We start from the raw sequence: 57,671 nt of genomic DNA, 5'->3' as shown, positions 1-57,671 counted from the left end.
GGATGACTTAAAAACGATGGCGATCAGTCGTCTTATGCTCGACAATGTCCACAACATAAAGGCATACTGGGTAATGTTGACTCTTCCTATAGCTATGCTGGCACTTGGGTTCGGCGCAAATGATATTGATGGAACTATCGGTAATGAAAAAATCATGCATGCTGCCGGAGTCAGCTCACAAAAAGCACTTTCAAAAGATATATTAATAAGGACAATAAAAGAAACTGGACGCATTCCTGCTGAATGTGATTGTAACTTCAATATTATTCGTACATTTTAATGATAAGTGAGGTACACCATGAACAATTTGACTATTGCTGAAAAAAAAGCTGAAAACGGCTCTCGCCTAAACTTTGATGAGGCAATGCTGCTTTATAACAATTCTTCTATCTTGGATCTAGCCCAGTGGGCAAGGGCCGCAAAAGAAAGACACAGCAAAAAGGACGTATATTTCAATATTAATCACCACATAAATCTAAGCAATACCTGTACTGCATTATGCCCATTGTGTGCTTTTTCTGTAAAACCAGGCAGTAAAAAAGGCTATCTATTATCTTTAAAGGATATTGCTGCATCGGTCAAAGCTGCCTGGCATAATGACCCCCATTTAACAGAAATACATGTTGTCAGTTCCTTATATCCCGATATTAATTTTGAATATTATATTCAAGTACTGCAAACAATAAAAAACATTCTTCCTCAAATCCATATACAAGCTTTTACACCCGTTGAAATTGCTTATTTCGCTAAAATCAGCAGCTTTTCTATAAGACAAGTCCTGCAAAAATTAAAAGCCGCCGGACTGTCTTCCCTTCCCGGTGGGGGTGCCGAAATCCTAGATGATAATATCAGAAAAATCATCTGCCCTGAAAAAGCTTCCTCCGCAGAATGGATAAATGTTGTAGAAACAGCACATAGTATGGGAATACCTACTAATGCTTCTATATTATATGGACATATCGAATCCAAAGAACATCGCCTGCACCATCTATTCAAGCTGCGCGATATTCAGGACAAAACTAACGGATTTAATGCCTTTATCTCTTTTCCTTTTTATCCACTGCATACAAAATTAGCTTTAAACTATATCATAAAGCCAGTCACCGCATGGGAAAACCTTAAATTTATTGCTATTTCCCGCCTTATCCTTGACAATATTGATCACATTAAGGCTTTTTGGATAATGCTTACTAAAGAAATAGCACAATTATCCCTGGTTTTTGGTGCCGATGATTTAGATGGTACTGTAGGCAAAGAAAAAATCATTCATGCCGCCGGAGCTAAAGAAAGCAATATGATGACAAAAGATGATCTCACCCACATAATTCAACAGGCGGGCTATGTTCCAGTGGAACGTGATTCCTTATATAATCCAGTAAATAAAAACTAAATAAGGAGTATTTTTTATGGAAAGATTATCTGACAAGAAAGCCATCTCGCTATTAAAGAATGGTGATATACTGGCCTTAGGACAGCAGGCTGATAAAATTCGCCGGCAAATGCACCCTGATAATATCGTAACTTTTATAATTGACAGGAATATTAATTATACTAATATTTGCATAAACGAATGTAACTTTTGCGCTTTTTACCGCCCGCAAAACGACCCAGGTGCATATTTATTATCTATAGATGATATATTAAAAAAGGTACAAGCCACAGTTGACGCTGGTGGAACACAAATAATGCTGCAGGGTGGACTGCATCCTGATGTAGATTTTCAATATTATATTGATGTTCTCCGGGCCATAAAAAGGAAATTTGACGTTGTCATACATTCCTTTACCGCTACGGAAATATTACATTTCAGTAATATCACGGGCTATTCTTTCACTGAAGTATTAAAACGGCTCCAAGATGCCGGACTTTCCTCTCTTCCCGGCGGCGGAGCTGAAATTCTTGTTGACAGAGTACGACAAATAGTCAGTCCTAAAAAAATAATGACTAATGACTGGCTTGATATTATGCGCTGTGCCCACAAGATCGGAATGAAAACAACAGCCACAATGGTACTTGGTCTAGGCGAAACAATTGAGGAACGCATTGAGCATATGCAAAAAATACGCCAGCTGCAAGATGAAACCAATGGGTTCCGTGCTTTTATTATGTGGACTTTTCAACCAGGGAACACCAAACTAGGCGGTAAAAAGACATCTTCCTGGGATTATTTAAAAACACTGGCCGTGTCACGTCTTTATTTTGACAATATCAGCCATATTCAAGGTTCTTGGGTTACGCAAGGCAAAAGCATAGGGCAAATGACACTGGCATTCGGTGCTGATGATCTTGGCAGTATTATGCTGGAGGAAAATGTTGTCAAGGCTGCTGGAACATCGCATCAAATGTCAGTAAATACTATGTCTGACCTCATACGCAAAGCTGACAAAATCCCCGCCCAGAGAGATACAGCTTACAATATCATAAAGATGTATGATTGACTACTATACAAATCTATTATATATAAACGGAGGTAAATTATTTGATTAAAAAAATCATTCCTTCAGCAGAATTTGCCATAATCGGCGGTTCCGGTACCTTATCCAGTAATTTCCCGGCAAATACAACTGACGAAGATGTGCATATTCTTGCTGACAATCTGATTTTTGATACACCTTACGGCCAATCATCTGAACTGCGTTTATTTTCAGTTGCCGCTAAAAAAATACTTACCTGTAAAATGCATGGCTGGCGCAGCGGTGTAAGTCGTGCTGATGCTTCAAGACAATTATTCTGGATATTTCGTGAAGCAGGCGTAAAAAGGATTATCTCTGAAGGCGGCGTGGGAACAATAAACAAACTATTGGACACGCGCGACTTTCTCATTCCTGATGATTATCTTGATTTATCTGTTCGTAAAGATGTCGGACTCGAAGGCAAGTATCTACTGGTAATGCGTGATGCACTTTGCCCACAAATACGAAAAGCACTTATTGAAACAACAAAAAAATTTTTTAAGGGACGTATTTTCACTCGTGGCACATATGCCAATACAGACGGTCGCCATTTTGAAAGTCCTGCCGAAATTGCTATGCTAAACGGTCGTGCAGATATAGTGGGACAAAGCATCTGTCCGGAAGTTTATCTGGCACGCGAAATAGGTGCCTGCTATGCAGGATTGTATTATGTAGTTAATTATGGTGAAGGTATACGAAAATCTTGGTCACATGATGAATTGGAAGACATATTTTATGATGACGCACCTATGATTGGTAATATAATCCTCAATACTATACGCAGTCTGCCAGATAAACGGTCCTGTGAATGTCTTTCCCTGCGAAAGGAAACCTTACTGAAAGGTATCTACGATGAAACATAATTCACTGTTTATTTTCGTGTTTTCTTTGTTTTTTGTCTTACTATTTCCCGCAATATCATATGCCTCCGGCAGAACAACTTTACTACTGCCTTTTACTGGTAATTTTGGGAAAATCGCAGCGATATTACTACTGATTTAATGACTGCTTAATTATCTGATCAATCAATTTTTGCATTAGTTAACTATAAAAATTTATCTATAACCATATTATAAAGACTCATATAAATATAGGTTTGCGTATTTTTATATCGTAAACTTCTGATACATGGAGGATTTTCCTAATGTCTAGCAACACCCAAAAGTTCCATGACTATACAATAAAAATTATTTCTGGTGATGGCAGTACCACTCGTAGTATCCATCTTACCGCAAAACTTTTGCAATATGGATTAGTTTCCCTTATCATCCTTGTATTGTTATTGCTTGCAGGATTTTGTTTTGCCGGCTATACTTTTTTTTCTAATAAAGTAAACCAGCAAACAATTTTGCAACTACAGAAGGCTAATACAATCCAGCAAGAACAGCTCACTGATCTGGCACAAAAAGCCAGTAAAATGCAAGATACTTTGAATAAGCTGACTTCTACAGAAAATGAGTTAAAATCCATTGCTAACATAAATATTCAACCAACCGATAATGTTGATAAATTAGGAAAAGGTGGGCAAGGCGGTCCATGGATAGCCCCCAACACACAAAACTTATCTGAAGTTCTTTCCAACATTCAAAAACAAATGACTGTACACCAAAAAAATTTAGAAGATCTTCGTCAAGCTCTTATGGTAAAACACAACGAGCAGGAAACTGCCGTTAAAAAAGCTTATACTATTCCTCTAGGATGGCCTGCAAAAGGAACAATAACCTCTCCTTATGGTTTTCGCTGGAATGGCACTGACTTTCATCCAGGCATTGACATCGCCAATAATTATGGTACACCAATCCGAGCTACTGCAGATGGAATAATAACTGCAGCTGGCTGGAATTCCGGTGGCTATGGAAACATGGTCGATATAAACCACGGACACGGAGTAATGACCCGTTACGGACATGCCTCGAGTGTTGTCGTATCAGTAGGACAACATGTACAGCGTGGTCAAATCATCGCTTATATGGGCAGTACCGGATTCAGTACTGGACCTCATGTTCACTATGAAGTGCGTATTAACGGTCGACCTGTAAATCCAGCTGGTTATTTATAATATGGAAAAATAGGAAATTAACTTATTATCTAAAGCAAATACACTATAGCATATTTATACGCTATAGTGTATTTTGTTTACAAGATTACTATTTTTTATAATATATTTTCCTATTTATTATGAAGAAATCTTTCCAATGTAAAAATATACAAAATAACTAAAAATATATAAATTAAATAATATTTTTTATTATTTATAGGTATTTTGTATACTGTAATACAATTCAATACATATTTTTTATAAATATATATTCTTTTACTTATAATCCACCATTATAATTACAATTATACATTATATTATTTTTATTACGTTTCGTTTTTCTTATGTATATTTATGCCATATATGTATATTATACATATATTTTTATATTAACAAATACTTATTCTAAGCAAAATGCTTAAAGAATACAATATTTTACGGATAAATAGGAATTTTTTTATTGACAGTATAAGAATACATTAATATAATTATATATGCGTCTATATTCATATTTTAATCATTTTATATAATTATATAGCAACATATGTTTTTTGGTAATGGAATTTATGCCTTTTATTGCGACAAGCAAATCAGCATCGATGCTGATGCATCATATATTGGTTTATTGCCAATATATGATTTTTTAGTCTGTAAATTTAATATCTTACCTGATGCTATTGATATTGTGTATTATTTGGGGGCGAACTATATGTGTAGAATAGGTTCAATAAAAAGTAAAGTAGCTTTTAGTCCATCAAAAGCTTTATATCTTATGCTGCCGCAGCAAGAAGGCCATGATAATTCCGGTTTTGCCATGGTTATGCAGGATTTATATGGTATTTTTACACCATATAAAGATAAACCACTGCTTTCATTAGCTTGCACGCAGCGCGGCGCACAAATGGTCGAAGACTTTATGGACAGTCATAATTTTGAACAGGTTTCAGAATGGATTCCAGTACCAAATGACCAGCCGGGGCTTGATATAAAAGCAATGCCATATTACATTTTCCGAAATTATGACTATCCTGAATATTATCGGGATAAACCAATGTCAGAAAAAGAAGAATTACTTTTAGATATCCGATTAAAATTACGTCAGATTCTGGAAAATGCCGATGAAGGCTATGTATATTCCTTCTGGCCTGATGTCCTGACGCTCAAGGAAATTGGTGATCCACGTGATATAGCAACGTATTTCAGACTTTGGGATGATAATGGCTGCCTAATGGCAAAAAGTATTGTTGTTCAATGCCGTCAAAATACCAATTACGATATTGTGCGTTATGCTGCTCACCCTTTCTTTCTGCAAGGCTATACACTTTGTGCTAATGGTGAAAATACATTTTATACCAAAAATAAAGAATTTCAAAAATCTCTGCATCGAGGATATGTTGGTTTTGAATCTGATTCGCAAAATTTTCTTTATACACTTCATTATGTACTGCATGAACTAAAATGGCCGATAAAATATTATAAGGATGTTATTACGCCCCTGCCTTTCGCCGAAATCGAACAACGTGAAGACAAAGATGTATTAAAAGCCATTAGACAATCTCTGGCGCATTTGGAAATAAATGGCCCTAATACTATCATTGCCAACCTACCTGACGGCCGCATGCTTACCTGCTGTGATTCCAAAAAACTTCGTCCTGTCGTTGTTGGAAGAACTGATACAACGGTTGCTATATCTTCAGAAGTCTGCGGTCTAAACGAAATTATGCCTGATCGTGATATGACAAAAGATATTTATCCTAATGAAAGAGAAGTAGTTGTTATTGACAATGATCTGGAGGTGCAAAGATGGAAGCAATAAAAATACAGGATATTGGTAAAGCCGATTTAAAATGGAATATTGAATATATTGCTGAACGCTGTACAATGTGCGGCAGCTGTATCTCCACCTGTACAATAGGAGCCATACAAGCCGGGGTCATGCGTGTCGATAAAATTTATTCTGAAGATATAAAACCAAATCCTTTACATTCGCATAAAACTATACCAGTAATAAAACAGGTTAAAAATATTGCCAATGCTTGTATCGGCTGTGGTATGTGCGAAAAAGTATGCCCCAATAATGCTATCAAGCCTGTACGGAATTATGACAATCGCCAGACATTATTATCACGCGACGATGGCCCTATAAAACGCGGCGGCAGAACTAATCTTAATGCACAACGCACACTTGATCATATAATCGTCGGACGTATCAGTCAAATGACTGACCCCGCACTTGATTCGCAGCGGCATACTTTTGATATCAGAGCTCCTTTTGGCCGTGTACTGCCTGCTAAATCCCTTCCTTTTACGCTAAAGGACGGTAAACTAACAATGGCCCACAAGGCACCTCCCGTACGCTGGATATACCCGCTCATCTTTTCTGATATGTCAATTGGAGCTTTATCCACACGCGCCTGGGAAGCTGTTGCCATGGCTACAGCTTATCTTAATGAAAAATGTGGTCTTCCAGTCCGCATGAGTTCTGGTGAAGGCGGCATGCCCAGCAAATTACTGGAATCGGAACAGCTTAAATACATGATACTGCAAATTGCTTCTGGACATTTTGGTTGGAACAGAATAATAAAAGCCCTGCCTAAAATGAAAGTAGACCCTGCCGGTGTCCTCATAAAAATTGGGCAAGGAGCAAAACCAGGCGATGGAGGGTTACTACAGGCAGCCAAAGTAGCTGAACACGTACAAGCCATCCGCGGCGTTCCTAAAGCCACCCTGTCCTCTCCGCCAAATCACCAGGGACTATACTCCATAGAAGAATCTGTCCAAAAAATGCACTTATCATTAAATGCTGCTTTTGGCTTTAGAGTCCCTGTTGCTATAAAATGTGCTGCCTCTGCAACATCCGTATCCGTTTACAATAATTTGCTACGTGATCCCTATCAGATATGCGGTGGCTTCTTTATTGACGGAATACAAGGAGGTACTGGGGCCGCTAATGAAATCTCTCTTGATCATACAGGCCATCCGATTGTATCTAAAATTCGTGATTGTTATCTTGCTGCTGTAAGACAAGGCCTGCAGGGACAAATTCCTCTCTATGGAGGCGGAGGTATTGGCATGACCGGTAATGCCGCTGCCGATGCTTTCAAAATGATCTGCCTCGGTGCTAACGGTGTATTTATCGGCAGACTGCTTACTCAACTATTAGGCTGTGTAGGCAATGAACACGGACGCTGCAATGCTTGCAATACCGGCAAATGCCCAACAGGCATCTGCACTCAGGACCCTCGTCTCGTGAAACGCCTTGATGTAGACCGCGGTGCACAGAAAATTGTTGATTATGTCCTTACTTTTGATAAAGAACTACGTAAACTTATGGCACCTATTGGTAACAGCTCTTTACCTGTAGGACGCAGCGATGCATTGGTATCAACCGACAAGGCCATTGCCGAACAATTAGGTATTCAATACGTATGCTGAGGAGGAACAGTAAGATATGTTTAAATTAGATACGATAAAAGGACATGACCGCATGTCCACTCAGGATCTGCTACTTGCTATAGGCAGTGCTGTAGCTGATGGCGAAACAGACTTTGAAATAGCTGCCTCAGGTCAGCATGATATCGGCGGTCCATTATGGCATCCTGAAGGTAAAAAACTTCATTTTCATGTAACAAATGCGGGACAGCGGCTCGGGTCAATGTGTCTTAATAATACAGAAATCATCGCTGATGGTTCAGTATCGGCAGATGTCGGCTGGCTTAATGCCGGCGGAAAAATAATAGTAAACGGTGATGCCGGAGATACTGCTGGTCATTGTTCTGCCGGTGGGAAAATATATATCGGCGGCAGAGGCGGCACTCGTACAGGTTCTTTAATGAAGCATGACCCACTTTATGAAGAACCAGAATTATGGATATTAAAAAATGTAGGCAGTTTTTCTTTCGAATTTATGGGTGGCGGCCGCGCCGTAGTATGCGGATTCGACAGTGAAAATTTCACTTCCGTACTCGGTGAACGTCCCTGTGTTGGTATGGTAGGCGGTACTGTTTATTTTAGAGGCCTTTCACACGATCATCCTGCTGATATCATGCTGGAAGAATTAAATGATAATGACATTACTTTCCTTAACAACGGCATGGATGAATTTCTGGCATCTATCAATAAGCTGGATTTGCGAACGGAATTATCCGATTGGAAACAATGGCACAAATTAAGTCCTTTATCTTTTGAAACCAAACAAAGACAATCGGTAAAACATACTGACATGAAAACTTTTCGCTCAAATGAATGGATAAAGGGTGGGATGTTCAGTGATGTTGCCGTAGATGATTTTGCTGTAAAAAACTTGGTCGAAAAGGGACTCTATCGTCAGCGCGTTCCCATGTGGAACAATGCCAAATACGCTGCTCCATGCGAATTTGCCTGTCCTGCCCATATTCCTACACAACTGCGCTATAAAATGCTGCGTAAAGATAACCAGGAAGAAGCCGTAAAGCTCATTCTTGAATATACTCCATTTCCCGGCTCTGTATGTGCATCAGTATGTCCTAATCCCTGTATGGAGGCATGTACCCGCGGAAAAATTGATGAAGCAGTACAAATTGGCTCCTTAGGTTTTCAATCAGTATATACAAAAATAACTATTCCTGACAAAAAAACCGGTAAAAAAATTGCCGTTATCGGTGGTGGCGTTGCCGGTCTGGGAGCTGCCTGGCAGCTTATCCAGCGGGGACATTCCGTAACAGTATATGATGACGCTGATGCAATCGGCGGTAAATTAGAACAGGTAATTCCCCGTGCCCGTTTATCCCATGAATTATTACAGGCAGAATTAAAACGCATAGAAACTGCCGGCGTAAAATTTGTTCCCAAATGTAAAATAGACAAGGACAAATTTACTGCCTTGCAAAAAGAAAATGATGCTGTTATCCTGGCAACAGGCGGACATAAGTCAAGATACTTCCCTTGGGAAGGTGCCGAAAAATTAATCATGGGCTTATCTTTCTTAAAGGCAGTAAATCGTGGTGAACATCCTAAAGTTGGCAAAAATGTCATTGTTATCGGCTGCGGAAATTCGGGAATGGATACAGCCCGTGGTGCCTATGATATGGGAGCAGAAACTGTCACCTGTATTGATGTGCAAAAACCCGCTGCTTTTGCCAATGAAATTGACCATATAGAAAAACTAGGCGGCAAACTTATCTGGCCTTTTATGACCACCAAAATAACTGATGAAGGTATTTACGATAATACTGGCAGATTTGTAAAGGGTGATATGGTCATCGTGTCTATCGGTGAAGCACCTATTTTAGATTATCTCCCGCAAAATGAGCAAATAAAGAAATTCCGCGACTGGCTCGTCCCAGCAAAAGACAATACCATCATGGATGGCGTTTTTGCCGCGGGTGATATCATAAAACCAGGCCGCTTAGTAGATGCTATCGGTTCAGGAAATAAAGCAGCTTATTACGCAGATGCTTACGTCATGCAAAAATCAGTGCCTGATTTCCCTGAAAAAAAAGAAGTTCCTGCACAGACATTAGGCAAAGAATTCTTTGAGAAATATCACCATGATGATATCCCTGAACCAACTGGAGATGTAGACCGCTGTGTAAGCTGCGGGACCTGCCGTGACTGCAAAACCTGTCAAAAAGCATGTCCGGAAAAAGCCATTGATAGAATAGATCACGGTATGGGAATTATCGAATATAAATCCAATCCGGCAAAGTGTATCGGCTGTGGCATCTGCGCCGGTATATGCCCTTGTGGTATATGGGAGTTAAAAGCAAATGATGAACCTATAAAAATGTACCGCACCGGTGAAACAAAATAGGAATACACGATCTGATATTATAATTTAATAATTGACCGAAAATCGATAGCGGGGTTGTCGCATCAAGTAATTTTACTTCAGCGGCAACCTCATTCCTTTATAGCAGAAATGGACAGTATAGCAACCAGATTGGCATCAAATAAAAGCACAGCATATCTATTTGAAGAACACCTTTTAGTCAGGGATGTTTAAATGGCATCACTTTTATAAGCAATGCCATTTAACTATATATTTTAAAATTATTTTCCGGTGTTAAGAACACTGTATGTTCAAAAGATAATTTACCTACCCAAGGATGATTTATCACTTTTTTTATCTCTTTTTCCGCTGCCACATCATATAACGTGAGCAATCATATTCGTATTCGCCAATTAAATGAAAATGCCCGCAGCCGCAATACTGCTGTATATATGATAACGTTTTTTTAGGCGGGGCAACCGGTTCATTTACCGGTGCCTGAGTTTAGCACTATACATGGATTGGCAGCTGCCTGCTGGCTTTATCAAGCCAAATAATTGCCTTAATAATATATTTCTATAGTCTTAAATAAAAAAAGTCAGTCATTAATAATTTTTATTAATGACTGACTTTTTTATATGCTTTTATTTTATTCATTACTAATAATAATATTTGTATTTTTAATATTTTGTTTACATTTTAATAACAATCATATGTACACTCTATGTTACTGTTAATGTATGTGAGTCTATCCAATAGTATTGGATACGGTAGAGGGGAACATAATGAAAATAGAACTGAAACATATTTACAAAAATTTTGGGGGACAAGCTATAATCTCTGATTTATCTATGATAATAGAAGAACATTCTTTTACTGTAATTCTTGGCCCATCCGGATGTGGTAAAACAACGCTGCTGCGTATGATTGCAGGGCTTGAGCAGCCTGACAGCGGGGATATTCTATTTGATGATAAACTCGTTTTTTCAAAAGAAAATAATATTTTTATACCTCCGGAGAAACGAGACCTTGGTTTTGTATTTCAAGACATGGCTCTATGGCCGCATATGACTGTATATAATAATGTGGCTTTTGGCCTTCGCATGAAAAAGAAAAAGAATACTATACCTCAAATAGTACCAGACATATTACATGCTGTCCATATGGAACATTTTTCAGAACGGTATCCCGATCAGTTATCCGGCGGGCAGCAGCAACGCGTCGCTTTAGCTCGTGCTATTGCCTGCACAACCAGCTGTATTTTATTTGACGAACCAATGTCAGCACTTGATGCCATACTGAGAATTGAAATGAGGAAGGAACTGCAGCGTTTAGCTGCTAAATTTCATGTGACTTCTATATTAGTTACGCATGATCAGGAAGAAGCAATGAGTATGGCAGATCATATAGCTGTATTATCCAGCGGTATTCTTCAGCAATACAACACGCCACGTTCTATCTATGAAAATCCTGCTACTTTATTTACAGCTTCTTTTATTGGAAAATCCAACTGGCTAGGAGAAAATCAAATGTTTCGACCTGAATCTATCCATATGTCCAGGCAGCAGGGAGACCTTTCCTTCCGTACTGAAGTAGAAAATGTACATTATATGGGTGGATATTATGAATTAAACCTCCTTTACAGAGATAAAATCTGGACTATTTATACTGATAGCCAGCGGGAAAAAGGAAGTATTATTAATATATATATATCACCAAATAGTATTATTAATATAAATGGGGGAAAAAAGAATTGAAAATTTTTGGGAGAAGAATAATCGCAATACTCGTATTTATCTCGATATGTGCACTTTTAGCTGCCTGTGGAAATTCTGTAAATAGCCAGGCGGCACCCACTAAATCATCAAATAAAGTCGTTATCTATATGCCAAGCCCTGCCAGTCTTGACGATAAGCTTGCTGCTGATTTTACTAAAAAGACCGGTATTAAAGTAGAACAATTCCAAGGTACAACTGGACAAATCCTGGCCAGATTAGAAGCAGAAAAAGGAAATCCACAAGCTGATGTGATAATGCTGGCATCATGGTCTGACGGCCTGTCATTAAAAAAGCAAAATATTTTGCTGGCCTATCAACCAAAGAATGCCGATAAACTAACTGCCAAATGGCAAGATAATAACCATATGATATATGGTATAAGTGCATCTGCTGTAGGAGTTATTTACAATACTTCTATTTTTCCAAAACTTGATGCAGACTGGAATGAATTAGCTACAAATCCAATATATAAAAATCAAATGATAATTCCAGACCCTAAAAAATCAGGATCTTGCAAGGATTTTATTGATGGATGGATTACAGCAAAAGGTGACAACGGTTGGAAAATATTGCACGAAATGGCTGCTCAGGGTATGCATATCAGAGGTGCTAATAAAGCTGCTCTATCATCAGTACTTACTGGCGAAAAAGGAATATTAATTGCTGGTGTTGATTATAATGCATTTTCTTATATAAAAAAAGGCGAACCTATTGCTATTTATTATCCCAAAGGTGGTACAGTTGTAAATCCACGGCCAGCCATGATCCTGAAAGCTGCTCCTGATCAGGAAAATGCCAAAAAATTCATGGATTATCTGCTCTCGAAAGATGCCCAAAAACTAATAGCTGCAGCATATTTACTGCCCGGTCGCAACGATATTATCCAAAACAATCGAATACCGCTTTCCTCCATTACTCAAATAAAAACCAATTGGGAACAGATGACACAGCAATCAACAAAAATTATGAAAAAATTTACAGCATTGATGCACCCTGGACAATAAAATGGAAAAATACTATTATATAATAAGAAAGAATGCAACAACATGTTTTTTGTTGGGCATTCTTTTTATCCTTATTTTACTGCCTCTACTCAGTATTTTTCGAACAGCTGTATTCCCTATTGGTACATTGGATATACGCGAAGCCATAAAGGCTTGGAGTATTCCCGGGAATGATATTACTATTTTTCATTCCCTTTTGTTGGGAATACTTGTTACACTAGTTTCCTCCATTATAGCGTGGCCTGCTGCTTATTTCATATCACGGGCAACACCTGCCGTTCAGCGCTGGCTAGATATCATATTCCTGATTCCCTTCATGACACCACCTTATATTGCAGCAATGGGCTGGATACTATTTATGCAAAAAAGAGGTTTATTAGAACAAATAATGCCATCGGCTGCTACAGCAGCTGTACATTTTTTCTCACTAGAAGGACTTGTACTTGTTATGAGTCTCCATGGATTTCCCTTTCTTGTCACCATATTGAAAAATGCTATGCTTGAAATCCCAGTATCCATGGAAGAAAGTGCTGCTGTTTTCGGTGCGTCCCTTAAAGAAAGAATTATTAAAATTCTTTTCCCCTTGCTAACTCCGAGTTTTGCAGCTGGTGCATTTCTCATTTTTGTCCGTACATTATCTGAATATGGCACACCAGCAACACTCGGTCAGCGTATAGGATTTTCCGTATTCACAACAAGTATCCATGATATGGCAACATTGGCTCCAATACAGTTTGGCAGTGCCTCGGCACTGTCGATCATTCTAACAATAATCTGCCTGGGAGCATGGTACTTGCAACGGGTATCTAGTGGGAAAGGATATGATTTTAGTGGCAGAACGAAAAGGACAATCGTTCAATATGATAAACAACGTGTAATACCAATAGTCGGTAAATTATTTCTATTGTTTTTATTTTTCTGTTCGGCAATAATTCCTTGGTTTACCGTATTCTCAGTATCATTTATGAAACTACTGGGAAAAGGACTGGCACTGAGTAATATGTCATTTATTCATTATAAAGATTTCTTTTTTTCCCACAGTAATAAAGCAATGGATGCCATGGTCAATAGCTTATGTCTGTCCTTTATTGCAGCATGCATTGCTGTATTATTTGGTACAATGATTGCAATATATATATGGCATAAAAATAGTAAAACTGCCCAGTTGATAGAAGGCATCAGTTTACTTCCTGCTATGATTCCTGGTATTGTTTTATCACTTGGTATAATGATTTTCTGGGACAAAATTTCACTAATCATTCCATTATATAATACTAAAGGCATATTATTGTTAGCATATATATGTCTTTTCCTTCCTTTTGCTATCCAATATACTAAAGCTGCCCTTTTCCAGATATCTCCATCACTTATTTCTGCTGCCCGTGTTTGCGGTGCTGACTCTATATCCATATTACTGCGTATTATTATTCCTTTAATTTCACGTGAAATGTTTGCCTCCTGGATGATGATATTTATCGTATCTTTACGCGAACTAGTAGCGCCAAGCCTCATGGCACCAACTAACACACAAGTCATATCTACATTTATAATGAACGAGTTTGAGCAGGGCGATGTTTCTCTAGGAATGTGCATGGCAGTATTCTGTATGATTTTGACTCTTATTATTTTTTTATGTATGAACATATTTACTGATAAAAAACATAGACAGCAAAAATATCATATTTAATAAAAGATTAGTTGCAAAATAAAATCTATAATAATGAATCTTTAAACTGTATTCATTTATTATTCAATGTAGGATTATGATTGCGACAAATCAATAAGCCATACGTATACCGGCAGCAGTCAGCTGAACTTTTACTTCTGCCATTACTTCTGCTCTTGGAGGTTCGACATAATCCAGTGAATATGGCATTTTCAATGCTTTCCACTTAGGTATACCCATTTTATGGTACGGCAATAAATCCACAGATAAATCTATCGCCGGCAAAGAACGAATAATATGTATAAATGCCGCTATTTCAATTTCAGAATCGGTAATTCCCGGCATTACAACATACCTAAGCGTTACAGGTTTTCTTTTGGCAACAATACACAGATTTTCAATAATCGCTGTATTTGTCTTTACCGTCGTTAATTTTCTATGCAGCGCTGGTAAAGCTGCTTTTAAGGAAAACAACACATGGTCCGTATAAGGCAGCACCTTCATAAATGCTTCTTTAGCACATAATCCTGATGTATCAAGAGTCGTGGAAATATTATTTTTTTTACACAGATGAAAAACCTCTGCCACAAACTCTGGCTGCATCATCGGCTCTCCACCACTCATCGTAAAACCACCGCCTGATGCTTCATAAAAGGATCGGTATTCATTGACTTCATTAATTACTTCCTGGCTGCCAATCATCTTACTACCACGTTTCCATGTGTCAGGATTATGGCAAAAAGCACATTGCAGATTACATCCTGCTAAAAAAAGAACGTATCGAATCCCCGCGCCGTCAACTGTTCCAAATGTCTCCTTTGAGTGATAATATCCCTTCACTGTTTTTCTCCTTTATACCTGCCCCAAATGACTACAAATTATTAATCCTGCCTTTAAATAGCTTCATAAAATGTCCGGGCAATAACTTCTTCCTGATGTTCCCGATCAAGTTTAATAAAGTTAACTGCATAACCGGATACTCTTATTGTAAGCTGCGGATATTTTTCCGGGTGTTTCATAGCATCCTGAAGTACAGCGCGGTCAAGTACATTTACATTTATATGGTGTGCATCACATTTACTATATCCATCGAGTAATGCTGTAAGATTTTTTATACGTATTTCACTGGTCTTTCCCAAAGCACCGGGAACTATGGAAAATGTATAGGAAATACCATCACGGCAATCATCATAAGATATATTTGCTATCGATTTCATGGCTGCCAAAGCACCATTTTTATCACGTCCATGCATCGGATTAGCCCCTGGAGCCAATGGTTCTCCAAGTTTTCTGCCATCAGGCGTTGTACCAGTTTTCTTCCCATACATTACATTTGAAGTTATTGTCAATACTGAAAGAGTATGCTTTGCTCCGCGATATGCCGGATATTTTCTAAGATCAGTAATAAATTCATGGGTAATTTCTTTGGCAAAAACATCTACTCGTGGATCGTTATTGCCATATTTAGGGAAATCTCCTTCTATGGTGAAATCAACTGCCACACCAGCATCATTGCGGATAGGTTTTACTTTTGCATACTTTATCGCACTAAGTGAATCGACAGCAACAGATAATCCCGCTACACCAAAAGCCATAAGACGTTCGATTTTACTATCATGCAGAGCCATTTGTTCGGCTTCATAAGCATGCCTGTCATGCGAGTAATGAATGATATTCATTGTATTTACATAAAGACCTGCCAGCCATTCCAATACCTGGGAATATTTTTTTCTGACATCTTCATAATCAAGATATTCACCCTGTGGTAATGACATTTCCGGTGCAAGCTGTTTATTGGTTTTTTCATCCTTTCCTCCATTTATAGCTAATAATAAGGATTTAGCTAAATTTGCTCTTGCCCCAAAAAATTGCATCATTTTTCCCAGCTTCATTGCCGATACACAACAGGTAATGCCATAATCATCACCGTAAACCGGACGCATGACTTCATCATTTTCATATTGAACCGCACTTGTCTTTATTGAAACATCTGCTGCAAAACGCTTAAATTCTTCCGGCAGACGTGGTGACCAAAGTACCGTCATATTAGGTTCCGGAGCTGGCCCCAGATTAATAAGTGTATGCAGCATACGCATAGATGTCTTTGTGACCAGAGTACGCCCATCTTCTCCCATTCCGCCTATGGCTTCTGTAACCCATATAGGGTCACCTGCAAAAAGTTCATTATATTGCGGCGTACGCAGCATACGTACTAAACGAAGCTTTATAACAAACTGGTCTATAATTTCCTGCGCCTGGGATTCTGTCAATATTCCCCGCTTAAAATCACGTTCTATATAAATATCAATAAATGTTGATACCCGTCCAAGCGACATTGCCGCTCCATTCTGCTCTTTGACTGCTGCCAAATAGCCAAAATATATCCATTGTACTGCTTCCACTGCATTTTGAGCAGGACAACTTATATCAAAACCATAAGTTCTGGCCATTGCTTTCAATTCTTTCAATGCTGCTATCTGCTGCGCAATTTCATCTCTTGACCGAACTGTTTCTTCTAACATTTCACCCGCAAAAGAAATTATCCTATCATCTTCTTTTTGCTTGATCAAAGCATCTATCCCATAAAGGGCAATGCGCCTGTAATCCCCTATTATACGCCCACGACCATAAGCATCAGGCAGCCCTGTTAAAAGTCCTAATGAACGGGCTTTACGCATTTCAGGTGTATATAAGGAAAACACTACATCATTGTGTGTTTTTACATATTTAGAATAAATTTCTCTTATTTTGGGACTGAGTTCATAGCCATATTCTTCGCAGGCTTGTACCGCCATACGCAGTCCACCGTTAACTATAACACCGCGTTTTAACGGTTCATCCAACTGTAATCCAACAATAACCTCATTTTCTTTATCTATATAACCGGGAGCATGTGATGTAATTGATGATACTTTCTCTGTATCAACATCAAGCACTCCGTTTTTTGCCCGTTCTTGTTCTAAAAGTACTTTGCATTTATTCCATACTGTTTCAGTTCTTTTTGTTGTCCCTGCAAGAAATTCTGTACCATTTTCATATGGTGTATAATTTTTTTGAATAAAATTTCTTACATTAATTTCGCTCTGCCATCTGCCTTTTTTAAAATCAATCCAATAATCACTCATGATGTGTCCTCCCTAAAACAAATGTTTTTTCATCTTCGTCAAAAAATTTAGATCAATTATAGAAATACATTTTCAGGACAAACAAAAAGCCGCCTGAGCAAATGTACCTCTGCCCAGGCGGCCGACTTTAAGTGATACAGTCCCCTGTGGTAACCCACAATTCCGCCAGTTCCGTATCTACTGTTAGTTAAACTTTTCTACATCGATATTATAAATAAATATTTTTATAATGTCAACTGTTAATATTTATTCCCATAGTTAATTTACTCTTAACGGTTAATTGATTTTACCCTGTCACGGTAAGTATGCCTGACACCCCTTATTGCAACAGAATATGCCATAATATTTTCTTCCAAATCTTGTTACAGTTTATTTCTGCAAAAATTCTGCTGTTTTCTTAAAAGCATTTCGGCAGGCTGCTATTGTTCTTTCAATATCTTCCTCCGTATGCGCACCACTCACAAACAAAGTTTCAAATTGTGATGGAGCAAGATAAATATTCTGTTCAAGCATCGCTTTGAAATAAACCTTAAATGCTTCCTGATCTGATGCTGCCGAAGTATCATAATCATAAACTTCATTTTCATTAAAAAATATACCAAACATAGACCCCGCCTGATGTATCTGGATCTTTATACCTGCATTATGTGCAGCTTCCTGCATGCCCAGCAGTAATTTCTTTGTTTTCAATGTCAGCATACGACTGTAGTCAGGCTGACCAGCCTCTGGTTCCGCCGTAAGTATAGATAATGTAGCAATACCTGCTGTCATTGCCAGAGGATTGCCACTTAAGGTGCCTGCCTGATAAACCGGTCCAATCGGGGCAATCATGTCCATAATTTCTTTTTTTCCACCGTAAGCTGCTACTGGTAGTCCGCCACCAATTATCTTTCCCAGACATGTCATATCTGGTTTTATGCCATAAGCCGCCTGTGCTCCCCCCAGTGAAGCACGAAAACCACACATTACTTCGTCAAAGATCAAAACTGTTCCATGTTTTTCTGTAAGTTCCCGCAGTGTCCGCAAATATCCCTGTTTAGGTAAAACCAATCCCATATTTCCTGCCACAGGTTCAACAATAATGGCCGCAATTTCATCTCCCTGTTCTTCCATAACCTTCGTTATCGCCGCCGTATCATTGTAAGGGACTGTAACAGTATCTTTTGTTGTTCCCTTAGTGACACCAGGGCTGTCAGGCACACCAAAGGTAGCTGCACCCGAACCTGCTTTAACCAAAAGGCTGTCTGCATGTCCATGATAACAGCCGATAAATTTAACAAATTTTTCCCGACCTGTATAGCCGCGCGCCGCGCGAATAGCACTCATTGTGGCTTCTGTACCGGAATTAACCATACGAATCTTCTCTATTGACGGATAAACAGACATAACCATCTTGGCCAGTTCCGATTCCAGCAGCGTTGGAGCTCCATAACTAGTTCCTTTCTGCACTGCCTTTTCCAAAGCTTCAACAACTTTAGGATGGGCATGGCCTACTACCATAGGCCCCCATGAACCGACATAATCAATATATTCGTTGCCGTCTATATCATAGATTTTACTGCCTTTGGCATGATCAATAAACGGCGGATCACAATCGACACTTTTATATGAACGCACCGGACTATTCACTCCGCCCGGCATCAATTTTTTCGCTTCAATAAAGGCCGCGTGTGACTTTTCCAAATGAAGCATAACTTTCCCAGCTTTCCTTAAAATCCTTCTTACTTAAAAACATTCATATCATTCTTTTTCCCGCAGCCATTTAGCAGCATCAATAGCATGATATGTTATTATACTGTCGGCCCCAGCCCTTTTCATGCTTGTCAAAGTTTCAAGGACAATACGTTTTTCATCAATCCAGCCATTTTTAGCCGCCGCCTTGACCATAGCATATTCACCACTTACATTGTATGTAATAAGCGGCAGATTTATATGTTCCCGTACTCGTCTTACTATATCCAGATATGCCAGTGCCGGCTTTACGATGATCATATCGGCCCCTTCCTGCAGATCAAGATCGACTTCTTTTATCGCTTCCCGTGCATTTGCCGGGTCCATCTGGTATGAACGTCTATCACCAAAAGATGGTGCAGAATCTGCTGCATCTCTGAATGGTCCATAGTATCCCGAGGCATATTTTACCGCATATGACATAATAGATGTGTTTATAAAACCTTCATCATCGAGTGCCTGGCGAATAGCCGCCACTCTTCCATCCATCATATCCGACGGAGCAACTATATCAGCACCAGCCTTTGCCTGGCTCACCGCAACTTTCTGCAGTAATTCTAAAGTGGCATCATTATCTACATAATGCCCGCACAGTTTACCACAATGACCATGTGTTGTATACTGGCAAAGACACACATCACCCACAATAGTCATTTCAGGAACAGCCTGCTTTATGGCATCGATAGCACGCTGCACCGGACTTTTCATATCCCATGCGGAAGAACCGATTTCATCCTTATATTCCGGCAGGCCAAACACTTCTACAGCCAGTATTCCCAAGTGCCATATCTCTTTGGCTAATTTCACCGCATTATCAACTGATATGCGGTAACAATCAGGCATACTTGGTATTTCCTGCATAACATTTTTACCGGCAACAACAAAAATAGGATATATAAAATCCTTTACAGAAATTTCTGTTTCTCTGATCATAGAACGAATTGCCGGTGTGATACGCATACGACGGGGACGTAATTTTTGGGGAAAATTTTTTTCATTCATAAACTTAAGAGGATATAGCTCCTCTTCGTCACCTCTTTTAGAAAAATATTGAACCTGATTCATATTATATCACAAATTATTCTGTATCCCAATCCAACAGTATTATCTATTATCGGTAAAACGTGCCAAAAATTCTTTTGTCCGGTCATTCTTAGGATTGCCAAAAATCTCCTGCGGCGTATCATCCTCAACTATTACCCCGTCAGCCATATATATAACACGCGTAGAAACATCACGGGCAAAAGCCATTTCATGCGTAACAATTATCATGGTAAGTCCTTCATCAGCCAAACTTCTCATTACACTTAAAACTTCTCCTACCATTTGCGGGTCCAAAGCTGAAGTTGGCTCATCAAAAAGCAATATCTGTGGTTCAATTGCCAATGCCCGGGCAATCGCCACACGCTGCTGCTGCCCGCCCGAAAGCTGGTCCGGCCGTGCATTTATATACTGCGCCATGCCCACCTTCTGCAGATATTCCATTGCTTTCTCCCTAGCTTCTTTTTTATTGCGTTTCAGTACAGTCACAGGACTAGCCATGCAATTTTGCAAGACTGTCATATTATTAAATAAATTAAATGATTGAAACACCATTCCTACTTTTGTACGATATAATGCGATATCTGTATGCGAATCCAAAATATTTTTTCCTTCAAAGGAAATTTCTCCTGAAGTCGGTATTTCCAATAAATTTATGCAGCGCAGCATTGTTGATTTACCTGAACCAGACGCACCAATTACACTTATTACATTTCCCTGTTCCACTTTAAAATCTATATCCTTTAATATTTCACGTTCACCAAAATATTTTACTAAATGCCTTACTTCCAAGATAGATTCTTTTTTAGCTGTGCTCACTTATTTTCCTCCTTTGCTCGGGGTATTGGGAAATATCCCTGTAGGATCAGCCATTGGATCATTTACCAACTGATAATCACTTGATCCCGCCATGCGTCTTTCAAAATACCGTAAAATTCGCGATGCTGCAAATGTCATAATAAAATAAATTACACAGGTGAGAAAAAAGACTTCAAAATAACGATAATATACTCCTGCTGCTGATTTTGAAACAAAATAAAGTTCCGTTACCGATATGACATTGAGTACGGATGTATCTTTTATATTTATGATCAGGTTATTGCCAATCTGCGGCATAATATTTTTAAGTGCCTGCGGCAAAATTACAGTATACATAGTCTGAAAATGGTTCATTCCTATTGCTTTAGCAGCCTCTGTCTGTCCCTTATCAATAGAAATTATCCCACCGCGCACTGTTTCTGCCATATAGGCTCCTGTATTAACAGACACGACCAAAAAGCCTGCTGTCATTGCCGACATATCTATTTGAAATATTGCCATAGACCCATAGTATACAACCATTGCCTGAACCATCATTGGCGTACCGCGAAAAACTTCTACATAAGCCGCAAATATAAACTGTACTATTTTATTAAGTGTCTTTACTCCGGTATTAGTCCTCTCATCTATAGGAATAGTCTGGACTATTCCTACTAAGAGACCTATAACACATCCTATAAAAGTACCTACAATAGCTAATAGCAGCGTAATTCCCGCTCCTTGTAAAAAAGCTCCGCCATATTGGTGAAGAATAAATAGCGTCCAGCCAAAAAAACTTGTTGGCATATCTGTCGTCATTTACGCACTCTCCTTTTGTTTATCCGTTTCTAAAAATTATATTATTAATTATACTATGTTTGTATTTAATAGACCACAAAAATATAAGGGGAACAGTTTTTACCGCCCCCCTCACATCTTTGTGCCGTATGTTATTTTATAACAGGACTTACTTTGATAACGGCTGATCCTTTATAGCTTCTTTCATCATATCTTCACGATCTTTTTCCGTTATTTTTGCCAGCTGTTCATTTATTTTATTTACCAGGTCTGTATTACCTTTTTTGATTGCTATGCCAAGTGCCACATCTTCCTGCGATGCTTTAAAAGCGCCATCCCCCTTAAAATTAAGCATTTTCAAGTCAGGATTAGCATATATTGCTCCCATCGCTGTAGGTTTATCAACAATAAGAACATTTACCTTACCTGATGTCAAAGCAACAATCATTCCAGGTACATTATCAATTGCCGGTTGTTTATCTGCTTCTGGTATCTGATCAATCATTTTATACCATACAGTATTAAGCTGTGATGTAACAACAGCACCTTTTAAATCGGCAACACTTTTAGCATTAGCATATTTTCCATCTTTTTTTACGAGAGCCACAATTGATGCCGTATAATATGGTTTCGTAAAATCAACTGTTTCTTCACGTTTCTTAGTAATACTCATGCCTGCTATAACAGCATCTATCTTGCCAGTGCTGACTGCTGGAATAAGACCGTCCCATTCAATTTTATGTATTTCTAACTTATAACCCATTCCCTTGGCAATCTTCTTAGCCATAAGAATATCATAGCCCATTGCATACTGATCTGAACCAGCAATTTTCACTGCCCCATTAGAATTATCACTTTGCGCCCAATTATACGGAGCATAAGCACATTCCAGACCGACACGCAGAACCTTCTGGTTTGAACTGCTGGAACTGTTAGACCCGCAGCCTGCAATAGTTAAAGCTGCTCCCACAGCAAGAATTCCTGCTGTGGCCAGAGCCATAATTTTTTTTGTCAATTTCATAAACCGCATCCACCCTTTTAAACAATTTACTATACTTTTACAATATTATAATATTTTTTAATTATAACAACGCCTCATTATCTTGTCAAACGGCCTGTCTAATCCGTAAATTCTTCTATTGCCTTTACTAATCCATCAATAGTGTATGTTTGTGCAATAATATCTGGCTTTATTCGATTTGCTTTACATGTTTCAGCCGTAATTGGACCAATACATGCTTTTATTACGTTATCGAGTAAACTTACCTTATTATTGATAAGTTTTATGAAATTAGTTACCGTAGATGAACTGGTAAATGTTATCATATTTATTTCATGATTTTGCAGTTTTTCTACAATACCACTATAGTCAAAATCAGCGGTCACTGTTTTATAACATTGTACTACATCCACTACCACTCCTGCTTTACGCAGTTCTTCCGGCAATATTTCCCGCGCCTGTTTTGCCCGCGGTATCAATATTTTTATGTTTTTGGCAATATAAGGCATTATTTTCTCTATTATAGCTTCTGCTCTAAATTCTTGTGGAACAATATCTGCTTTTATACCGTATTTCAAAAGACTTTTTGCTGTAGAACTGCCTATTGCTGCCACTTTTATATCTGATAATTTGCGTACATCCATATCTTTACTGTACAGGCGGGCAAAGAATCTGTCCACTCCATTAGTGCTTGTAAAAACCAGCCAGTTATATGTACTTATATTGCTTATTGCCTTATCCATACTAGCAAAGCTGTCATCCGGATCCTGTATCTGTATAGAAGGAGCTTCTATACATTCAGCTCCTAATTCTGTTAATTTTGCTGTCAGCTTTGAAGCCTGCTGCCTGGCTCTTGTAACAATGATCTTTCTGCCAAATAATCTTTTATTATCGAACCAGCGCAGATCATTCCGTAATTTAACAACATCGCCGACAATAAATACAGCCGGTGGTTTTAACCCGTATTTATAGACATCTTCTGCCGCATTTGCCACAGTAGTAACCAATACTTCCTGCTGTTGTTTTGTTCCCCATCTTACAAGTGCTGCCGGTGTATCTGCTGCCCTGCCATTAGCAATAAGCTGTTTTGTTATATGTGGCAAATTTCCCACGCCCATCAGGAAAACCAATGTATCTATACCTACTGCTAAATTCTTCCAATTAAGACCTGATTCTTTTCTACTAGGGTCCTCGTGTCCTGTTATCACAGCAAATGATGCCGCTACTTTTCGATGCGTAACCGGTATCCCGGCATAAGCTGCAGCTGAAATGGCAGAAGTAACTCCCGGAATAACTTCAAAAATCTGTCCAGCTTTTTTAAGTGCCAGTGCTTCTTCTCCGCCACGGCCAAATACAAACGGGTCACCGCCTTTTAATCGTGCTACGATTTTTCCCATTTTGGCCTTATTAACAAGCACCTGATTTATATCTTCTTGTTTCATAGTATGATTATTGGCTTTTTTACCTACATAAATAAGTTCAGCATTTTTTTTTGCATATGCCAGCAATTTTTTATCCGCCAGATAATCATAAACAATTACATCAGCTTTTTTTATACATTTACAGCCCTTTAATGTCAAAAGCCCCGGATCTCCCGGGCCTGCTCCAATAAGATAAACTATTCCTGCCATTTTTCCCTCCACAATGCTTTTAAATTTATATATAATTTTGCTATTCTTATCCTCTAAGCAAACCTATTTCCTGCATTATAGCCAGCCCGCCTTTATCTAAAAGCTTTTCAGCTATATCTCGTCCCAGTAAATCAGCTTCACCAACAGGGCCTGTTACCCGATCCCGCAGCAGCCTTTTACCATCCAGTGATGCTATAACTGCTTCAATTGTTATTTTATCAGCAGTAACAGTCGCATATACGCCTACCGGCACCTGACAGCCGCCTTCAACCCTGTTCAGGAAAGCTCTTTCTGCCATTGTTTCCTGTGCTGTTTTCGTATCATGTAAAAATCTTATCAAAGATAATATTTCTTCATCATTTTCTCTTGTTTCTATCGCTAACGCTCCCTGGCCTACTGCCGGCAGACAAACTTTCCTAGGCAATATTTCTGTTATTTTGCTGCTAAATCCCAGCCGGTTAAGACCTGCTGCCGCTAAAATAATTCCAGCAAACTGTCCTTGTTCAAGCCTGCTGAGCCTTGTATTTACATTGCCGCGCAAATCACAGATCATAAGATCCGGGCGCACATGCAGGAGCTGAGCCTTGCGTCTAAGACTTGAAGTACCTATTTTAGCACCTTTCGGCAGCTCAGAAAACTTTTTATATTTTAAACTTACAAAAGCATCTCCAACATCTGCTCTTTTACTGATTACTGCTAATTTCAATCCTGCAGGAAGGACTGTCGGCATATCCTTTAAGCTGTGTACCGCCATATCTATTTTCTTTTCCAGCATTGCCGTTTCTATTTCCTTAGTGAAAAGTCCCTTTCCACCTATTTTAGCAAGAGGAACCTCAAGTACCCGATCGCCTTTAGTTGTAATATGCAAAAGTTCCACTGTTTTATCAGGATACTTTTCTTTTATACAGTCAGCAATGTAATTTGCCTGCCATAAGGCTAATTTACTGCTGCGCGTACCTATAACTATTTTGTTCCTCACTATTTTTCTCCTTAAACATATCGAGTTTAAATAATTTCTTCATAGCTTCTATGTAAAATTTTTCCTGTGGTGTTCCTGCTGAACTGTTTAATTTGCTCATCGGTTCCCGCAAGAGTTTTCTCACAATCATTTTAGACATATTTTCTACAGCTTTTTCCTGGGCGGGAGTAATATCTTCAAGTTTATTCATCGCCCTTTTTACTTCACGGCGCCGTATACGGTCAGCCTTATCAGTCAACAGGACCATTACCGGCCTGAATGATAAATAGCGGAATCTTTCAATAAGCCCTTCTACTTCTTCATTTATTATTTTGCGGGCGACCTGGGCTTCCTGCCCACGGCGCTTTATATTGTCTTCAACAACTGCTTTAAGATCATCTATATTATATAAAATAACGCCCTTTATGTTTTCAACATCAGGATCTACATCACGTGGAACGGCTATATCAATAAATACCAGCGGTCTTCCTTTTCTGCGTGCCATAAACTGCTGTGTTTCCCACGGTTTTACTACATAATGCGGCGCGCCTGTCGAGGTCACTACTATGTCTACATCATCAGCCATAGTAAATGCTTTATCAAATGGCACCGCTGAACCAGCAAATTTCTCTGCCAGTGTCTGTGCTTTTTGAATATGGCGGTTAGCAATATAAATCTTTTTTATTCCCTTCCCCAAAAGATTTTTTGCCGTAAGTTCAGCCGTTTCTCCGGCACCATAAATAAGTGCTGAAGAATTTTTCAGATTATTACTGAATACTGTTTTAGCAAGCTCTACAGCTGCATAGCTTACTGATACGGCACTATATGCTATATGAGTTTCTGTACGCACTCTTTTGCCTGTAGTTATCGCTCTATGAAATAAAGTATTTAAAACCGTACTCGTAGCCGCATTTTCCCGCGCCACGGCATATGCTTTTTTCACCTGGCTCAAAATCTGCCCTTCTCCTATTACCAGAGAATCAAGACTGGAGGCTACCTCAAATAAATGCTTTATACATGCTCTGGCAGGATAATAATACAAGTAACAATCTATCTCATCTTCATTACCAGTCAAATCAAATAAAAATCTTTTCAATATGCTTCTGCCATTATCTCCATCATCCAGGACTGCATATATCTCAGTGCGGTTGCACGTAGATAAAATAACGGCTTCCATTATAGCACCATAGTCATCAATATGATGAAGTCCGTCAATAACACTGTCTTGACTTATAGAAAATTTTTCACGAATTGGTACTGGTGCGGTCTTATGATTAAGCCCTAAAACTGCTAATTGCATTACAAATCTTATCCTCCGCTTCTTTAATCTTACCCATTCTTACTAACTTTAATATATCCTCGTCAAGTACCTGCCGCCAAAAGTCTTCCCGCTGCTGAAATGTTGGTATGGCTTTTTTTGCTTTCTGCCTTAATTCTGCCATTTTATCAATAAAGGGAGCATATCCATTATCGAGAAATTTTTCTAATTCACGTCGGATTTCTCTGGCCATAGCGGGACTCTTTCCATTTGTTGATGATGTTACGAGTAAGTTACCTCGCCTTATAACCGCTGGCATAGCAAAATCACATAATGCCAAGTGATCAACAACATTTATAAGAATTTTCTCTTTTTTCGCTTCATTTGCCACTTTATGGTTTATAGTTTCATCATCAGTAGCACTGACAGCCAATATATAATTTTTTATATCGCCGTCCCTATATTCCCTATTTATCCATGTAAATTCACCATCAGCATTCATTCGGGCAAGTTTATCATGCAATCTAGGTGAAATAACAGTAACTTTTGCTTTAGCTTCAATAAGTCCTTTTATCTTGCGATAGGCTACCTCACCACCGCCTATAACAACACACGGTTTATCGTCAAGAATCAGATTTATCGGATACAAAAAGACACCTCTTTTATTTACGAATCATGTTCATTTTTTTATTATATAACAACAGCTGATAAATTACCATAATAAAATGCATTATTCAAGCTATATTACACCTTAAAAAGCACTATAACTTCTCGTTATAGTGCTTATCTCTCATCATGGTCGGAACGGCGGGATTTGAACCCACGACCCCTACCACCCCAAGGTAGTGCTCTACCAAACTGAGCCACGTCCCGAATGGATATATTATAATTTTCTTTTTATAATATGTCAAGTTTTTCCTTATCAGCAAAACATATTTTTAAACATATCTATAAACCTTTGGCAAAACATTTTCTTCTTTAATTATAAAGTTGCTTATTGACTTATTTTTGTGCTATATAAAACTTCATTATAAATATACAATAAATCACTTGTTTATGGCTGAACAGCAGCAAAATATTGTCCTGTCTGTTTGTCTTTTTTACATTTTTCTATAATTGACTTTTAATAAAACGTTCTCTATAATTTTACCTATACTCGTAGAGAGTGGACAAAAATAGATTAATAAAGGTGATTCTCATGTCTGAAAATTTTAAAGCATTAACTATCGCTGGTTCTGATACTTCGGGCAGTGCCGGTATGGAAGCAGATTTAAAAACATTTGAAGAAATGAAAGTTTATGGCATGACTGCTCTAACTGTCATTGTTGCACAAAATCCTCAAACTTGGTCACATGACATATTTCCCATTGAACTGTCTACCATAGAAAAACAAATTGACACCATTGGCGGCAGTATTACTCCCGATGCCATGAAAACCGGTATGCTCGGTTCTGCTGCACTGGTAGAATTAGTTGTAAACTCCATTGAAAAATACAAATTTAAAAATATTGTAATTGATCCAGTCATGGTATGCAAAGGTATTGATACGATAATGGTTCCTGAAGCCGCTGCGGCAATAAAAACAAAACTGGTAAAATATGCTGATGTAATTACGCCAAACACTTTAGAGGCAGCTTATCTTGCTGATATTCCCTCTATAAAAACCATTGATGATATAAAAACGGCCTGCGTGAAAATCCATGAGCTTGGTGCTAAAAACATAATCATAAAATCAGGCAGCCGTTTTGCTTCTGATGATATGTCCGATGTATTATTCGATGGTCATGACTTTCTTATAGAGCAAAAACCCAAGCTGAGTAATATTTATAACAGTGGTGCCGGATGCAGTTTCTCAGCAGCTATAACAGCCTGTCTGGCTAAGGGAGCAACTATCCATGATGCTTTTAAGACCACTCAGGCTTTTATGCAAGAGGCTGTTGTCAATTCATTCAAACTCAACAAATTCACTGGTGCGGTCTGTCATTGGGCTCTGCGTAAATAAAATATAAAGGAGTACCTCATATGAAACAAGAAATCCATACTGATAAAGCCCCTTCCGCTTTAGGTCCATACTCGCAAGCTGTTTCCGTTTTTGCTAAATTCATCTTTACTTCGGGACAAATTGCCATAATCCCGGAAACAGGAAAAATTCCCCAGGATATTGCCTGCCAGACAAAACAGGTATTGATAAATTTAAAAACCATATTGGAAAAGGGCGGTTCTTCCCTGGATAATGTAATAAAAACTACTGTGTTTATAAAAAACATGACTGATTTTCCTATTGTAAACGAAATCTATGGACAGTTTTTCACGGGGATCTGCCCAGCCCGCTCTTGCGTAGAAGTTTCACGCCTGCCCAAAGATGTACTCATCGAAATAGAATGCATAGCCATAAAATAGTCAACATACAATAATAGTACAGGCAAAAACGATATCAACCGCAATTTTTTATATAACAAATTTTTCACACAACAATGATATACAGGATTATTATCTTTTTTCATACATTCTCTGATAATAGTCCTTATATGCTCCATTTATTATTTCTTCCCACCATGTTTTATTTTCCAAATACCATTTTATGGTCTTTTTTATTCCCGATTCAAAGTTCGTTTCCGGCAGCCAGCCAAGCTGCATATGTATTTTAGCCGGATCAATTGCATATCGTCTATCGTGGCCTGGGCGGTCTGTGACAAAGTCAATTAAACTTTCCGGTTTATTTAATTCTCGTAAAATAATCTTGACTACCTGGAGATTTGTTTTTTCATTATGTCCGCCAATATTATATATTTCTCCCGACCGGCCTTTTCTTATAATGAGGTCAATAGCTTTACAATGATCCTCTACATAAAGCCAATCACGTACATTCGCTCCTTTGCCATAAACTGGCAGTTTTTTATCGTTCAGGGCATTTATTATCATTAACGGAATCAATTTTTCTGGAAAATGGTAAGGACCATAATTATTAGAACAGCGCGAAATTGTCACTGGCAACCCATAGGTCCTGTAATAAGCCTGGACCAATAAATCTGCCGAAGCTTTAGAGGCTGAATAAGGACTTGATGCATGTACAGGAGTGTTCTCCGTAAAAAACAAATCAGGACGATCCAGCGGCAAATCTCCATAAACCTCATCAGTTGATACCTGATGATATCTTTTTATGCCATATTTACGGCAGGCATCCATAAGTACACTAGTTCCTATTATATTCGTTTGTAAAAATATTTCGGGCATTTTTATCGATCTGTCAACATGGCTTTCTGCTGCGAAATTAACTACAATGTCCGGTTTTTCTACTGCAAATAAACCATAAATAAATTCCCGGTCAGCTATGTCGCCCTTTATAAATTTGAATCTATTATCCTTAGCGGCTTTATCCAATGTAGAGAGATTACCCGCATAAGTTAATAAATCAAGGCACACTATCTCATCATTGTGATATGCCAACTGCTGATAAATAAAATTACTGCCAATAAATCCCGCTCCACCTGTTACTAATATTTTCATAAATAACGTCCCTTCATCTTTTTAGTAACATTTTATCATATTATTGATGTCTAATCATCTCATACGTATAATATGTATATATTGCCTGCAATAAAATAACTAAAAGGTTTTTTTCTTTTTTGTCGAATAGTATAATCAAGTATAAATATAAAGGAGTTGATATTATGTCAGCTAAAATTATGATAGTCGATGACTCTCCTTTTTCCCGCACACTGATTGCAGATGCATTAAAGGAAGGCGGCTACGATGTTGTTGCTGAGGCAGACTCATTGGATTCAGCCATATCTATGTACAACAAAACTCATCCTGACATTGTGACCATGGATATTGCAATGCCTGATCATGATGGTTTTGAAGTAAGCCGGGCTCTGCTCCATAATGACCCCGATACTAAAATAATCTTGTCTAGTTCAATGAAAGATGAAGAAACTGAAATGGAAGCGAAACGTATTGGCATCGCTGGTTATGTACAAAAACCCGTTGAGGCTGATGTTCTTTTCGCCGTTATTCATAAAGTTCTCTCGCCAGACACCCTTTTTGACCAATTATTATCATCCGGCATTGAAATTTTTAAGGAAGCTCTATCACAAAATATAACCCGCATGGCTAAGGTTCCTGTTTTTTTCGCTGAAAACAGATCTATCACTAAACCTTATAACTCAAGTGGTGTCACTTCAGTTATTGGCATTATCGGCCAGTATACAGGAACTATGATAATGGATCTCTCCTCCGAAACTGCCCAAAACTTAGTACAAGCCATCCTGCACCGTCCTCCCAAGAATGAAGACGAAACACTGGCTATGGTATCAGAGCTTTCTAATATTATCGGCGGACGGGCTTGTTCCATGCTCAATAAGCAGGAAAAAGCTTTAGGGCTACGTGTATCTCCTCCCAGCATGTTTCACGGAAATTCAGCTGAATTAGTCAGTCCCAGCGTAAAAATCGAACAAGCTCTGGCCAAAACCGATTATGGTAAAATCTTCTTAGGTGTAGGTTTTAAAAAGGGGTCGACATTATGGATGTAAATATCATTAATCCCGTAATCACTGCCTTCAGGGAAGTCTTACCGCAAATCGGCATCCAAAAAATAGAAAAAACCGGTGTTTCAGTTACCGGTTCATCATTTTCCTACAATGGCGTACTACTAAACATCGCTGTAGTTGGTTCAATAAAAGGCGTTATTCTAATTGGGATGGACAAGGAAGGCGCTAAGAAGTTTGCTAGCAAAATGATGATGGGCATGGAAGTACCGGAATTTAACAAATTAGCCCAGAGTGCTATATCAGAAATGGGGAATATGGTATGTGCTAATGCCTGTACCCAATTCAGCAAAGCAGATGTAGCCGGGCTTGATATTTCCCCTCCTACCCTTTTGATAAGTGACAGTGACGGACAGGTTGGTATTCCTGTTCCTCAAACTGTTGTAGTGGAATTATTGTGTGATGATATTCCTGTTCATCTTCACATTGGCTTAATGTAATATTTTATATTATTATATTTACGTAATTTATCTGATTTTACTTTTATCTATGAGAGAAAAGCGGTTATTGCAATACATTGACATTATTAATATTGCAATATACCGCTGCATTGAGCAGTTTCCCTCATTAATCATAGGAAACTTGGTATGATAGATTGCCCATTTGTAAATAAAAATTACTTGCAATAAATTTTTTATTCCACAGTAAAATGATATGCTGTTGATGCTTTATAAATATTTCCCTTTCGTAATATCGGTGTAATAAAAGACGGTACATTTACTGCATTAGGAAAATACTGGCTTTCAAAACAATATCCTGACCGTCTTTCTAACGGCACACCATCCTTCCCTTTTACTTTGGGATTAAGATAGTTACCTGTATAAAACTGGAACCCCGGCAGTGTAGTGAAAACAGTCATACTTATACCCGTTTCATTGCTATGTGCCCGGGCTATTTTTTTCATATTGCCGTTAAATTCCGGCACAATAAAATTATGATCATACCCACCTGCTTCCTGTATTGTTTGAAATTCAGCATCCCAGCCATTTTTTATAGGTTTTGCTGTTTGCAGATCAAATGGCGTCCCCTTTACTGATAAAATTTCACCATGCGGAATAGAATTTTTATCAGTTGCTGTATATTCATCTACAAACAACTGTACTAACTGGTCCCCAGCATTTCCACTATCATAACCTGATAAATTAAAGTAACTATGATTAGTAAGATTACATAAAGTATCCTTTGTAGTACGTGCCTGATATTCAAGAAGCAGTGTATTGCATTCTACCAATTTATAACTGACTGATACTTTTAATTCACCTGGATAGCCTTCTTCTCCATCCAGACTTGTATATGAAAGTTTTATTTCATTATCACTTATTATTGCTGCATCCCATATTTTTTTGTCAAAGCCTATTTTTCCACCATGCAGATGATTTTCACCATTATTTGTAAATAAATTATAATTTATTCCATTTAAGGTAAATTTTCCTTTTTCTATTCTGTTTCCCATTCGTCCTATCAATGATCCAATGTAGGTGTCCTGATTTTCATATTCTGCCGCAGTATCATATCCCAGTACAACATCTATCGGTTTTTTAGCTGGCACAACTATTTTTTGTATTGCTCCGCCAAAACTAGAAACAGAAACTTTCATTCCATTTTTATTAGTGATTGTATATAATACTACACTTCTTCCATCAGCTATTTTACCAAAAAAATTTTTTTCTACTCCCATTTTATTTACCCTTCTTTCAATAAATTAAATCCAGTAAACCTTTTCTTTTTATAGAATAACACCATTATATAAATTATGTCAATTTTATATTTTATAAATATTCGAAAAATATTAAAATCCTTGTTCCCCTCCCAAGAAGTGAACAAGGATTTTAATATTACACCTTATAATACACTACTAACTACAAAATTTATTTATATAATATATTTCATTTAAGAACATCTTCCATTGCATCTAATAATTTATCATTTTCTTCTCTAGTTCGCACTGCTATACGGATAAAATCTCCCGATAATCCCGGATAATTTGCACAATCTCTTACAGCAATACCCTTATCAAGCATTTTCAGTTTAAACTGTTTCGATTTTATCCCTGTTTTCTTTATATTTATAAGAATGTAATTCACTGTTGGTTTATACACTTTTAATTTATCCATATGCAAAAGTTCCTCATACAAATAATTGATTTCGCTGCGAGTATAATTTCTGCTGCGTCGCCGGTATTTTTCATCTTCCAATGCAGCAAGTCCGGCTTTTTGTGCTAAGCAGTTTACATTCCAGGGATCTTTATTCAAATACATACGCTTTATTACTTCATTATCCGCACAAACTGCAAATCCCAGACGCAGTCCCGGCAACGCAAAAAACTTGGTCAATGAATGTAAAACAAAGAGATTATGATTATTTTTAAGCAATGGCTTAGCAGAAAAATCACCGCTGTTTGCTATAAAATCCATAAAAGATTCATCAATAACCACAAAGCACCCATTAGCTTCTGCATGCTCTATAATAAGAGTCAAATCTTCTGCAGCAATTAATGTACCCGTTGGATTATTTGGATTACATAAGAATAGTAAATCTTTATTTTTCATGGCAATAATAATTTTTTGCAGTGATAACTCAAAATTATCTTCTTCGGCTAAAGTACAATATGTTATTTTTGCTCCGACACTTCTGGACGCGCGTTCATATTCGCTGAAAGTTGGTGCTGTAATTAATACATTCTGTGGCATCAGCACATGGCATAAAATATATATTAATTCTACTGCCCCATTACCTATTATTATTTGTTGGACAGAAATATCATAAATTTCACTAAGTTTGTTTTTTAATTCATTCATGCTAACATCAGGATAGTGTATTATATCATCAACATTATCGATAATTGCCTTGCGCACAGCTTTGCTCAGGCCCATAGGATTTATATTAGCACTAAAATCCATTATACTTTCCCTGCCGGTATTTAATTTCATTTTATAAATATTGCCACCATGTTCAAATTGGTCTTGTTCTGGCATAAACTTCTTCCTTTCAATATGAACGACCCCATACTACTAAGGTAGTAAAATCATTAATGTTATACTCCGGCCCCCCGAAATACATAATATTTTTCAGAGCTATTATTAGCAGTTTTTCATTATATAAAAACCACCTGATATTAAATCTGCTGTAAATAAATACTTAATATCACGGCAGTATTTATCTGTTTTTCCAATGTATTCATTCAAAACATCCTTTTCTACACTGGCTGCAAATATTACCCCAATAAGTGTCCCACTGTGTGCTACATTAACTCCTGCCGCCTTATATTCTTTAGCAATATTCCAAACTTGCTGCAGCTGCGGTTTAAATAAAATAGCTTGGTTGGCAAATGCACTTATAGTTGCTCCCCTACCCAATGCACCTATATCATTATTCAATATTCCATATTCAATAAATTTTAATGCCTGCCTGACGTCATGTTCTTTTTGTCTATTCAAAAATGGCAGCTCATCACGTTGATTGAAAAGCACTGTATCAACATCGCCACCGCAATCAAAAATTACTATTTTTACCCGCGGCGGCGGCCCCAGATATTGAAGGATTTTTCCATGTATATGATCAAATTTTACAATTCCCCGGCAAAATATACCATCTGTAGGCTCTATTGCCGCTGCAATTTTGGCTATCTGACTATCCGTCATATCCTTATTGCAGGCTACGGCAATAGCTTTGCAGACTGCTGCTATATCAGCACTGCTTGATGACATTCCTTTACTTCTTATGAGCTGTGATGATAACTCTAATGTTAAATTTTTTTCATTAACACCTAATTGAATACAGCTTTTTTTTATTGCCTGCCGCGCTTTTTCCTTCATTGGCTTTTCGGAACAAAAATTTGGTCCAAAATTAACAACCGCAGTGGTAAATACATTGATGGGACAAGTAACGAGAAAAGACGTACCGTCTATAACTCCCTGGACTAGTTCTCCACAAGAGCCTGGTACTTTTATTGATACGGCCAATCTCCTTCACCTGTTCCTTCTAAATTTATATAACAACATGACTCAGTATTTTTCATATGTAAACGGTGTAACAAAATCTTTAAAAAATGGTGCTTTTTTATCTTTGGCTGAAAAAGTATATTCATTTTCAGCCCATTTTCCCCAGGTCACACCAATATCGGGATCATTATATATGATACTTCCTTCTGTTTCTGGCGCATAATAATTATCTGCTTTATATTGAACTTCCACATCAGCTGTAATAGTTATAAAACCATGAGCAAAACCACGTGGAACATAAAGCTGGCGTTTATTTTCTCCTGACAACTCAACAGCTATCCATTTCTTATATGTAGGTGAACCTTTCCTTATATCAACAGCTATATCCATCATCGCTCCACGGGTGCAGCGCACTAATTTAGCCTGGGTCATCGGTGGTTTTTGAAAATGCAGCCCGCGCAATGTTCCTTTTGGTGCTGAATATGATTGGTTATCCTGAACAAAATTTGTTTTTATTCCATATTCCTCCAGCACACGGTAAGAATATGTTTCCATGAACCAGCCGCGGTTATCCCCAAATACTTTTGGCTCTATGATATATGTGTCCTTTAATTCTGTTTCTATTACTTTCATTAATAATTCTCCCTGCCAGCTTTATTTATTATTCAACATATTTATAAGGTACTTCCCATATTCATTTTTAGCTAAAGGACGAGCTGCTTTTAATACATCATCCTCATTTATATATCCCAGCCGATATGCTATTTCTTCAGGGCAGGCTATTTTTAAGCCTTGCCTGTCCTGTACTGTTTCTACAAAAGACGATGCCTGAAGTAATGACTCGTGGGTTCCTGTATCAAGCCATGCATAACCTCTACCCATTGTTTCCACATAAAGTTCCCCATTATCAAGATACATCTGGTTAAGATCTGTTATTTCCAATTCACCGCGCGGAGATGGTTTCAATGATCTGGCATAATCAACAACATTATTATCATAAAAATACAAACCTGTAACAGCATAATTAGATTTAGGCATTTTAGGTTTTTCTTCCAAGCTAATAGCATTCCCTGTTTTATCGAATTCAACAATGCCATACCGCTGCGGATCTTTCACATAATAAGCAAACACTGTAGCTCCGCCGCATCTGCCTGCAGCCTGTTTTGTAGAATATGATAAATCATGTCCATAAAAAATATTATCTCCCAGAATCAGGGAACAGCCTTGCCCAGCAATAAAATTTTCCCCGATCACAAATGCTTGTGCCAGACCGTCAGGACTCGGCTGTATCTCATAATGGAGTGATATTCCCCACTGACTTCCATCCCCCAGCAATGACTGAAAAAGCTTTGCATCCTGTGGTGTTGTTATAATAAGAATATTTTTGATACCCGCCAGCATAAGCGTACTAAGCGGATAATATATCATTGGCTTATCGTAAATCGGCATAAGCTGTTTACTTACTACTTTTGTTAATGGATAAAGGCGTGTTCCTGCCCCGCCTGCTAAAATAATTCCCTTATTTATCATAAAAAATACCTCACTTAACGCCCATCTGTACATATGACAAGCCAAATTTTTTAAGCGTCTTCACTTTATATTGATTACGTCCATCGAAAACATATTTGCCTTTTAATCTGTTTTTTATTTCCATGAAATCAGGACTTTGGAATTCTTTCCACTCAGTGACAAGTATGAGTGCATCTGCATTATCCAGTGCATCATATTTATTCTTTGCATAACTTATTTTATTTATATTTTTGAGATAAAATTTCTGTGCCAGTTCCATTGCCTTAGGATCATATGCTTGTATAAACGCCCCTTGTGCTGTCAATTCAGAAATCAGCTCTACTGCTGGTGCTTCACGCATATCATCCGTTCCTGGTTTAAAGGCCAGCCCCCATACAGCAAAAATCTTTCCCTTTAAATCGTCACCAAATATATTTTTTACCTTCCTTGCTAATATTCTTTTTTGGTCAAAGTTAACCTGTTCTACCGATTGAAGCAGTCTTGCTTCATATCCATATTCACTGCTTGTTTTTATAAGTGCCTGTACATCTTTAGGAAAACAACTGCCGCCATATCCACATCCCGGATTTATAAAGCTATATCCTATACGCCTGTCACTGCCTATACCATGCCTGATCTTGTTTACATCAGCACCTACCCGTTCAGCTATATTAGATATCTCATTAATAAAGGATATTTTTGTGGCAAGCATGGCATTAGCTGCATATTTAGTAAGTTCTGCACTTTTTACATCCATTATTATGAACACTTCACGCGACCGAATAAATGGTTCATAAAGTTCTTTCATTACTTCGATTGAAGCAGGTTGTTCTGAACCTATTATTACTCTGTCAGGAGTCATAAAATCAGCACAAGCATTTCCTTCCTTTAAAAATTCAGGATTAGATATTATATCGAATTTTAAATCACTGCCACGTTTTCTTAATTCTTCAGCAATAACGGCCCTTACTCTGTCACCCGTACCAACAGGCACCGTTGATTTATCTACTACATACATATCATGAACCATATAACGGCCAATATCCCGTGCTGCTGCTAAAACATACTGCAAATCAGCACTACCATCTTCTCCCATCGGTGTCCCGACAGCAATAAAACAAATGTTAACTTTTTCCAGTGCATTTTTTACATCAGTCGTAAATAATAAATTGCCCCGTTCATGATTAGTTTTTACCATATCGGCAAGTCCTGGTTCATATATAGGAATATGTCCTTCTTTTAACTTGTTTATTTTACTTTCATTAACATCAACACAGATAATATCATTACCTGTTTCTGCAAAACATGTTCCTGTCACGAGTCCCACATAACCCGTTCCGATCATTGCTATTTTCAAAATAATCTTCTCCTCAAATATATCCTATTTAGCCTCGTATATCTTTCATAATCTATATTTTCCTATATTTATAAGAAATTTACAAGGGCTTTCAAAAAATGGCTCCGTAGATTATAATAATACTATTAGTTAATATCTTTACAATACTGGAGCGGCTGGAACGATAATAATAAATGGTTTTTCTTATAAAACTAATGATATCTGCTCAAAACAAATTGATATTGAACTTGATGGTGATACTTAAAAATTTATCATTTATCGGCGGCTGTGATGGCAATCTAAAGGGAATATGCAGTATAACTCGTGGTATGAAAGCAACCGATGTCATTGAAAAATTCAGCGGCATCAAATGCGGACCACACTCTACTTTCTATCCTGATCAACTATCAAAAGCATTACAGCAGGCATTGAAGAACAATTAAAAGAGAGGTGGATATTATCTTATTTGACTGCCATACTCATACAAAATTTTCAGCTGATTCTTCTATGGACATCAGAGAAGCCCTTAATTATGCCCAAAAAATACATCTTAATATAATTACCACTGAACATATTGATTTTGATTTTCCGGGAGAAGACACTTATGAATTTACTGCCGATGAATATTTCTCCTCCTATAAAAAATACACCGCTGCAAATAATTTATTACTAGGCACAGAAATCGGCATGCAACCACAAACTGCTCTGCGCAGCAGGGAATTTGCCCAAAGCAGCCCTTTTGACATGATAATTTTATCAATACATGTGCTTGAAGGGCACGATATCTATTACCCTGAATATTATCAGAATAAAAACAAACACACAGCTTACAGTATTTATCTAAAAACGATGGCCGACTTGTTAAAAAAACATTCTTTTGGTGATGTATTGGGACATATTGACTATATATGCCGTAAGGCACCTTATAATGATCCCAATTTATATTATGATGAATTTTCTTCATACATTGATTCTGTTTGGGAAAGTGCCCTGCAAAATAATATTATACCAGAAATAAATACAAGAAGATTCGCCGATGAATCTGCTATAAAATCTCTTATTCCTATATATACACGATATCAACAAATGGGAGGCCGTTATGCAACGATAGGCTCAGATGCCCATACGCCTGATAACATCGGCTATAAATTTAAAGAAGCACTATCTTTTTTGAAAGAATGTTCTCTGACACCGATTTACTTTCGTCAGCATAAACCAGTTTTACAACATTAATTTAAGCTTTTTAGAAAGGATGACTTTAATGAATGTTTTTTCCAGCAAAAAATTTAAAACTCTATCTGTTGCTTTATGTATAGCATTTACTGCTTCAACCACTCCTATAGTTTTTGCCGAAGCAGCAATAACTCCAGATAGTGCCGTTAGTATATATGAAAATAATAATACCAGTAACAACGCCTTACAATATAAGCTGTCATCAGTGGAAAAGGCTGTATATGGTACCCGTCAAACTGGTGCTATTATTGACCGTATCAATAAACTTGAACACGATTATTATGGTACGGAAAAAACCGGTAGTCTGGCAAATCGTGTCAATCTTCTTTATGACCACATTTTCCACAATACTTATTCACCTTCAGCAATTGCCCAGATGAACGGCATAGAATGGTCTTTAATGCATAAAGTGTCTATGCAGCCTATAAACCAGCGCTTGTCAAATCTGGAAACAACGCTCTACGGACAACCTAAGGAAGGTACTTTTTATAGTCGCATGCTATCATTAGGGAAGGCTGCTTTTGGCAATTCACAAGAAGCTATTCCACTTTCCCGTACCCAGGTTCCTGCTAATACCCTGATAAAAATCAAACTCGTTACACCTCTAGACTCAAAAACAATGAAGGCCGGTGATAAAATCAAATTCCAAGTAGCAGAAAATGTAATCTGCAATGGCGATCTTGTTTTTGCTGCCGGAGGATTAGGTGAAGGACAGGTGACTAAAGTAACTTCTGCTAGGAACTTTGGCCGTGATGCAAAAATCGACATTGATTTTGCCAAAACCCAAGCATTTGATGGAACAATGGTCAATACCCTTTTAGGTGATGAAGCAAAAAAAGAAATGAAATCAGAAGCAATGGCTGCCGGAGCAAGCATTGCCGGCATGGCTTTGCTAGGGCCAATAGGTATAGTAGGGGGAATATTTGTAAAAGGGAAAAACATTGAACTGCCCGCCGGTACAGAGCTTTTTATCCAGACAAAAACAGATACCACTCTCTATGGGATAAAAACCGCCAGTGCTAATTATTGATATAGTATATCTTTTATTTTCATAAGAATATGGCACCATCGTTCATCGCTGTGTCTGCTAACGGGAACGGATGGTGCCTTGCATATTATCAATAAAATATATACGTACTGCCTACTTATCAGTTTTAACCAGTATAGATTTTTCGCGTGTTGATACAATGATACATTGACATTTATTAAATATAAGCTTATTATATTTAATAAATAGAACAAAGGTGTTCTGCATATGCAGGATATCTTTTTTTTATTATTAAATTATAATGGTTTTTATAATATTTAAATTTAGGAGTTTTATATATGGAAATTAAAAGTTTAGTAAAAAAATATCAGGCAGATATTCAGGCATTACGCCGCCTATTCCATCAATATCCTGAGCTCAGTTTTAAAGAAGTAGAAACTACAAAAATGATTGCTGCTGAACTCGATAAACTGAAAATCCCCTACAAAATCAATCCAGAAAAGAATACCGGACTAGTTGCTGTCATAGAAGGAACTATGCCTGGGAAAAAAATAGCTTTGCGTTCTGATATAGACGCTTTAAATGTCACAGAAGAAAGCGGCGTCAGTTTTTCTTCCTGCCACAAAGGCAAAATGCACGCCTGTGGTCATGATGCCCACATAGCTATTTTGTTAGGTGCCGCAAAAATACTCATGGATGTGCGAGAACAAATTAACGGAACTGTTTATTTAATATTCCAGCCAGCTGAAGAACTGGGACAGGGTTCCTCATATATGATGAAATTCGGTGACTGGTTTAAACAAATTGACAACATTTTTGGCGGACATGTCTGGATTGATCTCCCGGCCGGACAGGTTTCCGTTGAAGAGGGAGAACGTATGGCAGCTGGGGATCAATTTACTATTAAAATACATGGTCATTCAGGTCACGGCTCGCAGCCTCATCAAACCACTGACGCTGTCGTTATTGCTTCGGCTATTGTTATGAATTTGCAAACAATAGTTTCCCGGCATTATAATCCACTTGACTCTGTAGCTGTCACAATTGCTTCTATCCACAGCGGAACAAGATTTAATATCATTGCCGGTGAAGCCGTCATGGAAGGTATAACACGCTATTTTCGTCGTGAATTAGGCAAAGATCTGAAAGATACCATGGAAAGAATCATCATGAATACAGCTAAAGCATATGGCGCAACAGCTGAATTCAACTATGTTCCCATGATCCCGCCCACTATCAATGATCCTGCCTCATCAAAGATCGCTGCTGCAGCAGTAGAAAAAGTTCTTGGCAAAGAACATCTATCAATTATGCAGAAAACCACCGGCGGCGAAGATTTTGCTTTTTATATGAATCATAAACCCGGTTGTTTTGCCTTTTTTGGTATCTATAATCCAAGTATAAATGCCGTTGAATCTCATCACAGCCCTAAGTTTAACCTAGATGATACTGTTTTAGCCGGCGCATCCGGCGTATATGCCCAATATGCTGTGGACTGGTTAAATACCCATAAATAAAAAAATATATACTCTGGCATAATTTTACCAGTAGAAGAAAGGACGATTTATATGCGTATTATATTGACCGCTATCCCTTTTATTTGGATAATTTTATCTCTACCATTTGTTAACCACATTCAACCACTTATATTCGGACTGCCATTTGTGGCTTTTTGGATACAGCTTGGTGTTGTCATCACAGTCTTTTGTATTCATCGATTATACGTAATGGATACTAAAAAATAATAGGAAGGACGTGTTGTAAATGAATGAACTGGCGATAATAATTTTATTTATTTTTATTATAGGAACTTCTATCTTAGGTGCTATTCCCGGCATGCGCAGCACGCTCAGTCCCGAAAGCTGGGCTGTGGGCGGACGTGATTTTGGCCGGTGGATGAATTGGTTTATAATGGCCGGAGAAGTATATACCGCATTTGCCTTTTTAGGGGCAAGCGGCTGGGCTTACCAAAAAGGCGGACCTGTTTTCTATATATTAGGTTATGGTGCTTTAGGTTATATGGTTGGATATCATATACTTCCAAAAATATCTGTATACGGACGTCGTCATAATCTCATAACTCAAGGCGATCTGGTAGAATATTTATACAACAGTCGCCCACTTGGCATATTGGTATCATGTATTGGTGTAGCTTTCCTTCTGCCTTACCTGCAACTGCAGCTTACCGGTCTGGGCCTTATTGTAGAAGTTGCCTCTTTTGGTGCTATAAGCAGGGTAACGGCTATGCTCATAGCTTTTATCATGGTTGCTTTATTCGTTTTTCTCAGTGGCTTAAAAGGTGTTGCTTCTACTGCAGTAATTAAAGATGTTATGATGATGGGAGCAATGGTATTTTTTGGTATATACCTGCCTTATCATTATGCTGGCGGTATTGGTCCGCTTATGAACCAAATACAAACTATTAACCCAAATTTCTTAATATTCCCCGGCGGAACTTCAGTCCTTGACGTAAGCTGGGCTATGTCTACGTTAGTAGTTATGGCTGCCGGATTCTATATGTGGCCACACTTTTCTACTAATACATTCAGTGCTAAAAATCCCGATGTATTAAAACATAATGCTGTCTGGCTCCCTGTCTGCCACTTACTTTTAATTTTTCCTATGTTAGTCGGCTTTACTGCTCTTATCGTTTATGCCCACAACCCGCTTCCTTCTGCTGATATGGCCTTTTTATTCCTTGTCAAAGACACTTTTCCCGGATGGGTACTGGGGATTGTTGGCGGAGCTGGAGCTTTAGCCTGCATGATTCCCGCAGCCGATCTGCTCTTATCTACTTCACTATTGATTTCCCGTAATATTTATGCAAAAGGTTTACGAAACGGGCATGATGTTTCCAGTCACCAAATAAAACAAGTCGCCCGATTTTTAATTTTATTATTAACAGCCGCCGCTCTTTATTTGTCAATCTTTCACGGTAAACTGCTCGTAAATCTGCTTCTTACCGGATACTCCGGTGTTACACAGTTCTTTCCTATTATTGTCTTAGGTATGTTCTGGAAAAAAGCCAGCAAACTAGCTTCTATATGTGGTCTTATTGTTGGTGAAGGCCTTGTATTTTATCTTATACTTAATGGAATGTCCGCTCCGGCTATTGCTGGCTATCATTTAAACGCTGGTTTTATCGCATTATCCGCTAATATGATCGTATTTATTATTGTAAGTCTTATAACTAAAACCGGTAAAACCAATTTGGCATAATAAAAAAGTTTCTAAACTAATTTTCTAGTTTAGAAACTTTTTTTCAAATCATCCTTATTTTTACATCAGCAGCTATTTTTTCTACATCAAAAATAATAAATTATTCTCAACTCATAAGACTTCCGCCTGTTAAATTTATTGCCTGCCCCGTAATATATGAAGATTTGTTACTTGCTAAAAACATAACTAAATTTCCCACTTCATCATATTCACAAACACGCCCCATTGGTATTGTCTTACAAAAATATGGCATTACTTCTTCTGGTTTAAGATTACGTTTTTTAGCATAATCATTTATTTGTTTATCCCACATAGGTGTTTTTACTACGCCTGGACAAATAGCATTAACTCTTATATTTGCCGGAGCAAATTCTACGGCAACAGACTGTGTAAGGCCAATAACACCAGCCTTACTTGCACAATATGCTTGATAACGTGCCCCAGCTTTTTTACCAGATTGAGAAGAAAAATTAATAATACTCCCGCCTCCTGTCTGCATCATATAAGTAACTGCACACTGGCAGCCTAAAAACATTCCTTTTAAATTCACAGCTAAGGTTTTATCCCATATTTCTTCTGAACAGTCCAAAAAAGGAATAATTATTGAAATACCTGCACAATTTACCCACACATCAATACTGCCAAATTTTTTCATAACAGTATCTCCAACAGTGAAAACCTCCTTTTTATCTGTTATATCAATTTTTTTCTTTAATACTATTCCATTTGTTTTTGATATAGCCGTCTCAGTATTATTTAAACCATCTTCATCTATATCCAATAATGCTACCTTTGCGCCTTCGTTAGAAAACATCTTTGCTATATGAGCCCCAATCCCACTGCCAGCTCCAGTTATAACTATAGTTTTATTTTTCATAAGCATATCTTTATCGTCCCTTTTGTTTTCTTATTGTCTCAAAAATTTACTACTACTCTAAATTTATCCGCTTTAGCTGCTGACTCAAATGCATCTTGTATTTTTTCTGCTGGATAAACTTCACTTACAAAAGGTCTTAAATTTATTACTCCTTCAGACACCATTTGCGCCGCTCTCATAAAATCGCGATCATTAGAATTAGCTGTTCCCAATATTTGTATGGATTTTCCATGCACCCAGTTAGGATCAAACAATACTGGCTCAGCAGGATGAATAGAACTATATAAAACAATTTTTCCGACATTGCTTACACATTTAAACGTGTCTTGTATAACTATGGGGATAGGTGTTGTATCAAAAATTACTTGAGCCTTTATCCCGCCTGTAATTTTTTTTACTTCTTCTTCTATATTATTCTTCATCGGATTCACAATATATGATGCACCTAATTTTTTAGCCAGTTTTAATCTTTCTTCATTAACATCTGAAACAATAACAGTTGCACCTTTTTTCTGACAGAGCAATGTATGAAGCAGACCCATAATACCACAGCCGATTATCAATACAAAATCTCCCATTTGTACATTTGCTGTTTCTACACTATGAATAACACAGGATAATGGTTCTATTATACAAGCTTCATTTGGATCTACATTTCTATATTTAAATATACAATCAGGAGAAACAAGCAAATACTCACTTAAACCTCCCATTCCTCTATATGGAAGTCCCTCTAAATGAGCACTATGATCAAAATGTTCGCAGCTTTGTGAATTTCCTGTTTTACAATAATAACAATTACGACATTGTAACGTAGCACCTACAACTACTTTATCACCAACTGCCCATTCTGTTCTATTTACATCATCACCCATAGCAACTATTTCTGCTGCTATCTCATGCCCTCCAATAAAAGGAAATTCCACTTTATTTACTCCAGTATATACTCTTTGTTCCCATGTACAAATAGCACAAGAATTTACTTTTACTAAGACCTTATTGCCTTTAGCTGTGGGAGTTTTACATTCTTCCAAAGTAATTTTTCTAATACCTGTAAATACGGCTGTTTTCATTAAATTTTCCTCCCAAATTTATCCTAAAATTCCTGTAACCCCTAATATAATTCCTATTATTGCTAAAATTCCCATAACAGTAGTTGACTTCATTTGTCTATTCTTCAATAAATATAACGCAAGTAGTGTTATTCCTAAAGGGATCATCCCTTTAAACAATTTATCTAATATGTCTGTCTGCAATGATAGATGCGCCTGTCCCAAAGGAATACTCATAGTCGATTGAGCTTTTACATAACTTGCTGTCAAAGAACCCAGTACAGTTGCTCCCATTATTGAAGCTGCTGCCATGAGCTGTTTCATTTTTCCCCCGCCCAATATAACCTGCACTCCATCTTTGCCTGTCTTATAACCACGCATGTACATAATATAAGCAAGCATCAACATTATAATAGCTTCTGATATACCAAACACAGCAGCTCCCAGCATATTCCCAGCAGAAGCAATACTAATACCTACAGCCAGTAATATCGGTTGTAATGTTCCTTGCCATAAAGTATCGCCTATCCCAGCAAAAGGTCCCATTAAGCCTGTTTTTACACTATTAATTGCATCATCAGGAATATCTGCTCCATTTGCCTTTGCTTCTTCCATTGACAATACCATACCATTTATTATCCCACCAAAATGAGGTTCCGTATTATAAAATTGCATGTGCCTTTGCATAAAAGCTTTTTGTGCTTTTTCGTCTCCTGGATATAATTTTTTTGGCAAATGCGACATAGAAAATAATACTCCACTGGCTTGTAATCGTTCATAATTATAATTTGCATGAGAAAAAAAGGTCCATTTCCAAAATGCTTTAAGGACATCTTTCTTGCTAAGAGTTATTTTATTATTCATATGAATCCGCTCTCCTTTTTACCTTAAAAATCATCATTATCGTCAGCTGATGAAACAGCTACTTTTTTATTTTCTACATTTACCATAATACCTGTATACAAATAAGCAACTATTCCAGCAATAATTGCAACCGGCATAGTTGTAAGTCCAAGATATACAGTAATAACAAAACCTAAAACAAACCATAAAAGAATTCCTGGCTTATTTATTGCCCGTAAGTTCATAGCTATACCGATAGCAGGAAGTATTCCCCCTATTACTTCAAGCACTTTAAGAGGTGTTCCATTTAATACAGCAATGATGTTAGAAACTATACCAGCTCCATAATAACAACCCAATGTAACCGGAACAACACCAATTAAAAATGCTACTATTTGTGGTGGTACAATGTGCAAAAAACTAGCCTTTTTCATATCACCATTCAACGCACACTTATCAATCATATGGACAAAGAATACATCCACAGTCATATGAACAACCCATATAATCGTTCCCAAAATTCCCAATGGAACAGCAATCGTTATTGCTACAGCCGGACTTACTCCTGCGGCCATAGCCAGTGCAGTCCCCAAAGTTCCTGCTAAACCAGGATCAGTAGGCGGAGCTCCTCCAGCTGAAATATACGCTATAAATGGAAGATTAATTGCTGCCCCTATTATTGCACCAGTCAGTGGATCACCTAAAATTATACCTACAACAAGTCCTGATACTAATGGTTTTTGAATAATTGTACTTCCTAAACAAGTTAACCATGGTGTTCCGTTAATTCCCAAATAATAAACTACACCAATCAAAAATGCTTGTGCTAAGGATATTTCCATTGCTTTTCTCTCCTTTTAAAATAATTAAAATTTTACAAATATTTAGCTACATTAATCTTATTATCTTCAGCAATAATTTGAATTTCCAAATTGCAACCTTTATTTAATATTTTTTTAAATATTTCTTTTTCTTCATCCGAAGCCGATATATTTTTATAAAATTGATGCCTATTTATATTTGCTCCCATTCCTCCTATGTTTATTTGTTCAAATTTAATTCCCTTATCCATAAGACATTCTAATGTTTTAGGAAATTTTACCAATATTATGACCTTATCAATATCTTTAAATCCTTTTTGTAATCTTTCAGCTGCACGTTCCACTGAAAAAACTCCTAACCCTATATTTCCAGGTACTGCACTTTTTAAAACATTTTTCATAAATGGATCGTCTGCTACTCCATTATCAATTACCATTATTTTTGTTGCTTGTGTAAAATTTAACCAAGATGTCATTACCTGTCCATGTATAAGTCTGTCATCAATTCTTACTAATACTACATTTTTCATCCTACTTTCCTCCTAAAAATCATTTTCAATATTTTCCTGCATATTATCAAATACTTTATTCAGTGATACCAATGATTCTTTACCAACCGCAATACATTGTTTAAAAAGTTCATCAAGACATAATTCCGAATTTCTTGTTAATACGGCATGACATATCATTGGTAAATTTGCTCCGGCAATTGCCTTAAAATTATTACTTCTTAATAATTTTAAAATAACATTAGACGGTGAACCTCCCAACATATCTACAAAAACTAAAATCCCCTGTCCTCTGTTAAGATTTTTAAGTGCTGATAAAACCTTTTCATTAAGAATTTCTATACTATCTCCATGATAAAATCCTATTGATTCAAAGTATTCTTGTTTTCCTGCAAGTAATTCAGCCGCATTTTTTAAACCATCAGAAAAACTTCCATGTGTAATTACCAAAATACCAATCAATTAAAATCCCTCGCTTTTATAATTTTCTTATATTAATATTATTCATATATTCTTCCACTTTTTTCATATTTCCCAGTGCATTGCTTTCCGCAACATTTGCTCCTGTTGCCGCAGATTTCTTCAATGACGATTCTATAGTACCGCCGTACAAAAATCCACTTAAAAAAGCTGCCAATGCTGAATCTCCTGCACATGCAGAGCTAAGCAACTCCACCTTCTGCGCTGTGGAAAAATAAATATCCTTACCATTTGTGAAATACGCGCCTTTATCTCCCATAGTAAGTAAAATATTCTGCGCACCTTTATATACCAATTCTGTTAATGCCTGCATAGCTGTTTCATCTGATTTTATTTCATAACCAAATATGGCATTTATTTCATCATCATTCGGTTTTATTAAAAACGGCCTGTACTTTAATAACTCTTTCAATTTTGGGGAACTTATATCTAAGATTAATTTTATGTTTTTCATTTCACATATTTCAGCTATTTTATCATAATATTCTTCACTGACCCCAACTGGCAGGCTGCCACTTATTGATAAATATTCGCAATCATCGAGCTGTTTTAATTTAAATAAAAGTTCCTGCTGGTATTTCTCTGCAACTAACGGCCCCTTATTGACAAATTTGTATTCATCTTTTCCTGCATTTAGAAAAACATTTATTCTCGTTACTGTATCTATCCATACCGGACTTACTTCTATACCTGTTTTTTTCAATTCATCAATAATATATTTACCACTGAATCCGCCAAAAAAACCCATTGCTACCGATTCACAATTAAAATGCTTCAACACTAATGATACATTCACACCCTTGCCATTAGGGGTGTAAACAGGATTCCATGTCCTGTTTACATGATTTTTCCTGATATTTTGTCCTGTAATGTTGAAATCAATTGCAGGATTCATCGTCAATGTATAAATCATTAATTTTCTCCTTGAATCAATATCTCCCTGCACTTTTACAAACATTTATTTTATGGACAACAATTTTTTTCATTGCCTCTTTACCGGGTGTCATATATTTCCGCGGATCACTTTCTGCCGGATTATTAACAAAAAACTCTTTAACTGCATTAGAAAATGGTATTTTCAAATCAGTTGCTATATTCACTTTACAGATTCCCATACTTATCGTTTTTTCTACTAATTCATCCGGTACATCTGAAGCCCCGTGTAAGACCAAAGGTATATCGACCTTAGCTCTTATTGCTTTTAATCTGTCAAAATCAAGTTTGGGCCTTCCCTTATATAAACCATGCGCCGTACCAATAGCCACTGCCAACGAATCTATTTTTGTTAATGCAGCAAAATCAGCGGCAGAATCTGGATCAGTATATATTGCCTCAGCAGCATCTACCACAACATTATCTTCTATTCCTACCAATTTCCCTAATTCAGCTTCTACGGTAACATCATACCTATGTGCATATGAAACAACTTCTTTTACCTTGGCAATATTCTCTTCAAACGGCAGCTTTGATGCATCAATCATGCATGAACTAAAACCTGTATCAATATCTCTTTTTATCACATCTACATCTTCGTGGTGATCCAAATGCAGAGCTATTGGTATTTGACTATTCTGTGCTGCAGCAGAAGCCATTGCTACAAGATAATCTGCTCCTGCATATTCTACTGTTGACGGAGTTGCCGCAATAATAAGCGGAGAACCCATTTCTTTAGCTGCCTGCACAACTACCTGTAATGTTTCCATATTATGAATATTAAAAGCTGGCACAGCATAATAATTTTTTTGTGCTTCAAGTAACATTTGCTTAGTAGATAGTAACATAATTATCATCACTCCTATTAAATTTATCTTTATGCTGTTATTATAAAATAAGTAATGATGAAAATCTTTTCGCAATTTGAAAAATAAAGAATACCATATTAATTATAGTAATTAATATGGTATTCTTTTAAACACTTTCATTGTTTTTTTCTACGAGATAATCAACTATTATTCTTGATATCATCGAAAGCGGAATACGTGAAGTGACATCAAATTCTTTAATAGCTATTTTTTTATGATAATATCCTAATAAACAATGTGATGCATATTGCAACAACGGACTAGCAGAAGAACAAGTAATTACAATAAGCTTTACCTTATTCAAGTAACAGTTTTCAGCAACTTCTATAAGTTCCCGTGTCTCCCCTTTTAATGAAAATAATATTACTAATTGATTATTAGACCTTTGACTTAATTTGACCATAATTGTAGGATCTTCTGTTGCCAATACATTATATCCCAGTAACTGTAATCTCAGGGAAAATTCTTTAACTACCTGCTCTGTTGGTCCTCTGCCAAAAATATAAATTTGTTCATCAAATGCATCAATTATATCATTTACAACATTTAATACATCTTTCAATGATATCCTTTGTAAGACTTCATTTGCTTCTATCAATGTTTTTTTCATTATTTCATTGATACTTATTAACTCTTTATTATCCTTCGGTAAATTAAGTCTGTATCTTAATTCATTAAAACCATTTATGCCACATTTTCTAATTGCCCTGGAAACAGTTGCTGGTGAGGTAAAAGTTTCAAAAGCAATATCCACAATTGACATATCAGATAATTCTGTTTCTTTTTCATTTATATATTGGATAATAGATAATTCTGTTTTCGATAATTTTTCTATTACATGTCTATTAACATTTATAAGCATATTATTTTTATCCACCTGCAATATTTTTAATGGTTCCTATAAGTTTTTACTTACTGTTTTAATCGCACATTATCTATAATTTTATCAGTATGTTTAACTTTATACAACAATTAATCTATTACCGGTAAATATATTTATAAAATCATATCATTATCACAAAAAGGAAATGGCAGCAATTCTTCTAATGTCACCACTTTAGTATCTCCCCTCACATTGGCCATAATGATCTTATTTATCTTAAACTCAGCTATCACTTGGCGGCAGGCCCCACAAGGAGCTGTAGGCTTATCGGTATCAGCCGCTACTGCCAGTGCCAGAAAATCTCTCTCACCTTCAGATACCGCCTTAAAAATTGCTGTACGCTCAGCACAGTTAGTAATTCCATAAGACGCATTTTCAATATTGCAGCCGCTATATATTTTTCCGCTTTTAGTTAAAACAGCTGCCCCAACTTTGAAGTTCGAATAAGGACTATAGGCAAACTGTCTTGCCCTTTTAGCTGCCTCTACTAATTCTTTTTCTGTCATTATATCATTCCCCACTAAAAAATTTTTCTATCTTATTTTTTTCTACACGAGCTAATATTAATGACCGTTGTTCGGGTTTTTTACTACCAATTTTTACCGATCTTTTATACACATTCTCTGCTTGTTCTAGTCTTTCTCTCTTTCCAGTATAAAGGACTGCTAATTTTTCTCCCTTTTTCACTCTATCTCCATATTTTTTGGTAATCAATATTCCAGCAGAAAAATCAATTACACTGTCTTTATTTTCACGTCCAGCACCTAGTATCATTGAAGCAATACCACATTTTTCCACATCCATTTTTGTAATATAACCATCACTATCTGACAAAACAGATTTTTTATAAGGGGCTTTAGGAAACTTTTCTGTATCACGCAATACAGAGATATCACCGCCTTGTGCTGCTACCATCGCAATAAACTTTTCAAAGGCACTTCCATTATTGAGAACTCTTCGTGCCATTTTCTGACATTCAGCAATATTTCCCTTCTCAAGTAGATACAGCATATTAGCTGCCAATTGAATACATACCTCTGTAAGATCATCCGGCCCTTTACCGCACAGCGTATCAACAGCTTCAATGACTTCCAGTGAATTACCAACAGCATGCCCCAGTGGAATATCCATATCTGTGATTAAAGCTGCTGTTTTTTTCTTAGCATGAGTCCCAATTGCTACCATTTTCTGAGCTAGTTTCACTGAATCAGCAAATGTTTTCATAAAGGCACCACTGCCCGTTTTAACATCGAGGAGAATACAATCACTTCCCGCCGCTAATTTTTTACTCATTATAGATGATGCTATTAATGGTATACTATCAACTGTCGCCGTTACATCACGCAACGCATATATTTTCTTATCCGCTGGTGCTAAATTTCCTGTCTGACCGATAATAGCCGCTCCAATTTTATTCACTGTAGCAAAAAATTCTTCTTGACTCAAAGAAGTCCGCATGCCAGGAATAGCTTCCAGTTTATCAATTGTCCCGCCTGTATGTCCCAGTCCGCGGCCTGACATTTTAGCAACTTTACCTCCGCAGGCTGCTACAATAGGTACAACAACCAATGTTGTTTTATCACCAACTCCACCTGTACTATGTTTATCAACTTTCTTACCTGAAATTGCCGATAAATCAATCATGTCACCAGATTTTGCCATTGCTTGCGTTAAAACAGCTAGCTCATGATCATTCATTCCTCTGAACCATATTGCCATAAGCATTGCCGACATCTGATAATCTGCAATTTTACCGCTTATAAATGCTTCTATCATGTATTCAATTTCCACATCTGTCAATCTTCCGCCATGCTTTTTTTTATCAATAATATCAAATATACGCATTTTATGCCTCGCAAAATACTATTTCTATTTCATTATTTTACCAGCCAGACTTTTTCCCTCTGTAACAAATTTAACTGCAAATAAATCCGTGATAGTTGCTGCAATATCTGCAAAAGTAGGACATGTCCCCAAATTCAGCCCTTGTTTTACCTGACTACCCCAGACAAGCAAAGGAGTATATTCGCGCGTATGATCAGTACCAGGAGCCTTAGGATCACAGCCATGATCAGCTGTAATAAATAGAATATCATCATCACTCATTTTTTTCATAAAAGTTCCTAATTGTTTGTCAAACACTGTTGCCGCATTAGCATAGCCGTCTACATCACGCCTATGACCATACTTCATATCAAAATCTACTAGATTGACAAAACACAGTCCCTTAAATTTTTCATCCAATGTAGCAATTGTTTTGTTCATTCCATCTTCATTGCCATCTATTGGAATATGTCTTCCTATACCGCGTGCCGCAAAAATATCTGATATTTTTCCAATACCGATAGTGGTAAAGTCATGCTGCAGCAAGACATCCATCATTGTCTGTGCTGGTGGCTGCAAAGAAAAATCATGCCGACGAGGCGTACGTTCATAATTAGGATATTTACCCGCAAAAGGTCTGGCAATAATTCTCCCTATAGAATGTTCACCACGCATTATCTTACGAGCAATACGACAATATTCATAAAGCCGCTCTACTGGTATAACTTCTTCATGCGCAGCAATCTGTAAAACACTGTCGGCTGAAGTATATACAATTAAAGCCCCTGTTCTTTCATGTTCCTGCCCATAGTCTTTTATTACTTTGGTCCCGGAATAAGGTTTATTGCAAATTATCTTTCTGCCAAAAGCTGTTTCTAATTCGTTGATTACATCTTTTGGAAAACCCTGTGGATAAGTAGGTAGTGGATCTTTAGAAACAATACCGGCAATTTCCCAATGGCCAATAGTAGTATCTTTCCCCATTGATTTTTCTCTCATCCGGGCAAAAGCTCCTACTGGTAATTTTTCACTTGTCATATAATCGACTCCGTCAATATTAAACAGCCCCAATTTTTTCATATTAGGCGTATAATACCGCGGTGATGAAACGATTGAACGCAAAGTATTGCAGTCACCATCCCCAAACTCTGCTGCATCAGGTTCTGCCCCAATCCCAAAACTATCAAGGACTATAATATATGCTCTTTTTATACTCATACTAAAACCTCCCATCAGCCTTATGGACAAAATTAATAATTATTAACGAATAAATCCACCAAAAATAATATTGCTACTGCATACATCAAAGGATGGATATGATTAGTCTTACTTGTGCAGAGTTTCATTATCGGATACACAATAAAACCAAAAGCCAGCCCTGTAGAAATACTTCCGGAAAAAGGGATCATAACTGTCAATAAAACTGCTGGAAACCACTCCGAAAAATCGCTAAAATCAGCATATCGCAACTGCTGAAGCATCATTGTCCCTGTAATAATAATGACCGGGGCAACTGCTGACTGTGGAATATACGATAAAAAAGGAACAAAAAACAGTACCAGCATAAATAAAACAGCTGCCGTCAATGCCATTATCCCATTAGTTCCGCCACTTATTATCCCGGCACCACTTTCAGCAGCAACAACAGTGGGACTTGTCCCCATAATACTTGCCACTACCGTTACTGCCGCTGAACCTGAAAAGGTTTTTTTAAACTTAGTCTTATCCGGTAGCAGCCCTTCCAGTATCCCTACTGTATCAAATATAAGAATCATGGCCATAGAAAACGCTGCCAGCCAAAATTTAAAATCCAAAATATGGATAAAACTGTTCTGAAAAAACATATTCCGGTATAACAAAATTTTATCTAAATTTACATTTAAAGAAACATCTTTTCCTACACCTATAACATTTCCTACAATACTAATTAAGATAATAGCAATAAAAAATCCACCGTTAACCCTGCGCAAATATAAGACCAAACTTAATATCAATCCTAAAATGGTCAGCAGTGCTGCTGGATTTTGCAAAGATGCTAGTTTTATAAGTGAATTCTTCCCTTGTTCTATCAACTGCCCCTTTTCCAAACCAAGTTCTATTAGAAAAAGACCTATCCCCGCGGTAATCCCATACTTCAATGACGGTGATACCGCCCGTATTAAAATATCCGCCAGGCAGGTACAGGCCACCAGCAAAAATAATATTCCTGCTATAAATGCTATTCCCAGTGCTTCCTGCCAAGTAAATCCCATGTCCATTACTACAGTGTACGTAAAGAAAGCATTTACACCCATTCCCGGTACAAGAATAATAGGGGCATCCGCCCATATTCCCATTACTGCACAGCCTATAACAGATGTAAATATAGTTGCAAATACACTCAAGTCAATTGGTATTCCGGCATCTGCCAATATTAGCGGATTAACAACAATGATATACGATATTGCCCAAAAAGCTGTCAACCCGGCCGTTATCTCATTTTTTATTAATTGTCTGCTCTTTCCCCAGCCAATAAAAATTTTTTTCACTTTATTCTGCTGTTGCTGTATCTAATGCTATTTTTATCATATCGTTAAAAGAACGTTCACGTTCTTTGGCTGTAGTTTCTTCCCCCGTAACGAGATTATTACTGGTTGTAAACACAGCCAGAGCTTGCACATGATATTTTGCAGCTAATAAATACAATGCCGCCGCTTCCATTTCTACCGCCAAAACACCATAATCAATAAGTTTCTGGCGGTCTATTTCATCATTATAAAAACGATCTTCAGAAATTACATTGCCTATTTTTACCGGAATACCACTTTTCTTAGTTATTTCATATGCCTTATATAAGAGATCAAAGTCAGCTAAAGGAGCATAATATATCCCTTCACCAAATGTATTTCTGATCATGCCCGAATCAGTTGTTGTACCTTGCGCAATAATCACATCACGGACATGTACATCCTTACGCATTCCGCCACATGTCCCTACTCTTATTAGTTTTTTTACAGCATATTCTTGAATAAGTTCATTAACATAAATGGATATTGATGGCATCCCCATACCTGTTCCCTGTACTGAAACCCGCTTTCCCTTATATGTTCCTGTATAGCCAAAAGCATTGCGGATTTTATTATAACACTGCACATCCGTCAAAAAAGTTTCAGCTATATACTTAGCTCGCAGCGGATCCCCCGGCAGTAAAACGCAATCTGCGATTTGTTCTTTCTGTGCTTCAATATGTGTACTCATTAAAAAACCTTCTTTCCAGATTATATACATCGCTCTATTACACGCTCAATCAGCTTTCTCATATATATTGTATCGCTATATTTAATTTGAAACAACATATAATACCAGCCACTTAACTTCTCTGTAAAAACTTGCCCACAGATTTATAAATTATCCCCGTCAATACTGCATTTATTCCTGCTTTGAGCAAATTAAATGGAATGATCACCGGTAGCAAAAGTTCTATTATTTTTTCTAATGGTGCTCCCAAAAATAAAGGTGTCAGCAGCAGGTTAAACAAAACCATGACAATAGTCATAGCTATACTGCCACAAAACAACGCAATTTGTTCTGTCCTTTTAATATGCACGTGATGAAAAATCATTCCAGCAGTCACCACAAAGGTACCTGTAGCCGCAAAGTGCATTACTATACCAATTGGACCACCGTCAGTACTTATCAACAGCCCTTGCAAAAGCACTGTAAAAGCTGTCAATAACAAACCTGCATAAGTACCAAACAAAAAAGTCCCTATCAAAATAGGAATATCTGCCGGATCATATTTCAAATATGGTGCCGCTGGTATAAGCGGAAAATTTATGGCTGCTACTAATACTAATGATATTGCTACCAACATGGCCATGTTTGTCAAAACTTTTATCTTATTGCTGATCATAAATACTCTCCACTCTTATTGTTACATTATTTCAGGCATATTATAGTCATTAACTAATATTTAGTCAAGCCAATACCATGCCGATATTAACTAAATCACCCTGCGATATTGCATCATATTGGCAAAATGTTCCTTTTTCTGCAGCAATTCCATCGGCGTACCACTTTCAATTATTTTCCCCTTGTCTAAAACAAAAATTTTATCAAATTTGGTAATACAGCTAAGATCATGCGTTATGACCAGAACCGTATGTTCTTTATCAAGTTGCAGCACCGTATTCATTATTTTTTTTGCTGTAAATATATCAAGACCTGCTGTAGGTTCATCTAAAATAAGCATTGGTGCATCTTTTGCCAATGCCACTGCTATAGCCAGTCTCTTTCTTTGTCCGCCTGATAAAAAAGCTCCATCCCGACCCGTCTGGGTATCTAATTTTTGCGGCGTTTTAATTACAAAATCATATAATCCTGCTAATTTTAATGCCTTATATATCTCCATATCACTTATTTTCGGATAAAGCATATGAAAATTTTCTCGGATGGTCATTGTAAAAATATATTGATTCTGCATAGCTGTTTTTATATTTTCTCGCAATTTTACTTCATCAATATAATTATAAGCATCATTTTGAAAAAAAATAGTCCCTGCATTATAAGCCAAAAGCTTTACTAATAAATTCACCATGGTGCTTTTTCCACTGCCACTGCTACCTATAAGAGCAGTTTTACTACCCTTTTCTAAAGAAAAATTAACAGCATCATATATAAGCTTATCTTTTTCATACCCAAAAGAAACATTACTGACAGTCAATATATCTTCATTTTTTGGTCTGCTTTCCACTGCATAAGGCAGTTTCATATTATGCGGCTGCAGTAAATAATCCAGTT

At 37.3% G+C, this 57,671-nt stretch carries 56 protein-coding genes, 1 tRNA gene and 1 riboswitch (2 of these 58 cut by a window edge); of the genes, 21 read left to right on the top strand and 36 right to left on the bottom strand.

The annotated features are described in order from the left end of the window. The 11 genes from mqnE to I6760_RS06415 form a co-directional block, all read left to right on the top strand. A protein-coding gene (mqnE, locus tag I6760_RS06465) for an aminofutalosine synthase MqnE (RefSeq protein ID WP_196593679.1) crosses the window boundary here: on the top strand, positions 1–280 show its 3' end. The gene continues 806 nt to the left of window position 1, outside the view; only the last 280 of its 1,086 coding nucleotides appear in the window; its start codon lies off the left edge, out of view; the stop codon is at positions 278–280. Positions 281–298: 18 nt separating this feature from the next. Next, complete coding sequence (locus I6760_RS06460; RefSeq protein ID WP_196593678.1) at positions 299–1,390, top strand: radical SAM protein; 1,092 nt, start codon at positions 299–301, stop codon at positions 1,388–1,390. A 16-nt stretch (positions 1,391–1,406) separates the two neighbouring features. Beyond that, positions 1,407–2,438 carry a cyclic dehypoxanthinyl futalosine synthase gene (gene mqnC / locus I6760_RS06455; protein WP_196593677.1) on the top strand — a complete coding sequence of 344 codons (1,032 nt, stop codon included), beginning with the start codon at positions 1,407–1,409 and terminating at the stop codon, positions 2,436–2,438. A 41-nt stretch (positions 2,439–2,479) separates the two neighbouring features. Then, positions 2,480–3,316: an MTAP family purine nucleoside phosphorylase gene (locus tag I6760_RS06450; RefSeq protein ID WP_196593676.1), complete on the top strand. Its 837-nt coding sequence runs from the start codon at positions 2,480–2,482 to the stop codon at positions 3,314–3,316. 281 nt (positions 3,317–3,597) lie between these two features. Further along, complete coding sequence (locus I6760_RS06445) at positions 3,598–4,512, top strand: M23 family metallopeptidase (protein WP_196593675.1); 915 nt, start codon at positions 3,598–3,600, stop codon at positions 4,510–4,512. A gap of 688 nt (positions 4,513–5,200) precedes the next feature. Beyond that, positions 5,201–6,307 (top strand): class II glutamine amidotransferase domain-containing protein, encoded by a 1,107-nt coding sequence (locus I6760_RS06440; protein WP_196593674.1) that lies wholly within the window; start codon positions 5,201–5,203, stop codon positions 6,305–6,307. Then, positions 6,295–7,926, top strand: coding sequence for a glutamate synthase-related protein (locus I6760_RS06435; RefSeq protein ID WP_196593673.1), 1,632 nt, complete (start codon positions 6,295–6,297; stop codon positions 7,924–7,926). Before I6760_RS06440 ends, I6760_RS06435 begins: the two co-directional genes overlap by 13 nt. A 16-nt stretch (positions 7,927–7,942) precedes the next feature. Further along, positions 7,943–10,282: an FAD-dependent oxidoreductase gene (locus I6760_RS06430; RefSeq protein ID WP_196593672.1), complete on the top strand. Its 2,340-nt coding sequence runs from the start codon at positions 7,943–7,945 to the stop codon at positions 10,280–10,282. Positions 10,283–11,025: 743 nt separating this feature from the next. Further along, entirely contained in the window at positions 11,026–11,997 is a 972-nt protein-coding gene (locus I6760_RS06425; RefSeq protein WP_196593671.1) for an ABC transporter ATP-binding protein, read from the top strand. Next, the gene (locus tag I6760_RS06420) at positions 11,994–13,022 is read left to right on the top strand and encodes an ABC transporter substrate-binding protein (protein ID WP_196593670.1); all 1,029 of its coding nucleotides are present in this window, start codon (positions 11,994–11,996) and stop codon (positions 13,020–13,022) included. The genes I6760_RS06425 and I6760_RS06420 overlap by 4 nt, the downstream gene beginning before the upstream one ends. A 127-nt stretch (positions 13,023–13,149) precedes the next feature. Continuing rightward, positions 13,150–14,709 carry an ABC transporter permease gene (locus I6760_RS06415; RefSeq protein ID WP_196593669.1) on the top strand — a complete coding sequence of 520 codons (1,560 nt, stop codon included), beginning with the start codon at positions 13,150–13,152 and terminating at the stop codon, positions 14,707–14,709. A 90-nt stretch (positions 14,710–14,799) separates the two neighbouring features. Here I6760_RS06415 and pflA read toward each other — a convergent pair whose 3' ends face one another. The 13 genes from pflA to I6760_RS06355 all read right to left on the bottom strand — a co-directional run bounded on the left by pflA (position 14,800) and on the right by I6760_RS06355 (position 27,901). Further along, entirely contained in the window at positions 14,800–15,528 is a 729-nt protein-coding gene (pflA, locus tag I6760_RS06410) for a pyruvate formate-lyase-activating protein (protein WP_196593668.1), read from the bottom strand. 53 nt (positions 15,529–15,581) lie between these two features. Next, positions 15,582–17,813 carry a formate C-acetyltransferase gene (gene pflB, locus I6760_RS06405; RefSeq protein WP_196593667.1) on the bottom strand — a complete coding sequence of 744 codons (2,232 nt, stop codon included), beginning with the start codon at positions 17,811–17,813 and terminating at the stop codon, positions 15,582–15,584. A 104-nt stretch (positions 17,814–17,917) separates the two neighbouring features. Further along, positions 17,918–17,996, bottom strand: a riboswitch (ZMP/ZTP riboswitch). 86 nt (positions 17,997–18,082) lie between these two features. Beyond that, entirely contained in the window at positions 18,083–18,154 is a 72-nt protein-coding gene (locus I6760_RS13130; protein ID WP_456320149.1) for a hypothetical protein, read from the bottom strand. A gap of 28 nt (positions 18,155–18,182) precedes the next feature. Further along, positions 18,183–19,505, bottom strand: coding sequence for a glutamate-1-semialdehyde 2,1-aminomutase (gene hemL / locus I6760_RS06400; protein WP_196593666.1), 1,323 nt, complete (start codon positions 19,503–19,505; stop codon positions 18,183–18,185). A gap of 48 nt (positions 19,506–19,553) precedes the next feature. Further along, positions 19,554–20,546 (bottom strand): porphobilinogen synthase, encoded by a 993-nt coding sequence (gene hemB / locus I6760_RS06395; protein ID WP_196593665.1) that lies wholly within the window; start codon positions 20,544–20,546, stop codon positions 19,554–19,556. A gap of 102 nt (positions 20,547–20,648) precedes the next feature. Beyond that, a complete protein-coding gene (locus tag I6760_RS06390) occupies positions 20,649–21,380 on the bottom strand; it encodes an amino acid ABC transporter ATP-binding protein (RefSeq protein WP_196594788.1) in 732 nt (243 codons plus the stop codon). A 24-nt stretch (positions 21,381–21,404) separates the two neighbouring features. Continuing rightward, complete coding sequence (locus tag I6760_RS06385) at positions 21,405–22,202, bottom strand: amino acid ABC transporter permease (protein ID WP_196593664.1); 798 nt, start codon at positions 22,200–22,202, stop codon at positions 21,405–21,407. Between the two features lie 148 nt (positions 22,203–22,350). Then, a complete protein-coding gene (locus I6760_RS06380; protein ID WP_196593663.1) occupies positions 22,351–23,202 on the bottom strand; it encodes a transporter substrate-binding domain-containing protein in 852 nt (283 codons plus the stop codon). Positions 23,203–23,300: 98 nt separating this feature from the next. Beyond that, on the bottom strand, positions 23,301–24,812 hold the full coding sequence (gene cobA / locus I6760_RS06375; protein WP_196593662.1) for a uroporphyrinogen-III C-methyltransferase: 1,512 nt from the start codon (positions 24,810–24,812) through the stop codon (positions 23,301–23,303). 46 nt (positions 24,813–24,858) lie between these two features. Beyond that, positions 24,859–25,791 (bottom strand): hydroxymethylbilane synthase, encoded by a 933-nt coding sequence (hemC, locus tag I6760_RS06370; RefSeq protein ID WP_407947298.1) that lies wholly within the window; start codon positions 25,789–25,791, stop codon positions 24,859–24,861. Then, positions 25,754–27,070, bottom strand: coding sequence for a glutamyl-tRNA reductase (gene hemA / locus I6760_RS06365; protein WP_196593661.1), 1,317 nt, complete (start codon positions 27,068–27,070; stop codon positions 25,754–25,756). The genes hemC and hemA overlap by 38 nt, the downstream gene beginning before the upstream one ends. After that, positions 27,045–27,677, bottom strand: coding sequence for a precorrin-2 dehydrogenase/sirohydrochlorin ferrochelatase family protein (locus I6760_RS06360; protein ID WP_196593660.1), 633 nt, complete (start codon positions 27,675–27,677; stop codon positions 27,045–27,047). The genes hemA and I6760_RS06360 overlap by 26 nt, the downstream gene beginning before the upstream one ends. A gap of 147 nt (positions 27,678–27,824) precedes the next feature. Next, positions 27,825–27,901: transfer RNA gene (locus tag I6760_RS06355), tRNA-Pro, on the bottom strand. Positions 27,902–28,226: 325 nt separating this feature from the next. Here I6760_RS06355 and thiD point away from each other — a divergent pair. Further along, positions 28,227–29,030 carry a bifunctional hydroxymethylpyrimidine kinase/phosphomethylpyrimidine kinase gene (thiD, locus tag I6760_RS06350; protein ID WP_196593659.1) on the top strand — a complete coding sequence of 268 codons (804 nt, stop codon included), beginning with the start codon at positions 28,227–28,229 and terminating at the stop codon, positions 29,028–29,030. Between the two features lie 20 nt (positions 29,031–29,050). Then, positions 29,051–29,428: a RidA family protein gene (locus tag I6760_RS06345; RefSeq protein ID WP_196593658.1), complete on the top strand. Its 378-nt coding sequence runs from the start codon at positions 29,051–29,053 to the stop codon at positions 29,426–29,428. Between the two features lie 90 nt (positions 29,429–29,518). Here the strand turns inward: I6760_RS06345 and rfbB are convergent, their stop codons facing one another. Further along, positions 29,519–30,535, bottom strand: coding sequence for a dTDP-glucose 4,6-dehydratase (rfbB, locus tag I6760_RS06340; protein WP_196593657.1), 1,017 nt, complete (start codon positions 30,533–30,535; stop codon positions 29,519–29,521). Between the two features lie 164 nt (positions 30,536–30,699). On the opposite strand from rfbB, the gene I6760_RS06335 reads away from it, so the two are divergent. Together I6760_RS06335 and I6760_RS06330 are read left to right on the top strand one after the other, a co-directional pair. Further along, positions 30,700–31,560: a response regulator gene (locus I6760_RS06335; protein ID WP_196593656.1), complete on the top strand. Its 861-nt coding sequence runs from the start codon at positions 30,700–30,702 to the stop codon at positions 31,558–31,560. Beyond that, complete coding sequence (locus I6760_RS06330) at positions 31,551–32,015, top strand: chemotaxis protein CheX (protein WP_196593655.1); 465 nt, start codon at positions 31,551–31,553, stop codon at positions 32,013–32,015. Before I6760_RS06335 ends, I6760_RS06330 begins: the two co-directional genes overlap by 10 nt. A gap of 194 nt (positions 32,016–32,209) precedes the next feature. Here I6760_RS06330 and I6760_RS06325 read toward each other — a convergent pair whose 3' ends face one another. The 6 genes from I6760_RS06325 to I6760_RS06300 form a co-directional block, all read right to left on the bottom strand. Continuing rightward, a complete protein-coding gene (locus tag I6760_RS06325; RefSeq protein ID WP_196593654.1) occupies positions 32,210–33,253 on the bottom strand; it encodes an aldose epimerase family protein in 1,044 nt (347 codons plus the stop codon). A gap of 208 nt (positions 33,254–33,461) precedes the next feature. Next, complete coding sequence (gene cobD / locus I6760_RS06320) at positions 33,462–34,550, bottom strand: threonine-phosphate decarboxylase CobD (RefSeq protein ID WP_196593653.1); 1,089 nt, start codon at positions 34,548–34,550, stop codon at positions 33,462–33,464. Positions 34,551–34,655: 105 nt separating this feature from the next. After that, positions 34,656–35,537 carry a GHMP family kinase ATP-binding protein gene (locus I6760_RS06315; protein WP_196593652.1) on the bottom strand — a complete coding sequence of 294 codons (882 nt, stop codon included), beginning with the start codon at positions 35,535–35,537 and terminating at the stop codon, positions 34,656–34,658. A 42-nt stretch (positions 35,538–35,579) separates the two neighbouring features. Continuing rightward, positions 35,580–36,149, bottom strand: coding sequence for a dTDP-4-dehydrorhamnose 3,5-epimerase (gene rfbC / locus I6760_RS06310; protein ID WP_196593651.1), 570 nt, complete (start codon positions 36,147–36,149; stop codon positions 35,580–35,582). 21 nt (positions 36,150–36,170) lie between these two features. Next, positions 36,171–37,046 (bottom strand): glucose-1-phosphate thymidylyltransferase RfbA, encoded by an 876-nt coding sequence (gene rfbA, locus I6760_RS06305; RefSeq protein WP_196593650.1) that lies wholly within the window; start codon positions 37,044–37,046, stop codon positions 36,171–36,173. Positions 37,047–37,056: 10 nt separating this feature from the next. Beyond that, on the bottom strand, positions 37,057–38,382 hold the full coding sequence (locus I6760_RS06300; RefSeq protein WP_196593649.1) for a UDP-glucose dehydrogenase family protein: 1,326 nt from the start codon (positions 38,380–38,382) through the stop codon (positions 37,057–37,059). Positions 38,383–38,612: 230 nt separating this feature from the next. On the opposite strand from I6760_RS06300, the gene I6760_RS06295 reads away from it, so the two are divergent. The 6 genes from I6760_RS06295 (at position 38,613) to I6760_RS06270 (ending at position 43,801) form a co-directional block, all read left to right on the top strand. Beyond that, positions 38,613–38,804 carry a TIGR03905 family TSCPD domain-containing protein gene (locus I6760_RS06295; protein WP_231036129.1) on the top strand — a complete coding sequence of 64 codons (192 nt, stop codon included), beginning with the start codon at positions 38,613–38,615 and terminating at the stop codon, positions 38,802–38,804. Between the two features lie 7 nt (positions 38,805–38,811). After that, positions 38,812–39,594: a histidinol-phosphatase HisJ family protein gene (locus I6760_RS06290; protein ID WP_196593648.1), complete on the top strand. Its 783-nt coding sequence runs from the start codon at positions 38,812–38,814 to the stop codon at positions 39,592–39,594. Positions 39,595–39,622: 28 nt separating this feature from the next. Continuing rightward, a complete protein-coding gene (locus I6760_RS06285; RefSeq protein WP_196593647.1) occupies positions 39,623–40,624 on the top strand; it encodes a hypothetical protein in 1,002 nt (333 codons plus the stop codon). 296 nt (positions 40,625–40,920) lie between these two features. Continuing rightward, positions 40,921–42,099: a M20 metallopeptidase family protein gene (locus I6760_RS06280; protein WP_196593646.1), complete on the top strand. Its 1,179-nt coding sequence runs from the start codon at positions 40,921–40,923 to the stop codon at positions 42,097–42,099. A gap of 51 nt (positions 42,100–42,150) precedes the next feature. Next, entirely contained in the window at positions 42,151–42,327 is a 177-nt protein-coding gene (locus I6760_RS06275; protein ID WP_196593645.1) for a DUF3311 domain-containing protein, read from the top strand. 19 nt (positions 42,328–42,346) lie between these two features. Further along, positions 42,347–43,801: a sodium:solute symporter family protein gene (locus I6760_RS06270; protein ID WP_196593644.1), complete on the top strand. Its 1,455-nt coding sequence runs from the start codon at positions 42,347–42,349 to the stop codon at positions 43,799–43,801. A gap of 106 nt (positions 43,802–43,907) precedes the next feature. On the opposite strand, the gene I6760_RS06265 is transcribed toward I6760_RS06270, so the two are convergent. The 16 genes from I6760_RS06265 to cydC form a co-directional block, all read right to left on the bottom strand. After that, positions 43,908–44,684: an SDR family NAD(P)-dependent oxidoreductase gene (locus I6760_RS06265; RefSeq protein ID WP_196593643.1), complete on the bottom strand. Its 777-nt coding sequence runs from the start codon at positions 44,682–44,684 to the stop codon at positions 43,908–43,910. 32 nt (positions 44,685–44,716) lie between these two features. Next, complete coding sequence (locus tag I6760_RS06260; protein ID WP_196593642.1) at positions 44,717–45,751, bottom strand: zinc-dependent alcohol dehydrogenase; 1,035 nt, start codon at positions 45,749–45,751, stop codon at positions 44,717–44,719. Between the two features lie 18 nt (positions 45,752–45,769). Continuing rightward, positions 45,770–46,594 (bottom strand): PTS system mannose/fructose/sorbose family transporter subunit IID, encoded by an 825-nt coding sequence (locus I6760_RS06255; protein WP_196593641.1) that lies wholly within the window; start codon positions 46,592–46,594, stop codon positions 45,770–45,772. A gap of 23 nt (positions 46,595–46,617) precedes the next feature. After that, on the bottom strand, positions 46,618–47,415 hold the full coding sequence (locus I6760_RS06250; RefSeq protein ID WP_196593640.1) for a PTS mannose/fructose/sorbose/N-acetylgalactosamine transporter subunit IIC: 798 nt from the start codon (positions 47,413–47,415) through the stop codon (positions 46,618–46,620). A 32-nt stretch (positions 47,416–47,447) separates the two neighbouring features. Continuing rightward, positions 47,448–47,924, bottom strand: a complete 477-nt coding sequence (locus I6760_RS06245; protein ID WP_196593639.1) for a PTS sugar transporter subunit IIB — start codon at positions 47,922–47,924, stop codon at positions 47,448–47,450. A 12-nt stretch (positions 47,925–47,936) separates the two neighbouring features. Next, the gene (locus I6760_RS06240) at positions 47,937–48,365 is read right to left on the bottom strand and encodes a PTS sugar transporter subunit IIA (RefSeq protein WP_196593638.1); all 429 of its coding nucleotides are present in this window, start codon (positions 48,363–48,365) and stop codon (positions 47,937–47,939) included. Between the two features lie 16 nt (positions 48,366–48,381). Continuing rightward, on the bottom strand, positions 48,382–49,296 hold the full coding sequence (gene pfkB / locus I6760_RS06235; protein WP_196593637.1) for a 1-phosphofructokinase: 915 nt from the start codon (positions 49,294–49,296) through the stop codon (positions 48,382–48,384). Between the two features lie 16 nt (positions 49,297–49,312). After that, positions 49,313–50,164, bottom strand: a complete 852-nt coding sequence (locus tag I6760_RS06230; protein ID WP_330997948.1) for a tagatose bisphosphate family class II aldolase — start codon at positions 50,162–50,164, stop codon at positions 49,313–49,315. A gap of 127 nt (positions 50,165–50,291) precedes the next feature. Further along, positions 50,292–51,047, bottom strand: coding sequence for a MurR/RpiR family transcriptional regulator (locus tag I6760_RS06225; RefSeq protein WP_196593636.1), 756 nt, complete (start codon positions 51,045–51,047; stop codon positions 50,292–50,294). Between the two features lie 134 nt (positions 51,048–51,181). Next, positions 51,182–51,574 (bottom strand): cytidine deaminase, encoded by a 393-nt coding sequence (locus tag I6760_RS06220; protein ID WP_196593635.1) that lies wholly within the window; start codon positions 51,572–51,574, stop codon positions 51,182–51,184. Between the two features lie 4 nt (positions 51,575–51,578). Beyond that, entirely contained in the window at positions 51,579–52,913 is a 1,335-nt protein-coding gene (locus I6760_RS06215) for a pyrimidine-nucleoside phosphorylase (protein WP_196593634.1), read from the bottom strand. Between the two features lie 24 nt (positions 52,914–52,937). Beyond that, positions 52,938–54,110, bottom strand: a complete 1,173-nt coding sequence (locus I6760_RS06210; protein WP_231036124.1) for a phosphopentomutase — start codon at positions 54,108–54,110, stop codon at positions 52,938–52,940. A 32-nt stretch (positions 54,111–54,142) separates the two neighbouring features. After that, entirely contained in the window at positions 54,143–55,420 is a 1,278-nt protein-coding gene (locus I6760_RS06205; RefSeq protein ID WP_196593632.1) for an NCS2 family permease, read from the bottom strand. 1 nt (position 55,421) lies between these two features. Then, positions 55,422–56,129, bottom strand: a complete 708-nt coding sequence (deoD, locus tag I6760_RS06200; RefSeq protein WP_196593631.1) for a purine-nucleoside phosphorylase — start codon at positions 56,127–56,129, stop codon at positions 55,422–55,424. 112 nt (positions 56,130–56,241) lie between these two features. Next, entirely contained in the window at positions 56,242–56,784 is a 543-nt protein-coding gene (locus I6760_RS06195; protein WP_196593630.1) for an ECF transporter S component, read from the bottom strand. 90 nt (positions 56,785–56,874) lie between these two features. Beyond that, a protein-coding gene (gene cydC / locus I6760_RS06190) for a thiol reductant ABC exporter subunit CydC (protein ID WP_196593629.1) crosses the window boundary here: on the bottom strand, positions 56,875–57,671 show its final stretch. The gene runs 892 nt beyond the window's last position; only the last 797 of its 1,689 coding nucleotides appear in the window; the start codon falls outside the window, past its right edge — the gene reads right to left on this strand; the stop codon is at positions 56,875–56,877.

Source organism: Pectinatus sottacetonis (assembly GCF_015732155.1).
GTDB classification, from domain to species: domain Bacteria; phylum Bacillota; class Negativicutes; order Selenomonadales; family Selenomonadaceae; genus Pectinatus; species Pectinatus sottacetonis.
This window is presented reverse-complemented; position numbering and strand designations above follow the sequence as displayed.

Coding starts and splice junctions, on each gene's coding strand:
- I6760_RS06460 (WP_196593678.1), top strand. CDS start 299: ATGAACAATTTGACTATTGCTGAAAAAAAAGCTGAAAACGGCTCTCGC.
- mqnC (WP_196593677.1), top strand. CDS start 1,407: ATGGAAAGATTATCTGACAAGAAAGCCATCTCGCTATTAAAGAATGGT.
- I6760_RS06445 (WP_196593675.1), top strand. CDS start 3,598: ATGTCTAGCAACACCCAAAAGTTCCATGACTATACAATAAAAATTATT.
- I6760_RS06440 (WP_196593674.1), top strand. CDS start 5,201: ATGTGTAGAATAGGTTCAATAAAAAGTAAAGTAGCTTTTAGTCCATCA.
- I6760_RS06435 (WP_196593673.1), top strand. CDS start 6,295: ATGGAAGCAATAAAAATACAGGATATTGGTAAAGCCGATTTAAAATGG.
- I6760_RS06430 (WP_196593672.1), top strand. CDS start 7,943: ATGTTTAAATTAGATACGATAAAAGGACATGACCGCATGTCCACTCAG.
- I6760_RS06425 (WP_196593671.1), top strand. CDS start 11,026: ATGAAAATAGAACTGAAACATATTTACAAAAATTTTGGGGGACAAGCT.
- pflB (WP_196593667.1), bottom strand. CDS start 17,813: ATGAGTGATTATTGGATTGATTTTAAAAAAGGCAGATGGCAGAGCGAA.
- hemL (WP_196593666.1), bottom strand. CDS start 19,505: ATGCTTCATTTGGAAAAGTCACACGCGGCCTTTATTGAAGCGAAAAAA.
- hemB (WP_196593665.1), bottom strand. CDS start 20,546: ATGAATGAAAAAAATTTTCCCCAAAAATTACGTCCCCGTCGTATGCGT.
- I6760_RS06385 (WP_196593664.1), bottom strand. CDS start 22,202: ATGACGACAGATATGCCAACAAGTTTTTTTGGCTGGACGCTATTTATT.
- I6760_RS06380 (WP_196593663.1), bottom strand. CDS start 23,202: ATGAAATTGACAAAAAAAATTATGGCTCTGGCCACAGCAGGAATTCTT.
- cobA (WP_196593662.1), bottom strand. CDS start 24,812: ATGGCAGGAATAGTTTATCTTATTGGAGCAGGCCCGGGAGATCCGGGG.
- hemA (WP_196593661.1), bottom strand. CDS start 27,070: ATGCAATTAGCAGTTTTAGGGCTTAATCATAAGACCGCACCAGTACCA.
- thiD (WP_196593659.1), top strand. CDS start 28,227: ATGTCTGAAAATTTTAAAGCATTAACTATCGCTGGTTCTGATACTTCG.
- I6760_RS06345 (WP_196593658.1), top strand. CDS start 29,051: ATGAAACAAGAAATCCATACTGATAAAGCCCCTTCCGCTTTAGGTCCA.
- rfbB (WP_196593657.1), bottom strand. CDS start 30,535: ATGAAAATATTAGTAACAGGTGGAGCGGGATTTATTGGCAGTAATTTT.
- I6760_RS06335 (WP_196593656.1), top strand. CDS start 30,700: ATGTCAGCTAAAATTATGATAGTCGATGACTCTCCTTTTTCCCGCACA.
- I6760_RS06330 (WP_196593655.1), top strand. CDS start 31,551: ATGGATGTAAATATCATTAATCCCGTAATCACTGCCTTCAGGGAAGTC.
- I6760_RS06325 (WP_196593654.1), bottom strand. CDS start 33,253: ATGGGAGTAGAAAAAAATTTTTTTGGTAAAATAGCTGATGGAAGAAGT.
- cobD (WP_196593653.1), bottom strand. CDS start 34,550: ATGCCAGAACAAGACCAATTTGAACATGGTGGCAATATTTATAAAATG.
- rfbC (WP_196593651.1), bottom strand. CDS start 36,149: ATGAAAGTAATAGAAACAGAATTAAAGGACACATATATCATAGAGCCA.
- rfbA (WP_196593650.1), bottom strand. CDS start 37,046: ATGATAAATAAGGGAATTATTTTAGCAGGCGGGGCAGGAACACGCCTT.
- I6760_RS06295 (WP_231036129.1), top strand. CDS start 38,613: ATGGTGATACTTAAAAATTTATCATTTATCGGCGGCTGTGATGGCAAT.
- I6760_RS06285 (WP_196593647.1), top strand. CDS start 39,623: ATGAATGTTTTTTCCAGCAAAAAATTTAAAACTCTATCTGTTGCTTTA.
- I6760_RS06280 (WP_196593646.1), top strand. CDS start 40,921: ATGGAAATTAAAAGTTTAGTAAAAAAATATCAGGCAGATATTCAGGCA.
- I6760_RS06275 (WP_196593645.1), top strand. CDS start 42,151: ATGCGTATTATATTGACCGCTATCCCTTTTATTTGGATAATTTTATCT.
- I6760_RS06270 (WP_196593644.1), top strand. CDS start 42,347: ATGAATGAACTGGCGATAATAATTTTATTTATTTTTATTATAGGAACT.
- I6760_RS06265 (WP_196593643.1), bottom strand. CDS start 44,684: ATGCTTATGAAAAATAAAACTATAGTTATAACTGGAGCTGGCAGTGGG.
- I6760_RS06260 (WP_196593642.1), bottom strand. CDS start 45,751: ATGAAAACAGCCGTATTTACAGGTATTAGAAAAATTACTTTGGAAGAA.
- I6760_RS06255 (WP_196593641.1), bottom strand. CDS start 46,594: ATGAATAATAAAATAACTCTTAGCAAGAAAGATGTCCTTAAAGCATTT.
- I6760_RS06250 (WP_196593640.1), bottom strand. CDS start 47,415: ATGGAAATATCCTTAGCACAAGCATTTTTGATTGGTGTAGTTTATTAT.
- I6760_RS06245 (WP_196593639.1), bottom strand. CDS start 47,924: ATGAAAAATGTAGTATTAGTAAGAATTGATGACAGACTTATACATGGA.
- pfkB (WP_196593637.1), bottom strand. CDS start 49,296: ATGATTTATACATTGACGATGAATCCTGCAATTGATTTCAACATTACA.
- I6760_RS06230 (WP_330997948.1), bottom strand. CDS start 50,164: ATGTTACTATCTACTAAGCAAATGTTACTTGAAGCACAAAAAAATTAT.
- I6760_RS06225 (WP_196593636.1), bottom strand. CDS start 51,047: ATGCTTATAAATGTTAATAGACATGTAATAGAAAAATTATCGAAAACA.
- I6760_RS06220 (WP_196593635.1), bottom strand. CDS start 51,574: ATGACAGAAAAAGAATTAGTAGAGGCAGCTAAAAGGGCAAGACAGTTT.
- I6760_RS06215 (WP_196593634.1), bottom strand. CDS start 52,913: ATGCGTATATTTGATATTATTGATAAAAAAAAGCATGGCGGAAGATTG.
- I6760_RS06210 (WP_231036124.1), bottom strand. CDS start 54,110: ATGAGTATAAAAAGAGCATATATTATAGTCCTTGATAGTTTTGGGATT.
- deoD (WP_196593631.1), bottom strand. CDS start 56,129: ATGAGTACACATATTGAAGCACAGAAAGAACAAATCGCAGATTGCGTT.
- I6760_RS06195 (WP_196593630.1), bottom strand. CDS start 56,784: ATGATCAGCAATAAGATAAAAGTTTTGACAAACATGGCCATGTTGGTA.